This window comes from Parabacteroides sp. APC149_11_2_Y6 (assembly GCF_054506995.1).
On sequence record NZ_CP173709.1, the window covers coordinates 288,358 to 346,028 of the forward strand.

Consider the following 57,671-nt stretch of genomic DNA (forward strand, 5'->3'; position numbering starts at 1 on the left):
GATTCGATAGATGTGGATAAGACTGTACGCCGCGGAATCGATGCGATGCTTGGTGGTCTGGACCCGTATACGGAATATATTCCGGAGCAGGAGATGGATAAATTGAAATTTATGACAACCGGAGAGTACGGTGGTATCGGTTCTTACATCCGTGAACGTAAAGAAGGGGGTGTTTATATTATAGAACCGTTCGAGGGAATGCCTGCTGCCTTGGCAGGATTGAAGCCCGGCGACCGTATATTGGCAATCGATACGGTAGACGTAAGCAAGAAATCATCGGATGAGGTGAGTGCCCTGCTGAAAGGGGTTCCCAATACGAAGATGGTATTAAAAATACAGCGTCCGTCTGAAAAGAAACCGCGTGAAGTGGAAATGGTCCGGAAACAGATTCTGGAAAACCAGGTGACTTATTACGGGGTTCGTGGTGATGGTATCGGCTATATCTACCTGAAAGGTTTTACCGATAAAAGTGCACAGGAAGTAAAGAATGCTTTTGAAGATTTAAAGAATAATCATCATATCAAGTCTCTGATTCTCGATTTGCGTAACAATGGCGGTGGTTTGCTGGAGAGTGCTACGCAGATTGTCGGCATGTTTGTTCCGAAAGGGAAAGAAGTGGTTTCCACCCGTGGGAAATTTAAACAATGGGACCGTACCTATCGTACACCGAACGAACCGATCGATACGGTTATGCCGATGGCTGTCCTGATTAACGGGAACTCTGCTTCTGCTGCAGAAATCGTATCCGGCTCCTTGCAGGATATGGACCGTGCCATATTGATTGGTGAACGTTCTTTTGGTAAAGGCTTGGTACAGTCTCCGCGTGAGTTGCCTTATAATGGAAGCCTGAAAATTACAATGAGCAAATATTATATTCCCAGCGGACGTTGTATCCAGCAGATTGATTATACTCACCGTAAAGCTGACGGAAGTGTTGCTGCTATCCCTGATAGCCTGACCTCTGTATTTTATACTTCCAAAGGACGTCCGGTACGTGATGGCGGTGGCATACGTCCTGAGTTCGAAGTGGAAGAACCGGATACTCCGACAATGATGTATTATCTGGTAACGGATTTTGTGTTGCTGGATTTTGCAGCCGACTGGGCACAGAAACATAAAACAATCCCTCCGGTGGAAGAATTTTCTATTACCGATGAAGATTTCGAGGCATTTAAGAAATTTGCTAAAGAGAAGAATTTCACTTATGACCGTCAGAGCGAGAAGCTGTTGAAAAATCTGAAAGAAGTGGCTAAGTTTGAAGGGTATTTGGATGCGGATTCAACAATATTCAACTCCTTGCAGGAAAAGTTGACTCCTAATTTGGAGCGTGATTTCGACTTGCATAAGGAACAGATTAAGAAATTAATAGCTTCGGAAATTATTAAACGGTATTATTTCCAGAAAGGCGTTTTGATGGAAAACCTGAAAGACGACAAAGTGCTGGATAAGGCCCTGGAAGTGTTGGGAAACCAGGAATTATATAATAAAACTTTGAGTACTCCGGAAAAGGTGGCTCCAAAGCCTGCAACCGAAGAAAAGAAATCCGGAAAAGGCGGCGACCTTGCCTACCGATATAATCCGTTCGCACTAATCGGATAAGGTATAACTGAAATATTAACGGGCGCAGATTTAAGCAGGTAATATAAGGCCTGCGTAAGTCTGCGCCCGTTAGTGTATTTTCCGCTTGGAAATACAAGCTTTTTTGAAATAAACCTGCTATTACGGTAAATAACATTATTTTTGCAACCAAAATTAATGTCTATGAAAACACAAATATGTCTTGCAGCCACATGCCTCTGTGCCACATTTTTCTTTCTCTGTGGAAGTATCCCGCATCATTTGGAAGCCAAATGGAAACTGGTATGGGAAGATGATTTTAAACAGCAAAAAGGATTCGATACGGCAACATGGTCCAAAATCCCCCGAGGGACGGCAGACTGGCAGAATTTTATGTCCGATAATGATGCATGCTATGATATGAAGAATGGGAACCTTATCCTTCGGGGAATAGTAAACCCGGACCGTTCTTTGGATACTGCTACTTATCTGACCGGAGGGCTTTACACCAACGGCAAACATGCTTTTTATGGCGGGCGTCTGGAAATAAGGGCTAAATTGCAGGGGGCCACCGGTGCCTGGCCTGCTATTTGGTTGCTGCCCTTTGATACGGCGACGTACCATTGGCCTGCCGGAGGTGAGATAGATATTATGGAACGTCTTAATAGAGATAGTATTGCCTATCAGACCGTTCATTCGGGGTATACTTATATTCAAGGAATAAAAGATACCCCTCCTCAGGGAGGTATTGGTTCTATTGACCCGGACGATTTTAACATTTATGCCGTAGAAATGTATCCGGATAGTCTTGTCTTTTTTATCAATAATTTACGTACATTTGCCTATCCTCGTATCAAAACCGATAAAGAAGGACAGTATCCGTTCGATATTCCTTACTATTTGTTAATCGATATGCAGTTGGGTGGTTCTTGGGTCGGTGGCGTTGATTCCACGGATTTACCCGTAGAGATGCAGGTGGACTGGGTCCGCCATTATCAGAAGGATTAATCTATCTATTTACCTATAAAAACATCGTATGAAAACAGGAAAATTTATTTTAATGCTGGCCTTCCTTGTATTATGCACGAGCTCCGGATTTGCCGCTAAAGGAAAAGCAAAGCATGTTGTAATGATTGGTTTGGACGGTTGGGGCGCTTACAGTGTGGAAAAAGCGGATATGCCCAATGTGAAGAAAATGATGGCTGATGGCGCTTATACATTGAAAAAACGTTCGGTGCTTCCCTCTTCAAGTGCTGTAAACTGGGCTTCCATGTATATGGGAGCATGTCCTGAACTTCACGGGTATACGGAATGGGGGTCCCAGACTCCGGATTTACCTTCGCGTGTTTTGGATGAGGACGGTATTTTCCCGACAATCTTCGGTTTGTTACACCGTGCGGATCCGAAAGCTGAAATCGGTTGTATTTATGAATGGAGCGGAATCCGTTATGTTGTGGATACGTTAGCTCTGAATTATGACAAGCATGTAACTGAGAAAAACAATGTTTCCCAGGCTACTGCCCGTTATGCTGTAGATTATATAAAAAGCAAACGCCCTAATTTTGTAAATATCGTATTTGATGAACCGGACCATGTAGGACATTCCGACGGTCATGATACACCGGGCTATTATAATAAACTGAAAGAACTGGACGGATATATCGGCGAAATCGTAGAAGCTGTGAAAGCTGCAGGTATGCTGGACGAAACAATCTTCATTGTAACAGCAGACCATGGTGGAATAAACAAAGGTCATGGCGGCAAGACCATGCAGGAAATGGAAACCCCATTTATTGTTTGCGGTAAAGGCATTAAAAAAGGATATGAGTTCCAGGAAAGCATGATGCAGTTTGACTGTGCTTCCACACTTGCTTATATTTTTGGCTTGCAGCAACCCCAGGTTTGGATCGGACGTCCGATGAAACAAATATTTAAGTAAGTATTCCAAAAGCGAATTGAAACAAAACAATAAACTTCAAGGGGGTGGTTCTATGAACTGCTCCCTTTTGTATTAAAATAGTATAGTTCTTAATGTAATATGAGTAGCATATCCCTTGATTATATTGTATTTTCATAAAATTATCATATTTTTGCACATATATTGGTTGGCGAAAGTGAAATTAAGTGGCAGCAGTTTCTCTCAGGAGATAATGATGCCTATTCTTGGCTTTATACGGTATATGTGCAAAAACTCTTTCAATATGGTCTTCGTTTTACCTCGAACACCGAGATAATCAAAGACTCTATTCAGGAAGTATTTATACAGCTGTATAAATCTCGGGAACATCTTGCTGTTCCCGAGAATGTTTCATTATACTTATTTGTTTCTCTTAAAAATAATTTGATTAAGACCTTATACAAAGAAGCTGCTTATGATTCGTTTGATCCGGAAACCGTGCAATTTTCATTGGATATACCAACGGTTGAGGAGCAGTACATCGATAATGAACAATATGTAAACCAACGAAAAGAAGTAAAGAAAATATTATCCCTCCTGACACCACGCCAAAAAGAAATCATTTATTACAGGTACATACAGGAATTAAGTATGGACGAGATTTGTGTATTGATGGATCTTAATTACCAGTCGGCAGAGAATCTGATTCAACGTTCTCTGAAGAAAGTGAGGAAATCGTATGTTTCCGTGGAACTGTTTTTACTAATTCTGTCGATTTACTGAAATAGGAAATTTTTTTAAAAAAAGTTCTCTTTAAGTGAGTATAAAAAATAAGAAGCCGTCTCCTTATTATAAATATGACTCGCAAGAGATGGATAAAGACTATACAATATATAACGCCGAACAACTGTTGAATGACGATTACTTTCTGGCATCGGAACTGCATCCGGATGAAGAAAGCCGCATTTTCTGGAAGGAACTGGAGAAGGATGCGTCATTTGCTAAAGAGCTGCAAATCGCCCGTTCTTTTTTGAATGATATAAAGAAATCTGAGAATTTAGTATTCCTGTCTTCAGAGGATGTAAAAGATGTGTGGGAACAAATAATGTCGGCAAACAATCAATTTAGTAATAAAAGAAAAAAAATCTCCAAGATACGGACAGTAGTGGCGATTGCTGCTACTGTCCTTTTACTCCTGACTTTTAGTTGGTATTCTTTTTGGCGTGAAGAACCGGGTGTTAATTATGAAGCGATCCTTCATTCGACACCTCAGACAGATAATCCTGCCGGAAATGTCCAGTTGGTATTGTCAGAAAATAAAACCATGTCGATAGACGGAAAAGAGACGACTGTGGAATACCAGAAAGAAGGTGGTGTTTCCGTTAACTCGGAAGATGTGGAAGTTGAGCCGAAAGATGAGGAAGTGCAATCTTTCAATCAATTGATAGTGCCTGTGGGCAAACGTTCGTCGCTATTGCTTGCCGATGGTACGAAAATCTGGGTTAATTCCGGTTCAAAGGTTATTTATCCGGCAAAGTTTGCAGAGAATAAACGGGAGATATTTGTAGAGGGGGAAATTTATTTGGATGTAAGCCATGACGAAGCGAAACCGTTCATTATAAAGACCCGGCAGATGGAAGTACAGGTGTTGGGTACACAATTCGGAGTATCGGCTTATGAGAATGAACCGGACCAGAAAGTCGTACTTGTTCATGGCAAGGTGAATGTTGCCGTAAACGGACAGAAGAGAACCGTATTAAATCCTAATCAAATGTATCTGTATGACAATGGAAGGAAGATTTCTTCTGTAAAAGAGGTGGATGTCAATGATTATGTGGCATGGAAAGACGGTTATTACCAGTTTGACCATGAATTTTTGGGTGTAATACTTAATAAACTTTGCAAATATTATGGAGTCCGTATTTCCTGGGATTCAAAAGTTTCGGAATTGGTTTGCAGTGGTAAATTGGATTTGCGGGATGATATTAATGATGTTTTTGGTATCCTGCAAAAAGCGGCTCCGATAAAAATCGAAAAAGACGACGAGAATATATTTATTGTTAAACATTAAAACCAATCGATTATGGATCCATGAAATTAAAGGGAAAAAACTACTATGTATTCCCTCCATCAGAAGACACAAATATTAAACTAAATTATAAACTTAAATCACTACAAACATGAAAAAGGATTCGAAGTTTAGGCAGAGTAAATCTAAACAAAAAAGGCTTATACGCGCCATTAAAATCTTTTTCTTCTTTGCTTTCATTGTTATTGGAACAAATTTGTCTGCGGAAACAAATTCCCAGACAGTAAGAGATGTATTTAACCGGATTGAGAAAAATAGTGAATACATATTTTTCTATTTGGACAAATCGATAGACTTAAACAGGAAAGTATCTGTTAATACGGAAAACGGAAAGGTTGAGCATATTCTCGATCAGGTTTTTGAAGGAACAAATAATACGTATACGATTTCAAACCGGCAGATTATCATATCTAAAAAAGATGCACCTGCCGTATCTGAACAAAACCAGAAAAAGCTCCGTACGATTTCCGGTTCCGTAAAAGACGATATGGGACCGATTGCCGGGGCTAATATTTTGGTAAAAGGCACTACTCATGGATGTATAACCGATGCAGATGGTAATTTTACTCTGGAAGAAGTGCCGGAAGGGGCTGTTATTCAGGTTTCCTATATTGGTTTTTTACCGCAGGAAATAGCATCCGGCAATCAAGCCTTGTTTAATATCGTTCTGAAAGAAGATAACCAGGCTTTGGATGAAGTGGTAGTGGTTGGTTACGGTGCTGTCCGTAAAGCGGATTTGGCAGGTTCTGTATCAGTTATGGATAGTAAGAGCTTCAAAGACCAGCCGATAACCCAGGTGTCTGATGCTATCCAAGGACGTGTATCCGGTGTACAGGTTGAAAACAGCAGTGTTCCGGGAGGTAATGTGAAAATCCGTATCCGTGGAGCCGGTTCTATCAACCGTAGTAATGATCCGCTTTATGTAATCGACGGAATTGTAAGGGAAAGTGGTCTGACCGGTATCAACCCGGACGATATCCAGTCTATGCAGGTCTTGAAAGATGCTTCTTCCACTGCAATCTACGGTTCAAGAGGTTCGAACGGTGTTGTTTTGATTACAACGAAAACAGGTAAGGTGAATCACCGGGAAATTACTTTCGATGCACAGGTGGGTGTTTCTTCCGTTTATCATAAATATGATATCCTGAGTCCTTATGAATACGCTACGGCTTTAAGAGAAATCAAATTCCCGAATGCATTTACGGAAGAAGAAATGAATGCGTATAAAAACGGGACAGCCGGTATCGATTGGCAGGATGAGATTTTTCGCACAGGCGTGACACAGAACTATAAATTAGCTATTTCTAATGGTAATAAGGATGTTCAGTATTATCTTTCTGCAAACTATATGGGACAGCAGGGCGTTGTAGACGAAACTTCCAACAAACGGTACCAGGTTCGTGCCAATGTTACTTCGGATGTAACGAGCTGGTTGCATGTAACAGCAGATGTTAATGCTTCACATAACCTGCGTAAGGGGAATGATTTCAGTATGGGAAAGGGAAACCCGGTATGGATTGCCCTGAATTATTCGCCGACAATGACTATGATGGACGACCATGGCAATTATACCTGGGACCCGTATAACTCCATTGCCGCCAATCCGAAAGGAAAACTTAAACTGGAAAGTACAGAGTATTTGAATGACGTGGTAAACGGACGGTTGGATTTGCGTTTCAACATTCTGCCGGGCTTGACATTTACTACAACTAACGGTATCGACTATAATGATGAGAAAAATTACTCATTCAGCACGAAAAAGGTGGAAACCGCAAGCGGAATGGGAAATGGCGATACATACCGTTTGATGTTGCAGAGTTCGAATAACCTGACTTATATGGGCAAATGGAATGACCATTCGCTTACGGTAACAGGTGTATATGAAGCAACTTCTACGGAAGGACGCTACCTGTCGATTACGGGTAAAAGCCTGCTGACGGAAAGTGTTGGCTGGTGGGATGTCAATATGGCTACTTCACATCAGTTTGAAAATAAATATTATAAATGGGGCTTGATGTCTGGGGTCGGTCGTGCCATGTATAATTATGCAGACCGTTATATGCTGACTGCCACTTTCCGTGCCGACGGTTCTTCAAAGTTCCAGAACAAAAAGTGGGGATATTTCCCATCCGTAGCTGTTGCCTGGAATTTGGGCAATGAGGCCTTTATGAAAAAACAACAGGTATTCCAGGATGCTAAAATACGCGCCAGCTTCGGTTTGGTGGGTAACCAGGCTATCGACCCGTATGAAACATTAGGTTTGATGAAACGGGTAAGCTATGGCTTTGGCAGCACGAATTATTATACGGGATACTGGAGCGAATCGCTTGCCACTCCTGACCTGACATGGGAAAAAACACGCCAGTTGGATTTAGGTCTCGATGTTTCCCTGTTGAACCGCCGGTTGAGTGTTTCTCTGGACTATTTCTATAAAAAGACGGTGGATGGCTTGTTGCAGAAAACAATCCCTTACTATGACGGAGGCGGCTCTTATTGGGTGAATGCCGGTGAAATCAGTAATAAAGGTTTGGATTTCTCTATTACCGGGCATATTTTCCAGGGTAAAGATTTGAACTGGACGACTACAGTTACAGGTACATATATTAAGAACGAAGTATTGTCTCTGGCTGGTAGCGATTTCCTTTACGGAGCACCTGCCGCACATGGTATGGTTGAAGAAGTGACTATCGTGAAACCGGGAGAACCTATCGGTTCGTTCTATGGCTATGTATGGGAAGGCTTGGATGAAAAAGGAAATAATGTGTATGCCGACCTGAATAACAGTGGTGGTATCGATGCCGGCGACCGTACCGTGATTGGTAAATCAACACCGGATTTTACATTGGGATGGAACAATATGTTGAGCTGGAAGAACTGGGACCTGAATGTATTCTTTACCGGTTCGTTCGGCGCTAAAAAATTGAACCTGACTCGTTTTACGATGGCTTCAATGGTAGGAGACTCCAAGTTTATTACTTTACGTGATGCTTATGTTAATGGATTTGACAAGGTGGGAGCAGGTGCAGAATATGCATCGTTGACCAGCACTGGTAATACGTATCAGCCGGCTTCTACCCAATGGTTGGAAAATGCAAATTATTTCCGTTTGGATAATATCAGTTTGTCATACAACCTGCCGAAGAAGACTGTGAAATTCGCTGATTTGAGATTGACGGTAAGTTGCCAGAACCTGTTCACAATTACGAGCTATAAAGGTTTCGACCCGTCCAGCTCCGCATTTGCAGGCAGTGGAAACAGTGTAGATATAAACAGTGGTGTGGATATAGGTGCTTATCCTACGCCCCGTACCTGGACTTTTGGTGTAAGAATGAATTTTTAAATCTAAAAACGGATGATAAACATGAAAACAAAAATATGGATTGGTTGTACACTGTTGTGCGGCCTGTTAACCACTTCGTGCAGTGATTTCCTGACAGAAGATGCCAAAGGGCAACTTGACCCGAAGAATTATTATTCGTCACAGGAAGAATTGGACATGAATGTATATGCCCTTTATCAGAAAGTGATGAAAACCCAAGGGTATACGAATATGCAGCTTCCCCAATGGATGGGGGATGATATGACTGCCAATCCCGGTAGTAATAAACAGGCTGCTGCCGAGTTCGATGCTTTTGTCCCGGCGGATAATAATAAAGGGGTAACCGAATGCTGGCAACAGCATTATGTATTGATTAAGGCGGCAAACAAAGTAATAGCTTTTGCTGCGGAAACTCCGACTACCCAGGAAGAAATAAATATTGCAGTCGGGCAGGCTAAATATTGGCGTGCATATAGCTATTTTACATTAGTACGGGTATTTGGTCCGCTGCCTTTGCGGTTGGAACCGGCAAACTCTACTGATGATATTGACTATTCGGCTCCGGTAGCAAGTGTGGAAGACGTATATACGCAAATAGTGAAAGACCTGAAGGATGCAGAGACGATTTTGCCAACCGATTATGACAAGGCGCCCCGGAAGATGTTTGGTGCGAATACCTATATTACTCGACAAGCAGCTAAATCGACTTTAGCAGCTGTATATATGGCAATGGCCGGATGGCCTTTGAAGAAAACCGAATATTATGCCGAAGCTGCTGCAAAAGCAAAAGAAGTGATAGACGGAGTAGATGACTATTCTTATGAATATATATTGGAGAAGAATTTCAAAAATGTATATGCGATGAGTACTAACTACACAAACGAGACAGTAGTCGGTATTAACTATGTGGCCGATTATGGTTGGGATCAGGATTCGCAGCTTACTTCATCCAACTTGTTCGAATCGCTTGGCGGTTGGGGCGACGCTTTTGGCGAAATCCGTTTTTGGAAAGATATGCCGGCCGGCCCGCGTAAAGATGCCATTTACAATCCTAAAATTTTGTTAGGCAACAAAGAAGGCGGTAAATTAGTAGATTGGTGGGAAAAAGATGAAAGTGGAACAAACTACATTCCGGAATATCATCCGATGTTCTCTGTGTTTACTGTAGGTGTGGGAAATACGGATTACGATTATACGAAACCTGCCAGCCAGGATATGACTAACGATTCCCGCCACCGCATTATCCGCTATGCGGAAGTATTGTTGTGGTATGCCGAAGCACAGGCACGTGCCGATGGAAAACCGAATACATTGGCTTATCGTTGTATCAATGATGTACGGGAACGTGCTGGTTTGGACCCGTTGCCGGCAGGTATGAGCGGACAGGCTTTTGCGGATGCAGCCCTGATGGAACACGGCTGGGAAGTGGCAGGAAACTGGTGTGCGCTGGTAACCCGTCGGGCTGATCAGATGCGTATGGAACTGTTGCAGAAAACATTTGAAGACAGGAAGAGAAATGAACCGATAGAGGTTGCTCCGGGTGTGATGGTTCAGGAGTCCGTTCTGGTACCTGATAAGGCTACCTGGCAAGGTGAAAAAACGATTTATGCACCTTATCCAGCTATGGATGCTTCTCTGAATCCTAATTTGGTAAGATAAAGAAACAGATGAAAATTATTTCCGGGCTTTGTATCGTCAGAGTCCGGAAATATAAACTATTGAAATTTTTTTGAGGAAAAACTAAACTCTTTCTTTCAATTCTTTAATCATTATGTTATGAAGTGTAAGCTAATACCATTGCTATGTTTGTCCGTAGCTCCTCTTTTCGGGCAACAGGTCCATATGGAAGCCGTACAGGAAAAGATTCCTACCTATCAAATCGGCAATCCTGAAATCAATCCGATCTTTTTTACCGGGCGTGTCTACCAGGGTGCGGAAGGATATATTTACCCTTATCCGCTCTATGATGTATTGACAGAGAATAAAGTGGAACAGGAATATAACGTGTTGAAACTGAATAATCAGTATGTCGATATATCTGTCTTGCCTGAAATCGGCGGACGTATTTTTTCTGCTACGGATAATACGAATAAATATCATTTCTTTTATACCCAGACAGGAGTGAAACCGGCTCTGATCGGTATGTTGGGCGCTTGGTTATCCGGCGGGGTGGAATGGAATATCCCGGACCATCACCGGGCCAGTACGTATATGCCTGTGAACTGGACGATGGAAGAAAACAAGAATGGAAGTAAAACTATTTGGGTCGGGGAAACAGAATTCAGACACCGTCTGAAATGGTCGGTCGGTGTATCCGTCTATCCGAACCGTTCGTGGGTTGAGGCAAAGATAAAAGTAATTAATCCGACATCGATGATCCAGTCTATGTTGTATTGGGCGAATGTTTCGGTTCATTGCAATGACCGGTATCAGGTTATATTCCCGCCGGATGTACAGTTTGGTGCGGATCATCATAAAGTCTATTTTACCGACTGGCCTGAGGGAGAGACAACGGTTGGGGATGGAAAGGTTGAAGATTTATCCTGGTGGAAGAATTTTACAGGAAGTTCCCGTTCCATTTTTGCATGGGGAAGTGAGATGTCATTCCTTGCCGGTTATGATTATGGCGTTGATGCCGGGACGGTGCATGTCGCAAACAGGCATGTTGTTCCCGGAAAGAAATTTTTCCTGTGGGGAAATAATCCGAACGGGGAAATGTGGAATAAAATATTATCGGATAACGACGGGCACTATCTGGAACTGATGGTGGGCGGTTATTCGGACAACCAGCCGGACTATAGCTGGATTAATCCGGGTGAAATCCGGGAATTCAGCCAGATATGGTATCCGATAAAAGGCATTAAAGGCGTGAAGAATGCAACAGTGGATGCGGCAGTCAATTTTGAACCGGCGGGAGAGCATCTTTACCGGGTCGGATACTGTGCAACGACGTTGTATGATAATGCACGTGTTGTGGTAAAATCTAAAGATCGGGTATTGATGGATAAGCGCATTTCCATTGATCCGGATAACTATTTTTTTGAACAGGTTTCTGTTCCTGATATGGAAAAAGCTTCCGATTTATATACTGCTTTATATGATGCACAAGGGAATCTGTTGGTCGATTATAGTCCGGTAGTGTTGGAAGAAAAACCATTACCTGAAGTTATAGAAGGGACAAAACCGGTAAAAGCATATAAAACAAATGAAGAACTGTATCTGGCAGGTCTTCGTGTAGACCAGTTTAACAATGCCCGGTTGGACTATATGGACTTTTATAATGAAGCATTGCTTCGCGATTCAATGGATGCCCGTGTGAATATAGAAGTGGGCAAACATTATATCCGCCAGGGAGAATGGGAGAAAGCCAAACTGCATTTGCTGCGTGCCCAGGCAAGATTATCGCACGATTATACGAGAGTGAAAAATACGGAGGCCCTTTATTATCTGGGTTATTTGTACCGGATGACGGGTGAAAACCGAAAGGCGGAAGATACTTATTGGGCGGCTACCTGGACACCGGAATATAAGCATCGTTCATTCTATGAACTGGCAGTAATGGCCGTCAATGCAAAAGAGTATGTGGGAGCGTTGGACTTGATTACCCAGTCTCTTTATGTGGGAGAACGTGATTTGCAGGCGCTTACCCTGAAGGCTTATATTCTTCGTATGCTGGGAGATAAGGCGCAAGCATTGGAAACAATCGCCTATATCCGGCAGATAGATCCGCTGGATTATTGGAGTGCAGCGGAAAAAAGCTTGCTTACGGCTGGAGATGCCTCTTTCTTGCGTGTGGGCAATAATTATAATAGTAAAGGAATTATCGCTGTACAGGAAATGTTGGAAGTGGCAAGCAACTATATGACAATAGGAGCGGTAAAAGATGCTTTAACCGTATTGGATGAGGCGATTTCTATCAGTGAACCTTATGCCGGATATCCGTTAGTCTATTATTATAAAGCGGCTAATTTGCTTAAGTCCGGTGATAAAGAAGGTGCGTTAACTTGTATCGGGCAGGCTCAAAAATTATCCCCGCTGGACAACTATCCGTTCCGGTTGGAGGAAATAGGGCTGTTCAGGTCTATATTGGAAGCAAAGCCGGATGATTCGTTTGCCTGTTATTATTTAGGAAACCTGTTGTATTATCTGGGACAGAAAGAAAACGGACTGGATATGTGGGTGAAATCAGTCGAGCTGAATCCTTCCTTTTCTATTGCCTGCCGCAATGCAGGGTTTGGTTATGGACGTACCGGTGACTTGGATAAAGCAATGAAATATTATGATATGGCCATAAAGGCAAATCCCGAAGATGCGCTTCTGCTTACAGAATCTGATAAAATCTATGAACAGGCAAATATACCTGAAACCCAGCGGCTGAAACGGTTGGAGACTCACCTGAAAACGGTTATGAAACATGATGATGCCGTTATGCGTTTGCTTACTTTATACAATATAGCCGGACAATATGATAAAGCTATCCGCATAATGGATAAACGTCATTTCCATTTATGGGAAGGTGGTGGACAAATACATGACATTTATGCGGATTCTCATTTACTGAAAGGCATTCGCCTGTTGGATAAAAAGAAATATAAGGAAGCAATCATTGAATTTGATTTGGCAAACCAGTATCCTGTAAATCTGGAAGTTGCTCCTTCTCGTTGGGGCGGATATGAAGCGAAGGTTTATTATTTGTCCGGAATTGCTTATCAGGCATTAGAACAGCAAGATAAAGCGGAGGAATGTTTTAAGATGTCGGTTGCCGGCAATACACATGATAATCTGGGGGATTTAAATTATTATAAAGTTAAATCGCTGCGAAAATTGAATAATATTAATGAGGCGGATAAGGTTTTGGCGGATATGCAGGATAAATTAAAGCATGTACAGCAAAATCTGATGGATTCGTATGCAAAATTCGGTGAAGCCAATCAGAATGTGCAACAAAGTAATGTGGCTTATTATAGTGGTTTAATTCAATTATTAAAAGGGGATGAGTCTGCTGCTGGAAAAGATTTCCGACAAGCTGTAGGACTTTATCCCGGTAATATATGGGCTAAGACAATGAACAGGGATACGGTTTATTGAATCCTATTTTATACAGGCATATCATAAATATTTAGTATGTTTTGCATCATTCATACGTTTGTGATATGCCTGTTTTTTATTTTTATTCTTAATTTGTGACGGAGGTTTATTTTTAACAATAATAATGTTATCATTTTATTTAATTCTCTTATATTTGCGAATGACCTTAGATATAAGACCGATTCGTCTTCGATGAATCGTCGGAATTATACCCTTAGAGAAAGATAACCCTTTAATTAATGAATTTATTATGGAAATAAAAGAAATCTTTCAAAGTATCAGTAACTTTGTTTGGGGACCGCCATTACTTATCCTACTTGTCGGAACAGGAATTTATCTGACATTCAAATTAAGATTACTTCAAATTTTCAGGTTGCCGATGGCATTTAAATTTGTCTTTGGTAAAGATGAAGAGGAACAGGACGCTTCCGTTCAGGGAGATGTTTCCAATTATGGAGCTTTGTGTACGGCTCTATCGGCATCGATAGGAACGGGCAATATCGTAGGAGTGGCTACGGCTGTCCATACGGGAGGACCCGGGGCTTTGTTCTGGATGTGGCTTGCCGCTTTCTTCGGTATGGCTACAAAGTATGCCGAAGGTGTACTGGCGATTAAATATAGAGAGGTGGATGCAAACAACCAGATGGCGGGAGGTCCGATGTATTATATACAAAACGGGCTGGGTATGAAATGGTTGGCGAAACTTTTTGCGTTATTTGGTGTCGGTGTTGCCTTTTTCGGCATTGGGACTTTCGGACAGGTTAAATCCATATCGGATGCTACGACTATTTTGTTTAATGTGCCGGTAGCTATAACTGCTGTTGTAGTAACCATCCTTGTGGCATTGGTTACATTGGGAGGAATAAAAAGGATTTCGAGCGTGGCGGAAAAAATCGTGCCGACGATGGTGGTGCTTTATCTGCTGGTTGTTTTGCTTGTGTTGATAAACCGATCGGAAAAAATTATCCCGGCGATATTGCTGATCGTAGAGAGTGCTTTTGCGCCCAAAGCCGTTTTAGGCGGGGCTGCCGGTGTGACGATTCTGGTTGCGATACAAATGGGAGTAGGCAGAGGTATCTTTTCCAATGAAGCCGGTTTGGGCAGTTCACCGATTGCAGCAGCGGCGGCAAAGACAAAGTCACCGGTTAAACAAGGGCTGATATCGATGACCGGAACGTTCTTTACCATGTTGGTATGTACGGTTATAGGACTTACAATTGTACTGACAGGAAGCTATGGAGGGCATCAGGAAGGTGCGGCAATGACCACAGTTGCATTTGAAAGGGGACTTCCGATCCCTGTGTTAGGAAAATATGTAGTTAATATCGGATTGATCTTTTTTGCCTTTACTACCATATTGGGTTGGAATTATTATGGCGAAAAATGTATGGAATACCTGATGGGCATAAAATCCATAAAGCCTTACCGGGTTATTTTTATATCTCTTGTTGCTGTCGGTTCGTTTTTACCTTTAGGTCTTATTTTTATTATTGCGGATATCGTAAACGGGTTGATGGCCATCCCTAACCTGATAGGTATTATCGGATTAAGAAAGGAAGTTGTTGACGAAACAAGGAAATTCTTCATAGCGGAAAAAGAAAAGAAAAAGAAGAAGTGAATACCTGCCAATCGGTTTGGAGCGGATAAAAGCATTATATTTGCGCTATGAATAAGCAAGCCTTGTTATTTTATCCGCTTTTGATTTTTATCCTTTTGGTTTTATTTGCAGGAGGGCTGGTGTACGGTGCCGTATCGATACCGTTTGAGAGTGTGTGGAATATTTTGCTGGGGCAGGGGAACGAACGGCTGGCATGGCAGAATATCGTGTTACAATCCCGTTTTCCGCAAGCTGTGACGGCTTTACTTGCCGGGGCTTCATTGGCTGTGAGCGGGTTGCTTTTGCAGACCTTGTTCCGGAACCCGCTTGCCGGTCCGTCTATTCTGGGGATAAGTGATGGGGCAAACCTGGGGGTTGCTGCTATCCTGCTTTACTTCGGCGGTTCGATGAGCTTGGTAACGGACTGGCCGCTGAGTGGATATGTGGCTGTTATACTGGCGGCCTTTATCGGTGCCGGTTGTATTCTGGGGTTGATTATCTATTTCTCATCTAAAGTGAAGAGTAATGTGATGCTCCTGATTATCGGTATCATGATAGGATACCTGGCCTCTTCATTGATTTCCATTCTGAATTATTATGCTTCGACAGATAAGGTACATGCTTTCGTTATGTGGGGGTTGGGTAACTTCTCGGGGGTATCCATCCAGCAACTTCCCTATTTCGGTATATTTACATTGGTAGGATTGCTTTTAGCTATTTTGCTGATAAAACCATTGAATGCCTTATTGCTGGGAGAGATGTATGCGGCAAACCTGGGTATCAAAATCAAGCAGACACGTATATTGATTTTGTTTTGCACAGGGCTGCTTACTGCTACGACAACGGCATTTTGCGGGCCGATATCCTTTATCGGGCTTGCCGTACCTCATATTGCCCGGTTGATGTTGGGTTCTTCCAATCATAAAATGCTGGTTCCGGTTACTTTATTGACAGGCTCTTGTATTGCATTGCTTTGTAATCTGATAATGGTACTTCCCGGAACAAATAATATTCTGCCTCTGAATGCCGTAACCCCGATGCTGGGTGCTCCTGTGATAATTTATGTGATTGTGAACCGTAAGAATATCCAATATTTTGATTGAACGCTATGATGAATAACAGTCCTGTGATAGAAACAAAGCAGCTAAGTATCGGATATCTGTTGAAAGGAGGTAAACGGAAAGTGATACATGAAGCACTGGATTTGCAGTTGTTTGCCGGAGAAGTGACTTGCTTGCTCGGATTAAACGGAGCGGGAAAATCCACTTTGCTACGGACACTATGCGGTTTCCAGCCACCTTTGGGGGGAGAAATACGTTTGATGGGCAAACCGCTGGATTCGTATTCCCAATACAACTTTTCACTGACCGTAGGGGTTGTATTGACGGAAAAGACAAATGCAGGCGGTATAACAGTCTACGACCTGGTTTCCCTGGGGCGTCATCCATATACGGGATTTTTCGGTCAACTGAAAGCGCACGACCGGGAAATCATCGAACAATCGCTGGAGGCAGCCGGTATTGCCCATAAATCACAAAACTATGTATCGGAGTTGAGTGATGGAGAACGCCAGAAAGCGATGATTGCAAAGGTATTGGCACAGCAGTGCCCGATTATCCTGCTGGATGAACCTACGGCTTTCCTGGATGTGACAAGCCGTATTGAAACGATGGTTTTGTTGCATAAACTTGCGGTAGAACAAAATAAGGCAATTTTGCTGTCGACCCACGATTTGGACCTGGCTCTTCAGATGGGGGATTGTTTGTGGTTACAGGAAAAAGGGCATCCCATGTCGTCCGGAACCCCGGAAGATTTAATTATGAACGGAGCTTTTGAAACATTCTTTAGCCGGGACGGGATTGTTTTCGACCCGTCAACCGGGAAATTAAATACACAGGCGCCGGTTTCTCCCATAGGAGTGGAAGGTGATTTCCTGGTTTCTTACTGGGTGGGCAATGCACTTATCCGGAACGGTTTCAGACCTTCTCCGGTAAAAGAAGGGCAGATGAATATAAATTGCCGTTCTGCACATCAACTGGTTATGACTATGCCGGATTCCGCAACGAAAACGTTTACGGACGTGGCAGGGCTTATAAAAGAAATGAAGAATATACGATTATAGATTATGACGAGTGAAATTACCAAAAGGCTGGAATATGAAAAGGTGAGTTCTCTGTTGTTGCATTATGCGATACCGGCTGTAGTCGGTACGATGGTAAATGCATTATACAATATAGTGGACCGTATTTTTATCGGGCAAGGGGTAGGTCCCCTGGCGATGGCGGGGCTTACCCTGACATTTCCCATCTTGTTGTTTTTGCAGGCATTCGGTATGTTGGTCGGGGCAGGTGCGGCTACACGTGTCTCTATCCATTTGGGACGTAAAGCGAATGACATGGCGGAGAAAGTGCTGGGTAATGCCTTGACGCTGACTTTTATTATCTCTGCCTTGACGATAATCCCCAGTATGCTGTTCTTGAAAGAACTGTTGACTTGGTTTGGCGGGAGTGAGCAAACGATACCCTATGCGGAAGAATATTTGTATATTGCCATACCCGGAAACCTGCTGGCTTCATTGAGTTTCGGTTTCAATGCAGTGATGCGTGCATCCGGTTATCCGAAGAAAGCCATGATTACGATGATGATAGGCGCGGTGATAAATGTTATCCTCGACCCTATCTTTATCTTCTGGTTCGATATGGGGATACAGGGAGCGGCTATTGCAACAGTGATTTCAATGGCTGTCAGTGCCGTTTATGTGATGAGCCATTTCCTGAACAAAGAGAGTATAGTCCGTTTCCATGTTAAATATTTCAAACCGGAATCTGCTGTCATATGGAATATCCTGACGATAGGTGTTTCGCCTTTTGCAATGCAGTTGGCGGGTAGTGCGGTTACTATCATCCAGAATCATGCATTGAAGAAATATGGAGGCGATATGGCTATCGGGGCGAATGGGATTATTACCAGTGTGGGAATGCTGCTGGTCATGCTGATTATCGGTATTGCCCAGGGAATGCAGCCGATTGTTGGTTTCAACTACGGGGCGGGGCTTTATAAACGTGTACAGGAGACGTTGAGGCTGGTTATTATTACTTCTACGATTATTACGGGAGCCGGATGTTTGGCGAGCTGGTTGTTTCCCGGTATCATTGTACGGGCGTTTACGAATGACCCCGAATTGATGGCGGTTTCGGAGAATGGTTTGCGGTTGACTTTGGCAGCTTTCTTTGTTGTAGGTTCCCAGATTTCCATCAGCCAGTTTTTCCAGAGTATCGGTATTGCCTGGAAAGCGATGTTTTTGAGCCTGAGCCGCCAGGTATTGTTCCTTATTCCGGCAATTTTGTTCCTGCCGGATCTCTGGCAGTTAGACGGGGTTTGGTTTGCTTCTCCTTTTTCGGATTTTATAGCGGCTATGACAGCCTGGCTATTTTTATGGCACCATGTTAAAAACATGAAAAGGAAGATGTTAAATTGAACCTTTTACTTTACTGATTGTCTACTATATGTAACGTCAATAGATTAGTTATAACTAAAAGAATCAAGATGTATGAAAAAAGTAGTTTTATTATTATTGACTGTCCTGGCATTTAGTTCATGCGCAACGACAGCAGAGCAGCAGAAGCAGAGAGATGCTCAAAAAGCAGCACGAGAAGCACAACAAGCGGCAGATGAAGCAGAAGAAATGGCATTGTTTGAGCAGGGTGTTCAGGCATTAAAGGATAGAGATTTCGTATTGGAGGCTGACAGGGTTGAATTTAAGCGGGGTAGTTTCGTTTATGTCACTCCAAGCACGAACTTCGTATCTATGAAAGGCGACAGGGCAACTATCCAGTTGGCTTTCAACGGCCCGTATTCAGGTCCTAACGGTATTGGCGGTATTACTGTAGAAGGCAGTGCTTCCAATGTAGAAATGAAAACCGATAAAAAAGGAAATATTACAATGAACATGATGGTTCAGGGAGTTGCTGTTTCAGCAAGTGTTTCTATCCGCATGGTGAAAGGTTCCAACAAATGTACGGCAACGGTAAATCCGAACTTCAATAGCGAACGCGTATCGTTTACCGGTAACCTGTACCCTTCAGACCAGTCGAATATCTTTAAGGGACGTGCATTGTAATTGAGAATAGAATATTAGGAAAGAAGGGGTTGTCCATAGACGGGCAATCCCTTTTTCTTTTTCAATTCCCGTGCGGTAGGTCGAACAGTACTGTTGCGATACCCGCACTAACTCTATTGCGGCACCTGCAACAGCCCTGTTGCAGGTATTGCATTAGTATGGCACATCAGATAGACGAAACCTTTCATTGAAGTTCTCTTTGGAGATAAACAGGTTCTGAATCTTCTTTTGTATCTTTGTTCGCTGTTAGAAATATTATAACCAATATTATTATGCAATTATCAATAGAACAGAAAGATATCGATAAGTTTCTTATGGTGGGTGATAAGGTGCTTATAAAACCGAAGAATCCACAAAGTCAGACCAAATCAGGACTTTATCTTCCTCCTACGGTGCAGCAAGACAAAATTCAGAGCGGATACATCATTAAGGTCGGTCCCGGGTTTCCTCTTCCTTCCCAAGCAGAAGAACATGAGGCATGGGAAAAGAAAAATAATGAAGAGGTTCATTATTTGCCATTACAGGCACACGAAGGCGATCTTGCTGTTTTTTTGCAAAATTCGGCTTATGAGATAAATTTTAATGAAGAGAAGTATCTTATTGTTCCACATTCTGCTTTGTTGATGTTAATTAGAGATGAAGGATTGTTCGAATAAGGCCTTTTTCTCTGGCAAAACAGCAGCGAACTCGCTTTTTTGATATACTTTTGCACCGAACACAGAAGATAAACTATCAATAGTCGATTATAATGAATAAAATTGTAAGTAAAGAAAATTTCTCTGCCAATGTGGTGAAACTGGAGGTTGAAGCCCCTTTGATAGCCCGTTCACGAAAGGCAGGACACTTTGTTATCGTAAAGGTAGGTGAGAAAGGGGAACGTATCCCGCTTACTATTGCCGGAGCCGATACGGTAAAAGGAACCATTACATTGGTTATCCAGGCTGTGGGCGGTTCATCTAAGAAGATTTGTGAACTGAACGTAGGCGATTATATTACAGACCTGGTAGGTCCTCTCGGACAGGCTACCCATATAGAAAAAGTGGGTACCGTAGTGTGTGCTGGCGGAGGTGTAGGTGTAGCTCCGCTTCTTCCTATTGTAGAAGCTTTCCATAAAGCGGGAAACCGGGTCATTGTGGTTTTGGCAGCCCGTACGAAAGATTTGGTTATCCTGGAAGAACAGATGCGCGCCAATTCCGATGAGGTGATTGTGATGACGGATGACGGTTCTTATGGTACGAAGGGATTGGTAACTAACGGTGTGGAAAGTGTTATCAACCGTGAGAAAGTGGACCTTTGTGTGACTATCGGACCGGCGATTATGATGAAATTTGTTTCGGCGCTGACTAAAAAATACGAAATACCGACTGTTGCCTCTCTGAATACGATTATGGTGGACGGAACCGGTATGTGTGGCGCTTGCCGTATTACGGTGGGTGGAAAGACGAAGTTCGTTTGTGTGGATGGTCCTGAATTTGATGCTCATCAGGTCGATTTCGACGAGATGTTGATGCGTTTGGGTGCTTATAAAGATATGGAAAAGAAGTAATAAAGCTATTGGAAAAAATGACAGCAGAAGAATTAATAGCAGCCCGTCGTGCCGAACCGTGGAGAGAAGCACTTCGGAAAAGCAAAAAAAATAAAGAACGTGCGGATATTCCCCGTGTTGAGATGAATGAATTGGATGCGGAGTATCGCAGCCATACACGTCTGGAAGAAGTGAACCTTGGGTTGACAAAGGAACAGGCGATGCAGGAAGCACAACGTTGCCTGGATTGTCCGAATCCGACATGTATGCAAGGATGCCCGGTAAGTATCAGTATCCCTACATTTGTTAAGAATATTGAGCGCGGAGAGTTTCTGGAAGCTGCACGCGTATTGAAAGAAACCAGTGCACTGCCTGCTGTTTGCGGTCGTGTATGTCCTCAGGAAAAACAGTGTGAGAGCAAGTGTATTCATTTGAAGATGGGTAAGCCTGCTGTTGCCATTGGTTATCTGGAACGTTTTGCAGCCGATTATGAACGGGAAAGTGGCAGTATTTCCATACCGGAAGTGGCTGAAAAGAATGGAATCAAGATTGCGGTTGTCGGTTCGGGGCCTGCCGGTCTTTCGTTTGCCGGGGACATGGCTAAGAGAGGGTACGATGTAACTGTTTTCGAGGCTTTACACGAAATAGGTGGCGTATTGAAATATGGCATTCCTGAATTCCGTCTGCCGAATAAGATTGTGGATGTCGAAATCGAAGGGCTTCGCAAGATGGGTGTGAAGTTTATTACCAACTGTATCGTTGGTAAGACTATCAGCCACGAAGATTTGCATGAAGATGGATTTAAAGGCATTTTTGCTGCCAGTGGAGCCGGTCTTCCCAACTTTATGAATATTCCGGGGGAAAACCTGATTGGTGTGATGTCTTCCAATGAATATCTGACTCGTGTCAACTTGATGGATGCAGCTAATCCTGAGAGTGATACACCGGTACTGCAGGGCAAGAAGGTGGCAGTAATCGGAGGGGGTAATACCGCAATGGACTCTGTACGTACGGCACGCCGTTTGGGAGCCGAACGTGCCATGATTATTTACCGCCGTAGCGAAGAAGAAATGCCGGCACGTCTGGAAGAAGTGAAGCATGCAAAGGAAGAAGGCATAGAATTTTTGACTCTGCATAATCCGATTGAATATATCGGTGACGAACGTGGACGTGTAAAGCAGGCCCGTTTGCAAAAAATGGAACTGGGAGAACCGGATGCTTCCGGCCGTCGTCGTCCTGTTGCTATCGAAGGTGCAATAGAGACTGTGGATGTGGATGAAGTGATTGTGAGCGTGGGTGTTTCACCTAACCCGCTTATTCCGCGTGCTTTCCAGGGATTGGAAGTGAGCAAATGGGGTACGATTGTTGTCGACCAGGATACCATGCGTTCGGCTTTGCCGGATGTATATGCCGGTGGTGATATTGTGCGTGGCGGGGCTACCGTAATCCTGGCTATGGGTGACGGTCGTAAAGCTGCTGCTGCCATGAATGAAGCATTACAAGCGTAAATTCTATATCCATGAAAAAATTGATTCTCACTTTGTTCGGAAGTATTGCGTTGTGTTCCGCAACTTCCGTAATGGCTCAGGAAACATCTTATTTTACAAATCCGGTTATCCATGGTGATATGGCAGACCCTTCTATCCTGCGGATAGGTGATACTTTTTATGCAACAGGAACTTCTTCGGAATGGGCTCCGCATTATCCTGTATTCACTTCATCGGATCTGGTAAATTGGAAACAGGTAGGGCATATATTCGACCGTAAGCCGGAATGGACCTCTTCTTCTTTCTGGGCGCCGGAACTGTATTATCACAATGGGAAGGTTTTTGCTTATTATACGGCTCGCAGGAAGTCGGATGGCGTATCTTATATCGGAGTTGCGACAGCAAAGGACCCGGCAAAGGGTTTTACCGACCATGGTTTATTGATAGAGTTCGGAACAGAGGCTATTGATGCTTTTGTCCTGGAAGATAACGGGCAGTTGTATATCACCTGGAAAGCTTACGGACTGGATAATCGTCCGATAGAATTACTTTGCAGTAAATTGTCGGCAGACGGTTTGCATTTGGAAGGTGAACCTTTTAGCTTGCTAAAGGATGACGAACGGATTGGAATGGAAGGCCAGCATTGGTTCAAGTATGGGGACTATTATTATATTATTTATTCGATAAACGGTTGCTGTGGTCCGAAAAGTGACTATGCCGTAGCTGTTGCCCGTTCAAAAAACTTGAAGGGACCGTATGAAAAATATGAAGGAAATCCGATCCTGCATGGAGGAGGTGAAGTTCAGTCTTGCGGACATGGTACGTTTACTACTCTTCGGGATGGACGCATGTTTTATCTCTGTCATGCCTATCTGTCGGGAGCGGATTTTTATTTAGGGCGTCAACCCATCTTGCAGGAATTAGTGATGGGAGAAGATAAATGGCCTCACTTTGTAACAGGTGAAACAGCTAAATTGCGCCAGCCTATGCCTTTTAAAGGAGTAGTACAACAGCCTGTTACTGATTTTGAGGATAATTTCAAGGATAAGCAACTTCGCAATGAATGGACTTGGAATTATGTTTATTCGGATATAGATGCAAAGTTCAAAGGCGGAAATCTGTTTTTAAGTGGTAAGCCTAAAAAGGATAGCCGTAATGGTACAGCTTTGTGTGTGCGTCCGTCAACCTCTCGTTATGCCATAGAAACAGCGGTAACAAATAAAAACCAAAGCTTCAAAGGTATTGTAATGTATGGTGATGATAAGTCTCAAATGGCATTGGGTTGTGTAGGCGACCGGTTGCAGTTGAAGATGATTATAGATGGTAAAACCCAGATACTAAATGAGCAGCCACTTCCTGCTTCTCCTGTTTATCTGAAAATGGAAGTGACAGATGGATGTAATTGTGCCTTTTTCCAAAGTGCTGACGGTAAGAAATGGACTGCGGTAAAAGGGATGGATGCCGCCGGTACGGCTAAAGACCTGATTCCTTGGGACCGTGTGGCTCGCCCTGGTTTAATCCATTGCGGAAACGCTAATGAACCTGCCGTTTTCTCTTTCTTCAAAATGCAGAATCTGTAATCTTGTTACAATAAAAATCTTTTAATGATATAAGATATAAATGAAAAGGGGATACCATGCGGGGTATCCCCTTTTTCTCGTAAAAGGCCTAAATCTCTGTGAATATGGTTTTCAACTTTATAGGAAGAAAAGGAAATGGAGGGGTTAAAAACACGAAACACCCCGACTTCACAGTGGAGGTGCTCCTTCTCTTTTATTTAAATCTTTATATTAAAAAAAGGATATATATCTTTATTCGTATAAATGTAATTTTATTTGTATCGTACCTTAATTTACATGTAATAAATACGTTATAATAAATTTTTTAATAGATACAAACATCAATTATTGCTTAGTTCTTGCAGAACTAAGGTCCAGCGAAGTAATAATACGGTATATTAATGCATATCCTTTTGGTAAAGGGGGAAAATCATAGGATAATGACGTTAAAATATAAATGAGAATATTGTGATAGATACTAAGTATCATGTTTTTATGGAAAAATTATGCAAAAATAGCCGCATCAAATACTTGTATTTTAAAAATATATTGTATTTTTGACAAACAAACAGTAAAATGCTAACTTAGTTCTGCAAGAACTAGACATATGTTCTCTACAATATTTCAATCGACCACAATCGAAATACATAATCTTTTTTGAGATTTTCAATAGAGCCCAATTCTATTGTTATATTCTAATATGATTGTATGGATAATAAAAGTAAAAAGCCCCGATATTGCAAACAATACCGAGGCCTTTTGGAAGCTGAGCGGAAGACGGGACTCGAACCCGCGACCCTAACCTTGGCAAGGTTATGCTCTACCAACTGAGCTACTTCCGCAACAATTTGAACTTAAGTTATGTACTCGAAGCGGGACTTGAACCCGCACAGCCGCAATGGCCAAAGGATTTTAAGTCCTTCGTGTCTACCGATTCCACCATTCGAGCTTCCCTTTCTCTTAAGAGAAGAGCGGAAGACGGGACTCGAACCCGCGACCCTAACCTTGGCAAGGTTATGCTCTACCAACTGAGCTACTTCCGCATTGTTTTCGTTTGCGTGTGCAAAGGTAGATGATTTTTTTATTCCTGCAAATTATTGAGTAAAAAAGTTACAATTATCCCGCGTTTTTTAGTTTGTAACGGTTAATTCATGTCCGTTTTCCATAATCCTGTATTTCCTTAAAGCGCATACAGAAGAACCTTTTATAGGTATGCCGCTGCCATTGCCTATGTCATAAATGGTGTTGCATGCCGGACAGATGGCCTGTCCGGTATTGTCTGGAATAATCGTGATGTTTTTAGAGGATTCAACCGGACAACACCGGTCATATGCATAGTACTTGTTGTTATAGCCACAAATAACCAATATGCCGGCGAAACCGGTATGTTCTCCGCTATACCGGGCGGATTGGAATTCTTTGTGGTGTAATAAACCCACAAGTTCTTTATCCCTGTAATGCAAATCTAGCTTTATCCAGACTTTTGCATAAGGGATATCAGACTCTGTGATTTTTGTGCACGATAATGTAAAAAAGAGAAACAGGTAAAATATAACTCGATACATTCATTTTAGGATAAGAGCCGTTTTTCGGCTTCGTTTACCCTATTAAACGTGAATCCATCTAAAATATTTTGTATTAATGCAGAAATATTGTCGTTACAAAGATTACCGATACTACCTTCATGGGTATGGTTGACTTCTTTCGTAGGGATAAACTTACCAGCTTCGATACTTAGTCCAACCTGCTTGTAGGCATCACGGAACGGAACGCCTTCCAGAACAAGGCGGTTTACTTCTTCCACACTGAATAATAAAGCATATTTATCGTCGTCCAAAATATGTTCGTTTACTTTTACTTCCCGCATCATGTGAGTAACCATAGTCAGGCAATCTTTCAGTTCGTCGAATGCCGGCAAGAAAATCTCCTTGATAATCTGCAAATCCCGGAAGTAACCGGAAGGCAAATTATTGCTGATTAATGTAATTTGTTGGGGTAATCCTTGTATTTTATTACATTTAGCACGGGTCAGTTCAAACACATCCGGATTTTTTTTGTGGGGCATGATGCTGGAACCTGTAGTAAACTGGTCCGGCAACTTGATAAACCCAAAGTTCTGGCTATTGAACATACATGCATCAAAAGCCAGTTTGGACAGTGTTGCAGCAATGCCAGCCATGGCGAAAGCAACCGTACGTTCCATTTTCCCTCGTCCCATCTGAGCGTATACCACATTGTAATCGAGTGAGTCGAAACCTAACAGATCGGTCGTCATCTGACGTTTCAGAGGAAAAGAAGAACCATATCCGGCAGCAGAACCTAACGGGTTGCGATTGCATACTTTATAAGCAGCCAGCATTAACTGCAGATCGTCGGCAAGGCTTTCCGCATAAGCACCAAACCAAAGTCCGAAAGAGGAAGGCATGGCTACCTGAAGATGGGTATAGCCGGGAAGAAGAACTTCCTTATACCGGTTACTTTGGGAAATCAACACATCGGATAAAGCTGTTGTCAGTTTGACAATCTCTTGTATCTCTGCACGGGTAAACAGTTTGAGGTCAAGTAATACCTGGTCATTTCTGGAACGTCCGCTATGGATCTTTTTCCCGGTATCACCCAGCCGGCGGGTAAGCATTAACTCTACTTGAGAGTGTACATCTTCTACGCCTTCTTCAATGGTAAACTGTCCATTGTCTGCTATCGCATAAATATTTTTTAGTTCAGCCAGTAAAACCGTGAGTTCTTCTTTGGTCAGCAATCCGATGCTTTCCAACATTGTGATATGCGCCATAGAGCCAAGTACATCGTATTTAGCTAAATAGAGGTCCATCTCGCGATCTTTTCCTACAGTGAAAGTTTCAACTTCCTGATCTACCTGAATATTCTTTTCCCAAAGTTTCTGAGCCATGATATGCTATTTTCATAGGGAATAAACAAGTTCACTCCCAATTAAAAACAAAATTTAATAAGGTAAGGATGCCAATACGGTGGAAATCTTATCTACGGCATCCTGCAAAGGTTTGGCAACCATTTGCTTAATAAAAGGGTTCAAATCAGCACGAACCGTCATTTTCATCCGTGTGTCATTCTCTTCAACCTGCTTAAGTTGAATCCACAAAAACAACGGAACGGGAGAATTGGTCGTTGTAAACTTGATTGTGTTATTCGGTTCGCGTTCTACAATTTGAAATGTAATCTTACCAACAGGGGGAACAGAGAAACTACAAGAATCCTGGTCAAATTCAAAATCTTTTATTTTGTCTTCCGGGATACGGTCTTTCACATTCTCCAGATTGGTAAGATCAGACAACATATTAAAAATACGATCCTCATTATAGGGGATCGTTTTTACTTCGCTAACAAATTCTGTCATCCTACTTATTTTTCAGGGTTCCAGTTTGAAGGATCTTTGCGCCATTCCTGCAGGATTGCGATTTCAGACTGATCGATGTAGTCTGTGCGAAGAGCTTCTTCCAGTACGGCATCATAGTTGCTCAAAGTTGTCAGTGTAACTTTAGCTTCTTTGAATTGTTCAACAGCAATAGGGAAGCCATAAGTGAAAATAGCAACCATTCCTACCACGTCGCAACCGAAGTTACGTACTGCTTGTACCGCTTTCAAACTACTACCTCCTGTGGATACCAGGTCTTCTACAATTACAACTTTTGAACCGGGTTTCAATTCACCTTCAATCAGATTCTCCAATCCATGATCTTTTGGAGTAGAGCGAATGTAAACGAATGGTAAACCTAACAGGTCTGCAACTAATGCTCCTTGTGCAATTGCTCCGGTTGCAACACCAGCAATAGCATCAGCATCTTCATACTTCTCACTAATCGTACGAGCCAGTTCCAATTTAATGAAACTTCTGATTTCAGGATAGGAGAGTGTTTTTCTGTTGTCGTTGTAGATTGGCGATTTCCAGCCGGATGCCCATGTAAACGGATTAGCCGGCTGCAGTTTCACGGCCTTAATTTTTAATAATCTTTCTGCAACTAATCTTTCCAGTGTTTTCATACAACCTAATAAATATGTTTATACCAGTTTGCAAAAGTATACAAAGGTTATGATATAACCTTGAAGTTCTTGAAAAAAATGTGCTGTAAAATCGGATTTTCCCTTATTTATCAGTCATGTGCGATCGCAAGTCCGAATATGCTGATCTGTATGCCGGGAGTACTTAGAAGCGTATTTATACAGGCTTCTATGGTTGCCCCGGTGGTTATGACATCATCGATAAGCAGAATGTGTTTCCCGTTTAGTGTTTCTGCTTCGGAAAGTTCAAATATGGACTGCACATTTTTCCATCGCTCGTATACTTGCTTATGGGTCTGTGTTTCTGTGGAATGTATTCGCCGGATAGCAGTTGTATTGATCGGGATGTTTGTTACGGATTGGATTCCCATAGCAATCCACTCTGCCTGGTTATATCCGCGTTTCCGTTGTTTCTTTGGATGAAGGGGGATAGGAACAAGACAATCGACGTTAGAAAATAATCCTTTATTTATATATTCTAAAGCTGCTATTTTTCCGAGCTGGTAACCCAGTTCCTTATTGCCATAATATTTTAAAGCATGTATCAGTTGTTGCACATGCCCGCCTTTTTCAAAAAGAAGAAAGGCGGTAGCATGAATGAAAGGAATTTTGCCTGCAAACAATTGAGTGGCAGGATTATTGGCTATAGCAGAAAAATGAGAATAGGAGAGGTTGGATAGGCAATGCAAACAAATTTGTTCTTCCCCGTCTATAAGCGTTTTTTTGCATAACAGGCACAAACGGGGATAGAATAAATTTAGTAAATCATTCAAAATCCTCCTCATAGTCTTTTCCTTTTAGCAGTTGTTTGAGGCAACTTGTTGCATATTGGCTTTCAAAACCCCGTCCTGCGGCAAAGCGGAGTAATTTGTAATAGAGGTCCCGTTCATCTTTTCCCCGTGTTGTTTTTTGTTTGTCTTTTAATAGGGAATACAAAATTGTCCGATATTCCTGCTCGTCAATATTTTCGAGAGCTTCAGCCCGGGTTGCAGGCGGAATTTCCTTTTTTTGTAGTTCATAAGCGATTTTGATGCGTCCCCATTTGTTAAAGCGCAGTTTGTCATTGACGAAACTACGACTGAAGCGTGTTTCATCGATGAATTTTTCTTTTAGTAAACGTGAAATAATACGTTCGCATTCTTCCGGGGAAAGGCTGGCAGATTCTATTTTTTTTCGGACATCTTGTATGCAACGTTCACCTGCCGAACAATAAGCGGCTGCACGGTGAAGCATTTCGGCTTCGCTGAGTTGTTTCATCTTTGTGCTTTTATTATGCGGTCACGACTATAAAAGTCTTTCTTTAGTTCAATATTTTTATAACCTTCTTTTTGCAACATATCCACTGTTTCCGGCCCATATTGTGAATTGATTTCGAAATATAGGAATCCGTTTTCTTCTAACTTATCTTTCCCGAAGCGGGCAATCTGGCGATAGAAAAGCAACGGGTCGTTGTCCGGAACGAATAAGGCTAAATGAGGCTCGTAATCGAGTACGTTTTTCTCCATGTCTATTTTTTCTTCATCCTTGATATATGGAGGGTTACTCACTATGATACCGAATTTGCCGGGGATATCCTGTTGTGCCTTTTCGGAGGAAAGTATGTCTGTTTGGATAAATTCCACATGGGTGTGGTTACGTATGGCATTTTTGTGCGCTATATCCAATGCTGTGTCCGATATATCGACGGCGGTAACCTTTGAGTCTTTCAACCGGGAGGCTAAGGCAATGGCTATACAGCCACTTCCTGTTCCGATATCCAGTAGATTTATTTTTTGTCCTTTGTTTTCCTGGATGATCAATTCTACCAGTTCTGCCGTTTCCGGACGCGGTATTAAGACAGAAGGGTTTACTTCGAACTCCATATCATAAAAGTCGGCTACACCTAATACATATTGTATGGGCTCCATCTTCTTCAGGTGGTCAACGATGTCTTTGATTTGTTTTTTTTCTTCTTCAGGTACTGTCCGGTCTTTATCCAGTAACATATGATAAGGTTGAATGTTACAAATCCGTTCCATAATTAGACGGACCAGCCCATCAATTTCCGGCTGCGGGTATAAATCCTGTAGAGATGTTTTGATATAGGCAATGGTTTCAGTCATCTTTTTTTCTACAAAGATACGAATAAGCTGTAAATATTCATACTTATGATTTTCTTAAGTCATAGTTATGATTTTGGAAAACCATAACTATGATTCGGGAAAAACAGTATTGGAGTGACTTAAAAAAATGAAGAAGTTTCGGTTTAAATAATCCGGATAGATACAAATATGTTACCTTTGTGAGTATATTAAGAATCATAGGATGATTATTGAAGAGAAATATATGTCCCGCTGTATAGAACTGGCACGTAAAGGAATGGGGAATGTGGCTCCCAATCCAATGGTGGGAGCAGTGATTGTACATAATGGGAAGATTATAGGAGAAGGCTATCATCGTAAGTGTGGAGAGGCGCATGCGGAAGTAAATGCGATAGCTTCAGTAAAGGATGAATCCCTTTTGAAAGATGCAACTATTTATGTAAGCCTGGAGCCCTGTTCCCATTATGGGAAGACGCCTCCTTGTTCGGAGCTTATTATGCGTAAGGGGATTCCTCGTGTCGTGGTAGGTTGTCTTGATCCTTTCCCTGAAGTTTCCGGACGGGGTATTCGTATGTTGAGAGATGCAGGGGTGGAAGTTGTAACTGGCGTTTTGGAAAAGGAAGCACAGGCTTTAAATCCGGCATTTATGACGTTTCAATTATTAAAACGTCCCTATGTTTATTTAAAATGGGCACAGAGTGCAGATGGTTTTCTTGATGCTTTGAGGAATGATGCTTCTGTTCCGGCAGTAACTTTATCGTCGGCTGAAACGATGAGGCGGGTACATCACCTTCGTTCCAATGTTTCTGCAATAATGGTAGGAACCCGGACTGCTCTTCTTGATAACCCGTCTTTGACTACTCGTCATTGGGCTGGCAATTCACCGGTACGAGTTGTGCTTGATAAAAAATTACAAATCCCTTCCTATTATCATTTATTGGATGGCAAGGTTAAAACGTTGGTTTTTACAGATTGTGAAGCCTCCGGTTGTGAACGCCTGGAATATATCCGTATTGATTATTCAAAAAATATATTGCCGCAAATTCTTCAGGAATTGTATGTACGTAAGTTAAATTCCTTAATGGTAGAAGGAGGAACAACTTTGTTGGAAAGCTTCCTTAAAGAAGATTTGTGGGATGAAATGTGGGTTGAAACAACTCCTGTAAAATTGTTCTCAGGGGTTAATGCGCCAGGCGTACCTTGTAAATATCCGGCTACATCGTCCGGCGTAATTCCTATTGGAAATATGGGGCGAAATGGTACGGAACATTATCTGAGTGTCTATAAGCGAGAGCACTGACACACTAAAAATATTATAAATATTATCGAGTATGGTTTATAAAGCCAAAAATGTTTCTACTTTTGTGCCTTTATATGGAACAAACTTGTTTTTGAATGAAAAAGAAAATAATACTGTTTATAACTGGATGTTTTGTCCTGCTGTTATCTTCCTGTCTGGGATCAGAGAGTACGGACTATGAGTTGAGTAAAGATTGTCAGATTCTATCTTTTTCTTTGTCGAGCGACTCCATGCCTGCATTGAAGAATGTGACCTTTACAATTGATCAGATAAACGGGCGCATTTTTAATGCAGATTCTATGCCTTATGGTACGGTCTTTAAAGAGAAAGTGATTTGTACCGTACAGATGGCATCCACTGTATATACCTGTCAGGTAAAACAGGAGGCAGTGGGCGATTCTACTATTTATTGGAATTTGCAGGACTCCCTGGATTTCAGTAAACCTGTACATTTTACAAATACTTTATGGGATGGTAAAACAACTAAGCAGTATACTGCTCAAGTGAATATCCATACGGTCGTTCCCGACTCAATGGAATGGTCTGTTTATAAAGACAATGTTTTAGGGAAAACAATAAAGGATCAAAGAGTAATGGTTCTCGATGGTAATGATGGAGAGAACTATTTTATGTATATACAGGAGGGCTCCGGATATGAACTGTATACTTCCTCTGTTTCGGACGGCAGGAACTGGACATTATCTGGTGCTTTGAATGGATTTCCTGCAAATGCTGTTTTATCGCAGATGCAGTCTCACAATAGTGATTTATATGTTCCGACAAGTAATGGCGAACTCTATTATACAAAAGATGGTTTTACTTGGACACCGTTGAACCTTGATGGTAAACTTGTCGCATTATTAGGTAGTATAGGTTCTGGTAGCCAGAGTGGAACAAAAGCAGAAACTGTACAGCCTACCTGGTTGGCTGCTATTATCGAGAAAGATGGAAAGAATTTCTATGCGGCTATGGATCAGGAGGAAAAATGGACATACAAAGAGGGAGTGCCACAGATGTTTCCTGTCAAAGGAGGGTTTGCAAGCCTTTCTCACTATACAAATTTCCGCTCGTATTTGACTGTAGTTGGCGGAAAAGATGCCAGTGGTAATTTGATCAATACCTCCTGGCGTACTGATAATGGGCTGAATTGGACAAAATTGACTGAAGAAGGAAGTGATAAAGTTTTCAGTAACCGCGAAGGTGTTGTATTAACAGAGTATGATAATAAGTTTTTCCTGATAGGTGGTATTGATGCTTCAGGAAAAGGATCTTCTGATATTTATCTATCTAAAGACAAAGGTATAAGCTGGGCAAAATCGGATTCTTTGGTTATGATGCCGAAAAATTTTGAAGGACGTGGTTATGCTTCTGTTCATGTGGACGGACAAAATTTTATGTATCTTTTCGGAGGAAAAGGTGCTACAGTATCAAATGTTCTTGACCAAATCTGGCGTGGACGTATTAACCGTCTCGGATTTGCAGATAAAGAAAATGCTAAATGATATAATTAAATGACGTTTTTAACGTTAGAAAGAAAGCAGGGTTTTAAATCTTATTGGAATGAACTCAACTTTCTTTCAGCACATAATTGTGTTTGTATCATTTGTTAGTTTGGCTACAGGAGTAGTAGCGCAAGAATGTAAGTTTGAAATAGGAGGAGCGACGGGTATAACCTATTATGTAGGAGAATTAAACCGGAGTTTCTCATTTAAGGAAATACATCCCGCAGCAGGCATGATATTCCGTTATAACGGAAATTTTAGATGGTCGGTAAAGACCAATTTGTTGTGGGGGCGGATTTCAGGTACGGCAGAGAAACTGCAGAATAAATTGCCTGATGATGTTAAACCTTCATTTAATCGTAGTTTGCTTGATTGTAGCGAACAAGTGGAGTTTAACTTTTTGCCATATGGCGATTCGTTCGTTTTTATAAATACTTGGCGCTATACGCCTTATGTATTTGGAGGAATAGGCGGAACGATAGCGATGGGGAAAAATTGTATTTTTTTAGCTCCTCATATCCTTTGTGGAATAGGAGTTAAGTATAAGGTGCAGAATAGAGTCAACTTAGGTTGCGAGTTCTCGTTTCGGAAATTATTCCGTGACGATTTGGATGTGACGGATGAAAAGAATGATGTTCTGAATAATCCGTATGGAATGGAAAGCAGTATATGGAAGAATAAAGATTGGTATTCTTTTTTGCTGTTGAGTGTAAGTTGGGATTTCGGCTACCGTAAAAAGCCGTGTAACAGTATAAAATAAACAGTAACAGTCGTTACAGATGAAAACACTATGTCGTTGATTGAACAAATTGACAAAAAACGATTGCCGCAGCATGTGGCGATAATTATGGACGGAAACGGACGTTGGGCTAAAGCTAAGGGAAAGGACCGTAGCTTTGGGCACCAGGAAGGCGTTATCTCTGTCCGTAAAGTCGTGGAAGCTGCTAAAAACATAGGACTGAAATATCTGACGATGTACACGTTTTCGAATGAAAACTGGAATCGTCCGGAAGCAGAGGTCCAAGCTTTGATGAGTTTGCTGGTAATTGCTATTCAGCGTGAAACGCCAGATTTGATGAAAAATAATGTCCGTTTGATGGCTGTGGGCAATTTGAACCGTCTTCCTGCTGATGCATATGCAACATTGCAGGATTGCATTGCCCAGACTGCCGCTAATACCGGGACAACCGTTGTTCTGGCAATAAGTTATTCTTCCCGTTGGGAGATAACGGAAGCCGTGAAACAACTTGTGGTAGAAGTACAGGAGAAGAAAATTCACCCCAATGATATAACCGAGGCAGTTGTCTCGGACCATCTGACGACCAAAGGTATTCCTGACCCGGATCTATTGATTCGTACAGGAGGGGAGCAACGTATCAGTAACTTTCTGTTGTGGCAGTTATCATATGCGGAGTTTTATTTTACCGAAGTGTTCTGGCCGGATTTTAGAGAAGAAGAGTTGTATGGAGCTATATTGTATTATCAACAACGTGAACGGCGTTTTGGTAAAACAAGTGAGCAATTAATCTTATAAACAATAGCTGTTATATGTACAAAAAAATAGTGCTGTTTTTCGTTTTTCTGGGTGTAGCGTGTGGCATGTATGCTCAGGAAACTGACACTACCAAAGTTGAGGCACCGGCGGAAGTGCCGGTTATTTCGTATTCATTATCTCCGAAGCAGTATAAGATTGCTGATATTAAAGTAACGGGAATAAAGGATTATGATGATTTTGTATTAATTGGTTTTTCAGGGCTGTCGGTAGGTGACGTAATCACTGTACCTGGCGATGAAATAACTTCTGCGGTAAAACGTTTTTGGAAACACGGATTGTTTTCCGATGTGAAAATCCTGGCAACAAAAATTGAAGGTGACGAGATTTGGTTGGAAGTTCAATTGAAGCAAAGACCGCGTATCGCAGCTGTTAATTATAATGGTATCAAAAAAGGAGAACGTGAAGATCTGGAAGCCCGGTTAGGGTTGCGTAAAGGGTATCAGGTAACTCCTAACCTGATAGATAAAGCTACAACATTAATAAAGAAATTCTTTGACGGCAAAGGTTTTAAGAATGTAGATGTAAATATCGTTCAGCGTGATAATCCTGCTCATGCGGGTGAAGTGATTGTCGATATTAATATCAACAAGAATGAAAAGACCAAAATTCATCATATTAATTTTGAAGGGAATAAAGCGCTTACTGATTTTGATCTGAAAAAGGCAATGAAAAAGACGAACGAAAAGTTCGACCTTAAGCATGACTTTAAGACCAGTATCATGAAAATGTTCAGTACGAAGAAATTTACTACTGAAGAATATGAAAATGACAAGAAAAATATTATCGCTAAGTATAATGAGAAAGGGTATCGTGATGCCGTCCTGATTGAAGACAGCGTTGTGAACTATGATGCTAAGACTGTAGATATTTTCTTGAAAATAGACGAAGGTGAAAAGTATTATTTGAAAGATGTTACATTCGTAGGTAATACTAAATATCCGACAGAACAATTACAGTTCTTGTTGGGAATGAATCCTGGGGATGTCTATAACCAAAAGAAATTGAATGAACGTTTGATTTCTGATGATGATGCCGTTTCAAACTTGTACTATAATAATGGTTATATCTTCTTTGGCGCGGATCCGGTAGAAGTGGATGTCCGTAATGACTCGATTTCTTTGGAAATCCGTATACAGGAAGGTCCTCAGGCTACAATCAACCGTGTGATCATTAATGGTAACGACCGTTTATATGAAGACATTGTTCGTCGTGAGCTTCGTACTAAACCGGGTATGTTATTCAGTCGTGAAGATTTAATGCGTTCAGTTCGTGAAATCGCGCAGATGGGACACTTTGACCCGGAAAATTTGGTTCCGCAGCCACTGCCTGATGCGGAAAACGGAACAGTGGATATCCAGTATAACCTGGTATCTAAGGCAAATGACCAGATTGAATTTTCCGCAGGCTGGGGACAGACTGGTGTAATCGGAAAGTTGAGTTTGAAGTTTACGAACTTCTCAATGAAGAACTTGTTTAATCCGAAGACTTATAAAGGTATTATTCCGCAAGGGGAAGGACAGACATTGACTTTGAGTGGTCAGACGAACGGACGTTATTACCAGGCATATAGTATTTCGTTTATGGATCCTTGGTTTGGTGGCAAACGACCGAATACATTATCTGTAAGCGCTTACTTCTCTAAGCAAACAGATGTTAGTAGCAATTATCTGAGCAATAATTCTTATAATAACTATTATTCCCCCTATGGGTATGGCGGTTATGGTGGTTATGGATATGGTTACGGCGGTTATGGATATGGCAATTATGGAAACTATGAATTGGCATACGACCCGGATAAATATATTATGATGTTCGGTCTGTCTGCCGGTTATGGTAAACGTTTAAGTTGGCCGGATGACTACTTCCAGTTCATGGCAACATTGAACTACCAGTTGTATATGATGAAAGACTGGGATTACTTCCTGGTTCAGAATGGTAATTGCCATAATATTAACCTTGAGTTGATGTTGCAGCGTAACTCTATCGATAATCCGTTGTATACCCGTCGCGGTTCACAATTCATGGTTTCGGTTGCTGCTACTCCGCCTTGGTCTTTATGGGATGGAAAAGATTATGCCAATATGAGTGACCAGAATCCGAATAAGTTTAAACTTATCGAATACCATAAGTGGAAGTTCAAAGCAAAGATATTCTCTCCATTGGCTCCGATGACGGTGAAAAGAACACCGGTATTGATGACACGTGTTGAATATGGTTTTATCGGTTCTTATAACAAGGATAAGAAGTCTCCGTTTGAAACATTCTATATGGGTGGTGACGGTATGACAGGTTATTCAAGTATGTATGCAACAGAAACCATTGGTTTGAGAGGATATGAAAATGGTAGTATTGCCGGTAACAGGGGGTATAATTCTTATGGTTACGGATACTCTCGTTTGTCAATGGAATTCCGTTATCCGTTCTTGTTGGAACCTTCTTCTACGATTTACGGATTGGCGTTTGTTGAAGCAGGTAATGCTTGGGTGGATATGAAAGATTTCAATCCGTTCAACTTGAAGCGTTCGGCTGGTGTCGGTGTACGTATCTTCCTTCCGATGATCGGTTTGATGGGTATCGACTGGGCATATGGTTTCGATAAACCTGACGGTAGTTCTTCAAGAGGAGGTAGCAATTTTCACTTTATCATAGGACAAGAATTTTAGGTCAGGAAATATAAAGTTAGGAATTGAGGATTAAAAATTGAAGATTTATGTGCAGATTGCACTAATTTTTAATTTTTAATCCTCAATTTTCTTTTAATAAATAAACCCTCTGCTATATTTGTAGTCAGAAGGTTTAAATACTAAATAATAGGTGTATGAAGAAAATTATTGCATTAAGCTGTTTGTTGCTCTTTTGTTCGTTTGCAGCATCGGCACAGAAATTTGCTTTGATAGATATGGAGTATATCCTCAAAAATATTCCGTCTTATGCAACAATGAATGAACAGATAAGCCAGAGTTCGAAGAAATGGCAGAGTGAAGTGGATGCACTTCAGCAGGAGGCCCAGAACATGTATAAAAGTTATCAGGCAGAGTTGGGGTCCCTTTCCGCAGAAATGAAAGCAAAGCGTGAAGAGGCGATTGTAAAGAAAGAACAAGAGGCTCAGGATGTAAAACGTAAATATTTCGGTCCGGAGGGAGAAATGTATAAACAACGTGAGAATTTCATGAAACCCCTACAGGATGATATTTATGAAGCTGTAAAAGAAATATCGGAAGAAAAAGGATACCAAATGGTCATGGACAGAGCCTCGGCTATGAGCATTATTTTCGCTTCTCCGAAGATAGATATAAGCAATGAAGTCCTTATTAGATTAGGATATTCAAAATAAATGCGTACATTTGTGCGCTTCAATGCTGATAGTTAAGAATTTGATTAATAACAAGTAATTTTTATAGAGAAATGAAGAAACTGATTATTTTTTTGTTAATGGTGCTCCCATTAAGTGTTTTTGCGCAAGAAGTAAAGATCGCTATTGTTAATAGCCAGGAAGTCGTAACAGCAATGCCTGAATTTGCTACGATGCAAAAAACATTAGCAGATATGGATGCTAAATACAAACAAGAGCTGAAAGTTATGGAAGAAGAATACAATAAGAAGTATGCTGATTTCATTGCCCAGCAGGACTCATTGACAGAAAATATCAAAATGAGAAGAATGCAGGAATTATCTGATATCCAGGAACGTTCAAATAATTTTGTTCAGTTGACCCAGCAGGATTTCCAGAAAAAACAGCAGGAATTGTTTGTTCCTATTCAGGACAAATTAAGAAATGCAATCAAGGCTGTAGGTGATGAAAAGGGTTATACTTACGTATTGGATCCGCAGATTGTTCTTTATACTGGAAATGCAGCTATCGATGCAACTCCGTTTGTAAAAGCTAAATTAGGTTTGAAGTAATATTGTTTATATTATAAGAAAAGGATGCTTTCCAATAGGAAGGCATCCTTTTTCGTCTATATATAAAGGAAAGGTTCTGACTATGTTTTCAAAACAGCCCGGCGCAATAGGTATTTTTGACTCCGGATACGGAGGATTAACCATATTCAATAAGATTCGTGAGGCTATGCCTGAATATGATTATATCTATTTAGGTGATAATGCACGTACTCCTTATGGACCACGTTCATTTGAAGTGGTCTACCGTTTTACCCGGCAGGCTGTTGAAAAACTTTTTGAAGAGGGATGTCAGCTCGTTATCCTGGCTTGTAATACAGCCTCTGCGAAAGCCTTACGAACGATTCAGCAGAAGGATTTGCCTTTATGGGATGCAGAACGCCGTGTATTGGGGGTTATTCGTCCTACTGTGGAATTAATGGATCGTATCAGCCGGACAAAGCATGTTGGTATTTTAGGTACCAGCGGAACTATTTCTTCCGGTTCCTATTCCTTGGAAATAAATAAGATGTTCCCACATATCCGGGTGACAGGAGAAGCTTGTCCGATGTGGGTACCCTTAGTCGAGAATAATGAGTTCGCATCTCCCGGAGCAGATTATTTTGTACAAAAGCATCTGGAACATATTCTTTCCATAGATCCGGATATAGATACCCTTGTCTTAGGATGTACGCACTATCCTTTGCTTATGGATAAAATAAGGCAATATCTGCCGGATGGGGTTACTCTTTTTGCACAAGGACAATATGTGGCAGAAAGCCTGAAAGATTACTTGTACCGTCATCCGGAAATGGACAGACGGCTTACACGAGGAGGGTATTGCCGCTTCCTGACAACAGAATCGGCTGCTAAATTTTCAGAGACAGCATCTATTTTCCTCAGTCATCCGATAGAGGTAGAACAAATCTCAATTGATTAGAGACATTCCTGCTTAAATAATATTTTTGCCAAAAGGAGTCAGAGCAAGAGCTGCCATTTTAAAATGTTGCCGCCCGAATGGGATACCTATAATCGTAATACAAAGTAGTAGTCCGAAAAACAGGTGAGTCAGGCATATCCAGAAACCACCCAGGAATATCCAAAGCACATTCATGATAATGCAGAGGCATCCTCCGGAATTTCCATTATCCGTAACGCGGCTTCCGAATGGCCACAATGCCAGCATTCCCAACTTCATCGTCTGTATACCGAATGGAATGCCTATGATAGTCACCATCAGCAGCAAGCTGGAAATTAAATATTCAATGGAAGTTACCAGACCTCCGAAAATTAACCAGATGATATTTCCTAAAAATTTCATATATAAATCCTTTCTGTATTTAGTGTAAACGTTTCATGCTATCCAATTCTGCAAGAACAGCTTGCTTAACTATAGCAAAACTGTCGCGAAGTTCCGGCTTGACGGGCAAAGATGGAGGAGCCTCCATATGCAGAGGGTTGATAGGTTGCCCGTTTTTATAGACCCGGAAATCGAGGTGGGGACCTGTAGAAAGCCCGGTTGAACCTACATAACCTATAACTTGTCCTTGCTGTACATGGCTACCCACTCCAATGCCTTTGGCATAGCGGCTTAAATGCATGTAAGAAGTGGTGTATACGGAATTGTGTTTTATTTTTAATGTGTTGCCTCCGCCACCGGCATATCCTTTGAATATAACGGTTCCGGCTCCGATACTTTTTACTTCCGTCCCTGTTGGTGCGGCATAATCGACGCCATGATGCGCTCTGTAACGTTTTAGTATCGGATGGAAGCGGGCATTACTGAAGCGTGAGGTAATACGGAAAAAGTCCAGAGGGGCCTTCAGGAAAGCTTTGCGAAGGCTGTTCCCTTCGAGGTCGAAGTATTCGAAAATGCTATCCTGCGTAAAAGGAATTGCCACAAAATCTTTTCCTTGATGGGTAAATATGGCTCCTTCGATGGATGTAATATTTAAAGCTGTGGTATCGTCTATGTAGGCTACATTGTACAGTACCTGGAAAGAGTCCCCGTCTTTAACATCGAAAAAGTCGATCTGCCAGGCGTATACGTCTGAAATTTTAATAGCCAGTAAAGGATCGGCACCGCTTGCTTTGATAACATTCCATAAAGAGGAGTTGAGGGTACCTTGTGTGTACTTTTGTTTTAAAGTGATAGGTTTGCTGAAACTATAAGCGTTGATAGAATCTCCGGTCAGGTCTATTACAGCATAGTCCGTGAGCGATTTTGCAAAAGCTATGTGGCGGATATCTGCCGTACTGTCTTGGGTTGTAAATGTATAATAACACATGCCGGCACGCAGTTTTGTGGGGTCCAGTACTTCTGCTGATGCTTTGGAAATACTGTCTGCTTTGATAGCAGAGAAGCCTAAACTTGCAAAAATAGAGGCAGGGTTGTCTCCACTTTTCATCTTATACTCCCTTACATCCAGAGAATCGATGCAAATACCATATTGGTAAACATGCTGAAGGCTGTCCAACCATTGGCTATCAATATCTTCATCTTCTGTTTGATTTTTATGGGTACAGGAAAAAGCAGAGAGTATTCCTATGACTAAGAGGCAGAGTACCGGTTTTATATTCATATTTTTCTTTATCAACTGACTTTGGGGGTATTATTATAATACGTTATGCTGCAAACTTACAGAAAATAATGTAAACCTGAAAACATATTTTCTGTTAATGCTTTGTATCTTTGTCCTCCTGTTATAAGGAGCATATTTGTTTGTGAAAATGTTAATATTGGCTAAATGCTGGTCGGCTATGGAACATTTTGGGCAAAATAAGCGTCTTATCCATATGAGTGAAGTTTTTATTTATAACATGTGATAATTGTTAAACAAGATGCGAATATGAAAAAGAAGATTATGTCTTTATTGATGATTCCTGTGTTTGCAGGAATTTTGTTTGCTTGCTCTGAAGCCAAAACAGACGCTAAGAAACTGGAAGGTAAATGGAATATTGTAGAAGTAAAAGGTGAAAAAATACTGAAAGAAGGTTTGCCTCAGATGGAATTCGATATGGCAAGTAATAAACTTCATGGTAATGCCGGCTGTAATATATTTAATACGACTGTAGTTTTGGATGATAAAGATGTGTCTTCCATAACTATCCAGCCTGCTGCAACAACTATGATGGCCTGTCCGGATATGGAAACAGAAGATGCTATCCTGAAAGCGATGGGAGATGTAAAGTCGGTAAAAGCAGGACAAAGTGAAAATGAAATGCTGCTGGTTGACTCAAACGGAAATGTATTGTTGGTATTGTCGAAGAATCAGTAAAAATGAAAAAGTTTTTATATCTCTGTTTGATATTTGTCGGAGTAGGTTTGTTTGCCTCCTGTAAGTCGAAGAGTGTAGCTGTGGCTTCTTTCTCTGATTTGGATGGAGAATGGAATATTGTAGAGTTAAATGGGAAAGTACTAAATCCGACAGATTCACGTCAGTTTATTGCATTTGATGTACCTCGTCAAACCTTATCCGGCAATGCCGGATGCAACCGTATGATGGGTAAGATTGAATACGATAATGCAAGAAAAAATATCATTAAGTTTGCCCAGGTTGCTACAACCCGGATGGCATGCCCTGATATGAGTGGTGAACGGGAGTTGCTTCAGGCAATAGAGAAAACCGTTCGTTTTGCTCAGGAGGGGAATGTTACTCCGGTTACCAAAATCGCTTTTTATGGTACAGATAATAGCAAGCTGATGGTAATAGAAAAAAAGAAGTAAGAAATCGTAAGTTTAAAAATGGATATGAAGGAGTTGTCTGAAATGTGTTAGGCAGCTCCTTTTTCTTTTAGCTGATGTGATAGCTGACTTCAGTGTTCCTCGAACTTATTATTCTGTTTCTTTGTTTTTGGAGTTAATTATCCAGTCGGCAGGGAAGGGTAATAGTGAATCTGCTACCTTTGTTTTCTTCTGATTGGAGTTCTATTTTACCGTTTAGACGTTCCACAATTGTAAGGGAAATAGAAAGTCCCAAACCGGTTCCCTGAGCAAATTCATTTTCCTTGTAGAAACGTTCGAAGACTTTTTGGCGGGCGTCTTCCGACATCCCTATTCCAGTGTCTTCCACATAAATACGTACGGTGTTATCCGGTTTATTATATTGGTAACCCAATAAGATATGACCTTTTGTCGTAAATTTGACCGCATTGTTGATCAGATTGGTTATGACCTGAGTGAGCCGATGGCGGTCTATCCTGACGATAACCGGTAATTTGGGAATCCTTTTAATAAATTTAATAGTTGAAGGGATCAATAATAAATGGGTTTGATACAGCTCTTCCAGCAATTCATCAATCCGGCAGTTTTCAAAAGTGAAAGACATACGTCCGGACTCGATTCTTGATAATTCCAGAATATCATTAATCAATTTCAGCAGTAATGAACTGTTTTTATTGATTGTTTCTTTAAACAGTGTCTTTTCTTCTTCACTTAATTCATCATCTTCCTGCAATAGATTGGAAAAGCCTACAATTGCATTTAAGGGAGTACGTATTTCATGGCTCATGTTGGCAAGAAATGCAGATTTCATTTTGTTTGCCTCCTCCGCCTTCTCTTGAAGTATAGTCAGTTTGTTTTCTTTTTCTTTGAACGACTGGATATTAATACATAATCCTATGATCGTTTGATTTTCTGCAGAAGAAAAAGCTCCCTGATTGTAACGAAGCTCCCACCAGGTATATTGTTTTTGATTAAAATAGAAGCGGCATTGAATAGTCGCTTTTGGAATATTCCCGGAATGAATATCTTGTATTGTTTTATCGAGATTTTTCCGATCGTCAGGATGTACCATCTCTACAAATTCGGTTAAGGGGATAGGTTTGGCTTCAATCTGATTGTTTACGTAGAAGTCATTTTCAAAAATAAAATTGTCGTTTTCCATTCTCCATGCATAGGTATTACCCCCTTCCAAGGCCAATTTTAAGAAGTTTTTTTCTTTGACCAAATTTTTTTGTGCCTGGATTTTCCGCTTATTTTCCCTGCGGTACATAAAAATAAGGTGTACGATAATGTATATAAAGGCGAGAAGCAACAGGACTCCTCCTATTACGATGTAGGTATGGTAACGGATATATAAAGGCAAATTATAAATAATGCTACCCTGTGGTAAATCTTTTATATTTATATGGAAACGTTCCAGCTCATACCAATCGAAAGCATAGGTTTTCGGACTTAAGGTGATTGGTATTTTATTTACCGGGGTGCCGGTAAGAATGCGTGCCGCCATGTCTGCGACACATTTAGTTTGTATATCCAATGTCGTGAAATATCCGCCGGTAATTCCCCAATCATTATTAAATCCGTTATTAACAACAGTAAAATTAGGAACGTTGGCAAGACGTCCGATTGTCAACACATTGAAATCCAGGATAATTTGTAAACAAGCCGTGTAGCTGTTGTTTTTAAATATCCCCATTGTTTCTATTCCGTTGAGTTCTTGTGCTTTGGCTGTAAATAGAGCTGACTTCTCAAATGCCCCCGGCGATATAACCGGAGGGAGAGGTTTGTCCGGATAATATAATCCGTCATATAGTCTGATATCACTTTTTTCTACTTCTTGGAGCAAGGTGTGAAATGCCTGCTTGCCGATGAATCGGGTATCATTGAAAAACAGAATATTGGATTTGCCGTATAGTTTTTCAATTAAGTTGATATTTTTCAGGTATTCCGGTTTATCCCAATATCCTGTAACATTCGGATGTTCTTTCAGGAGTTCCCAATTTGGAAAATTTACGCCGGAAAATACGATCGGGAGTTTCTTCACTAAGGGATGGCTACAACTCATTAGTGTGAATGTAGCCTGGTCGTCATTCACTAAAATAATATCGGGTTGCCAGCTTTGTATAGAATCCAGAAAGTGGTACATTTGGACTTCTGTATCTGGCGTAATGGCTTGTTCACAATTTAAATAGATTGTTTGGATTGAACTGTAGATGTCTTTTTTCTCCAATTCTTTTTGTACTAATTCTCCAAATTCGGAATAGGTTGTCAGGTTTTTTGAATAAGAATGGATAATCAGAACATGAAAATGTTTATGATTGCTTTCAATCTTGTGAGCCTGGATATGAAAAGGCTGGAACATGACGAGAATAAAAACAAATATGTAAATAAAAAGTTTCAAGGATGTGACTTGATTTTGTTACCCTGTATTGAACACTTGAAAGTGTATGATTTATAAACTCTTTCACAAAGGTAGCAAATAATTGGTACTAAACGGGTGTTTTAGAGGATTTTTGTAAGGTTATGGTCAAAGCGCCCTTGTTACATATCAATATGGAAATAAGGGCGCTTTTTTTCTTATTTTTTCTTTGTATCCGGATAGTCTGGATATAGGAGATATTTTTTCCTCATTTCTTTGTATTCGTTTAATTGAGGTTCCCAGCTGGCACGTATTTCTTTCTCGCTCAATCCACGTATGATTTGGTAACGCAATTCCTTGGTCCCAGCCAACAGGTCGAACCAATGAGGGCGTGAAAAGAAAAATGCCTGGTCTTTGTCCGCCTTATTATAGAAATCAAAAAGAAAGCGGAGAGTAAGTCCACCCTCGAAAGGGTATTCCCGGAGGTCTATTCCATAGCATTCTTTATCCTTATGCAACGGGTTGGTATCGAAACCCGGCAAAGAAGTAGGAGTAAAGGCAAAGTCTCCATATTTGGCATCCGGTGCGCCGATAATCTGGAACGGGTAATAAGTGCCTCTGCCGATACTGATATTCGTGCCTTCAAAAAAACATAGGGACGGATACAGGCGGATAGCCTGGTCGTTAGTCAGATTGGGGGAAGGCTTTACAGGAAGCCAGTACGGGTCTCCGTGTTTCCAGTTTTCCATCTTGACGATATGCAATTTGCAGGTATCCGGGTTGCTTTTCAACCATCCCTCTTCGTTAATCATCCAGGCAAGTTCCCCAACCGTTAAACCGTGCAAAACAGGAATAGGGTCTACCCCGACAAAAGATTCAAATCCTTTTTGGCGTATAGGACCATCCACAAAATCGTTCGGATTCGGGCGGTCTAATACAATAAATTCGACGTTATTTTCTGCACATGCTTCCATAACGTAATGCATCGTACTGATATATGTATAGAAACGGGCTCCTACATCTTGTATGTCGAAAACAATGACATCCAGCCCTGCCAGCTGTTCCGCAGTCGGTTTTTTATTTTTGCCGTAGATAGAAATAATAGGTACGCCTGTTTTCTGGTCCCGGCTATCTTTGATTTCCTCTCCAGGATCACCTGTCCCCCGAAATCCATGTTCCGGAGCAAACACCTTTTTTACCTGGATACCTTGTTCCAATAACGCGTCCAATAAATGTTTTTGGCTCTTTTCAAGAATGGAAGTTTGGTTAACAACTAAGCCCACCTGCTTGTCTTTCAAAAGGCGGGTGATAACATCCATGCGTTCGGCGCCGAGTTTCAGCGGTGCATTTTGTGGCGTGAAGGCTTGTGTTGTTGGGATTTGCAGCAGCCCAAATAGTAGGAAAACAAGCCAGATAATTCTTTTCATATTCGCTTATTTCTTTTTTTAGAATAGTACAAAAATAGGGATTATAATTTATAAATGATATTTTGTAGGTAGAGAGGCGAAGCCGCTTTTGTTAAAAAATATTAGTAGCCATACTAATTTGAATTACTATTGCTACTAATTGAAATTACTACTGCTACTAATTCCAAATAAGAGCAGTAAATTCATTCAACAATAATCCTTATCTTTGCCTGGCGATAGAAAAGAATAAAACTATGAATCCTTTAGATATACTTGCTAAATATTATGTTCCAGAATCAGAGCTTTACCGGATATTGATTACACATAGCCGTTCTGTAGCCGATAAAGCGTTAGATATTGCCCGGAAGCATCCGGAAATGAATCTGGACCTGACCTTTATAGATGAGGCTGCGATGCTACATGATATAGGTATTTTCTGTTGCAATGCACCGGATATATACTGTCATGGTGAGGCTGAATATATTTGTCATGGATATCTTGGTGCTGAACTGATGCGTAAGGAAGGGTATCCCCGGCATGCGCGGGTTTGTGAACGGCATACGGGAACGGGTATTTCAGAAGCAATGATAGAAGAACGAAACTTACCTCTTCCGCATCGTGATTTTCTACCAGAAACAATGGAGGAACAACTCATTTGTTTTGCCGATAAATTTTTCAGCAAGACAAAACTGGACAAAGAAAAGTCCGTTGAAAAAGTAAAACAGGGACTTTCAAAGTATGGAAATGAAACCGTAGAGCGTTTTGATAATTGGTGTAAACTCTTTTTAGGGGAATAAACAGAGATTGGCTCGCTAATTTGTTATACATTTGCCAGCCGTAACACACTGCAAATAACGACAAAATGTTTTTGAAATATAAATGTCTGCTTATTCTATTGGCTTTCCTTCTCGGAAACTGGAATATCAGGGCACAAATCCTTAAAGCACCCACTGATACTACCCTTGCTGTCGTAGGGGACAGTATTATGCCTGTCCTTCCGGATAGTTTGGCGCATGTCGATTCCGTTCCGAAAAAAACGGCGGGTCTGGATGCTCAGGTCGATTATCAGGCAAAAGATTCCATTATTATGACAAATGGGAACTGGGCGTATTTGTATGGTGAAGGAGATGTGAAATACCAGCAAATAGAACTCCAATCCGAAATTATACAGATGAATCTGGATAGTAGTCTGGTCTATGCCAAGTTCGGACTCGATTCTATCGGGGCGGAATTCGGCTATCCTCTTTTTAAAGATGGAGACCAGCAGTATGAGTCAAAGACCATGCGGTATAATTTTAATACGAAGAAAGGGTATATTACAGATGTGATTACCCAGCAGGGAGAAGGGTATGTGACAGCCGGAGTTACTAAAAAAATGGATAACGATATTCTTAACATGAAGGGGGGACGATATACCACTTGCGATGAGCATGACCATCCTCACTTCTATATCCAGATGACTAAAGCAAAGGTACAACCCAAAAAGAGAATTATCACTGGACCTGTATATATGGTTTTTGAAGATGTACCGTTATATCCGATAGGTTTGCCGTTCTGTTTCTTCCCGTTTTCCAGTTCATATTCGTCCGGTATTATATTCCCGACATTCGGAGATGAAAGTACCCGTGGTTTTTATTTGCGTGACGGAGGTTATTATTTTGCTTTAAGTGATTATATGGACCTTGCGCTGACCGGGGAAATTTATACGAAAGGTTCTTGGGGACTGGCTGCGCGTTCTTCATATAAGAAGAGATATAAGTATTCCGGTAATTTTAATGCTTCTTATCTGGTAACCCGTTTGGGGGATAAAGGATTGCCCGACTATAGTTTGTCCAAGGACTTCAAGATAAACTGGACACATACACAGGACCCTAAAGCGAATCCGTACCGTACGTTTTCTGCCAGTGTGAACTTCTCGACCAGTAGTTACGACCGTAATAATACAAATAGTTATTATAACCAGGATGTGACCCAGAATACGAAAGGTTCCAGTGTTAATATTACCCAGCGTTTTCCGAACAATCCGTTTACCCTTTCGGCAACAATGAATATCAACCAGCGTTCGAAAGACTCGACAATCTCGGTTACTCTTCCGGATATTACGATAAGTATGAGCCGTATATTCCCTTTCAAGCGGAAAAATGCTATTGGAAGAGAGCGTTGGTATGAAAAGATTTCAATGAGTTATAATGGTTACCTGCGTAACAGCATTGATACGAAAGAAAATAAACTTTTCAAATCGAGTCTGGTGAAAGATTGGCGTAATGCAATGCAGCATCAGATTCCTGTAAGCGCTACTTTCTCTGTATTGAAATATTTGAATATATCACCATCCTTCAGTTATACTGAACGGTGGTATACGAATAAGGTCGAGAAAGCTTATGACATGCAGAAAAAGACGGTGGTAGACCGTGATACGACATATGGTTTCTATCGGGTGTTCAACTATAATGCTTCGGTTTCGGCTTCAACTACATTGTATGGAACATATGTTCCTATGAAGTTCATGCAGATTTTTGGAGGAAAGGTATTGAAGATTCGTCATCGTATGGAACCATCTGTTAGTTTCAGCTATGCTCCTGACTTCGGAAGTTCTGAATATGGGTTTTGGAAAGATATTCAGTATGAAGATGCCTATGGAAAGGCAAATACCATTCGATATTCTCCTTTTTCCAGCGGTATGTTTGGAACGGCTCCCGACGGAAAGCAAGGTAGTTTGAATTTCCAGTTGGATAATAATATCGAAATGAAGGTAAAGTCGGACCGTGACTCTACCGGAGAACGTAAAATCAGTTTGATTGATAAGCTCTCATTGGGGATGAGCTATAATCTTGCGGCCGACTCTTTTAAATGGAGCGACCTGAATGTCGGATTGCGTATTAAGTTCTCGAAAAGTTATACATTGAACTTGAATGGGGTATTTGATACGTATACATACGGATATGATGAAAGTACCAAAACTGTCCGCCGTTTGGATATTCCGCGCTGGCAGGCAGGGAAAGGGTTTGGTCGTCTAAGGTCTACCGGTACAAGTTTCTCTTATACGTTTACGAATGAGACGTTCGGTAAATTGTTTGGTAAGAAAGATGCTAAAGACAGCAATAATCCTCCGGACCAACCCAATGCGAATGATCCGGAATTAAAAGAAGTCCTGCCTCCTGAAGGAGAGGAAAAGAAAGAGGGCGGGCGCTTGTTGGGGAGTAAGAAGAGTGCCGGAGATTTTGATTCGGATGGTTATATGATAACCAAGATACCCTGGAGTTTATCGTTCAGTTACAGTATGCAGTTGAGGTATGGAAATTTCAATCCTCAAAAGATGGAATATGATTATGCATTGACGCATTCATTGAGTTTTAACGGTAATTTTCAACCGACTAAAAACTGGCGTTTCAACTTCAATGCTACTTATGATTTCGATGCCAAAAAGATTTCATATATGACTTGTAATATAACTCGCGACTTGCACTGTTGGCAGATGACGGCAAGTTTTGTTCCGGTAGGGCCTTATAAGTCGTATACCTTCAATATCGCAGTAAGTTCTTCTTTGTTGAAAGACCTCAAATGGCGTCAGAGCAGCAACTATCGTGATGCACAGACTTGGTATTAATAATAATGAGATAGTATAAAAAAGGGGCTGTCCAAAAAGTCGGATAGCCCCTTTTGCTATTGTTTATTTCGGTAAAAAGTATTATCTTACCGTTGCAAAAAAACAAACATTATAGCAATGGCTAAGATAGTATTTAAAGAGTTAACATCCAACCAAAATGTACTTTTTCCGGCCAGCTTATCGGAAAAGATAGCTCCCAATCATCCCGTTCGTGTTGTAAACAGTGTTGTAGACGCCTTGGATATTAGTTGTCTGCTCTGGGCATATAAAGGAGGAGGTAGCAGCAGCTACCATCCCCGTATGATGCTCAAAGTTCTGTTTTATGCATATCTGAACAATATCTATTCTTGTCGCAAAATAGAAAAGGCCTTGCAGGAGAATATTCACTTCATGTGGTTGTCTGGTAATAGTACTCCCGATTTCCGCACGATCAATGATTTCCGCGGCAAACGTTTAAAAGAACACATAAAATCGTTGTTTTCAGCCATTGTTCTGCTGTTACAGGAATCCGGCTATGTCAGTTTGGATGTACAGTATATCGATGGTACCAAAGTGGAATCAGCATCCAACCGCTACACTTTTGTCTGGCGTGGTAGCGTGGAAAAGAACAAGGTAAAACTGGAGTCGAAAATACAGTCAATCCTTAGTGAGGTTGACAAACATATCGAGCAGGATAAACAGGAAAGGACACCGGATACCTTACCGGATATGGATTCCTGTGGTTTGCGGGAAAAAGTGGGCGCTTTAAACAAACGGCTCTCCGGGATGAACAAAGCTGAGCAGAAACAAATCAAAAAGTTACAGGAAGAATATCTGCCCCGCCTTGCCAAATACGAATCGCAATTAGAGAAATTAGGGGATCGTAATTCTTTCAGTAAGACAGATGAGGATGCGACCTTCATGCGCATGAAAGAGGATCATATGAAAAACGGGCAATTGAAACCTGCCTATAACATACAGATTGCTACAGAGAATCAATTTATTACCAATCTGGGAATTTACAGGCGAGCCGGAGATACGGGAACTTTAATTTCTTTTTTGAAAGATTTTCGAGAGACTTATCATAGGCAATCCTCTATAGTAGTGGCCGATGCCGGTTATGGAAGTGAACAAAACTACGAGTTTATGGAGAATGCGGGTATAGAGGCTTTTGTCAAGTACAATTATTTCCACAAAGAGCAGAAGCGTGCCTGGAAGAAGGATGCTTTTGCCATACAGAACCTTTACTACAACCGGGAAAGGGATTATTACGTATGCCCGATGGGACAACATATGGAATATAAAGGTCAAAGGAAAAGTAAATCCGATTTGGGATATGTATCCATACTGAAGCGTTATCAGGCACAAAATTGTGAGGGGTGCCCGCTGAAATCTCAATGCCATAAATCAAAGGCCAACCGGATCATAGAAGTTAACTATAACCTTAACAGGTATAAACAAAAAGCACGGGAAAAGCTCATGAGTGAGGAAGGTATTTATCATCGGGGCAGACGATGTACAGAACCGGAAGCTGTCTTTGCACAGATAAAGCATAACTCGGCGTGGAACCGGTTTAGATTAAGAGGGTTGGAGAAGGTAAAAACAGAGTTTACCCTGGTTGCTATTGCACATAATCTAAGGAAACTGGCTAAAAAAGCCGGCTTTCTTTTATTGTTTACTTATTTCTGTAGGATGACTTCTCGAAGAGAGATAATTGAGAAGACCAAAGATGTTTTAAAAATAAAAATGGATAATAAACGGGCAGCATAACAAAAAAAGAAGGCATCCTTTTCAGACACCTTCTTTTTATTGGACTTATATTTTTACCATTCAATAGGAGTTTGTCCTGTAGCAATAAGATAATCGTTTGCTTTGCTGAAATGCCCGTTTCCAAAGAATCCACGATAAGCGGATAATGGTGACGGGTGTGCCGATTTTAGGACCAGATTGCGTGAAGAATCTATAAATGCCCCTTTGCGCTGTGCATAAGACCCCCACAAAATATAGACGATGTGATTCCGTTCTTCGGCCAAACGGTGAATAACTGCATCTGTAAATTCCTCCCAGCCTTTATTCTGGTGAGAACCTGCTTGATGGGCACGAACTGTCAGGGTTGCATTGAGCAGAAGGACTCCCTGGTCGGCCCAGCGTAACAGATTGCCGGTTTGAGGAACCGGCTTTCCTAAATCGCTTTCTATTTCTTTAAAGATGTTTACCAATGAAGGTGGAAAAGGTGTTCCATCCTGTACGGAAAAACAGAGTCCATGGGCTTGTCCCGGCTCATGGTAGGGGTCTTGTCCGAGAATGACAACTTTGACTTTGTCAAATGGGCAATGTTCGAATGCACTGAAGATACAAGGTCCCGGAGGATAAATTGTCCGTTGCTTGTATTCATCTTTGACAAAAGTGATTAACTGTTTGAAGTATTCTTTTTCAAACTCAGCGTTTAAACGTTCTTTCCAGCTCTGTTCTATTTTAACATCCATATATATTAGATTAAATACATTCCTGCTGCACGAGCTTCCTGACGCATATCTTCCGGCCAGATACTTGCCTGGATTTCTCCGATATGTGCTTTACGAAGGTAGAACATACACAGGCGGCTTTGTCCGATACCACCTCCGATACTTAATGGAAGTTCATCATTCAACAACCGTTTATGAAAATAGAGTTCTTTCTTTTCTTCTGCGTTGTTGATCTTTAATTGTCGGAGCAATGCATCCTTGTTTACACGAATACCCATCGAAGATAATTCCAGTGAACGGTTCAGTACATCATCCCATACCAGCAAATCGCCATTTAATCCGACTTGTCCGTTTTCTGCAACAGTAGACCAATCATCATAGTCCGGAGCACGCCCGTCATGCTTTTCTCCATTGCTTAACTTACAGCCGATACCAATGATAAATACTGCACCATATTCCTTGGCTATTGCGTCTTCACGCTCTTTCGGGGTAAAGTTAGGATATTTTTGTAATAAATCCTCGGAATGAATAAAATGAATATCTTGAGGTAGAACGGGACGGATATTCGGGAACATCTCATAAACGAGATATTCGGTTCGTACCATAGCTGCATAGATACGGCGTACGATTTCTTTTAGAAAATGAATGTTTCGTTCTTCTGCTGTCATTACACGTTCCCAGTCCCACTGGTCAACATACAAAGAGTGTAAATTGCCTAATTCTTCATCAGAGCGGATGGCGTTCATATCTGTATAGATACCGTATCCTTCTTCAATTCCATAATCAGCCAAAGTAAGACGTTTCCATTTGGCAAGTGAGTGAACAATTTCTGCTTTGGAATCATCCAAATCTTTAATGGGGAATGTAACTGCGCGTTCTGTTCCGTTCAAGTCGTCGTTTATTCCCATGCCCTTTAGTACGAACAAAGGTGCTGTAACACGTCTTAACCGCAGTTCGGACGATAAGTTTTGCTGAAAAAAGTCTTTAATCTTTTTAATCCCCATTTCTGTTTGGGACAAATTTAATAAAGCTTTATATCCTGCCGGTTTAATTAAATAACTCATATTCTTGTGGCTTTATTTTATGAATAATGCGGGGCAAAGATAATGATTAATGAAAAAAGAGCAATTCAAGTCTTGTTTTTATTTGCAAAATGGCAGTGATTTTGTGTTTATTGTTTGCAAAATATCAAAAATGCTGTTTTTTTCATCCTCGGTTTGTTTTCCTCCGATATTATATATACTTTTGCACTGTCTTTGGTTGGGTAGCTTAGCTGAATAGAGCGTCAGATTCCGGTTCTGAAGGTCGTGGGTTTGAATCCCACCCCGATCACAAAATAATTCCTTGATAATCTGTTGATTATTGAGGAATTATTTTTTATGGGATAACTGCTCTTGCATTGAAATAAACATGGGGTTATCTGACTTTTCATTGCCAGACAGCCCCGTATGTTTTATAGAATTTCGTTTGTGGCTTTATTGAAATACTCGATACATTGTTTGATATCCGGAACCGAGTTGTCCCAGTTGTATTCATATTCGATAGAAAAGACTCCTTTGAAATTCTGTTTTTTCAATTCTTTCAACATTTCTTTTACATTCAGAATGCCGGTACCCCAGATTACATCATGTTGTTCTTGATCTCCTTTCACTTTGGGTGCTATATCCTTGAAATGTAAGGATATGATACGCCCTTTCAGTTGTTTTAGACAGTCAATTTGATTCAATCCATTCCGGCGCCAATGACCGACATCAGCACATGAGCCGAGTAATTTACTGCGTTTAGAAATAGCATTCAGCAGGTTCTCCGGTTTCCAATAGGTTGAAGGTTGTGGATGGTTATGTACTGAAATTTGAATGTTATATTGCTTAGACAGCTTTTCAATCAAATCCCAATCTTTTAAAGCCGGTTCGCAACTGATAAACTCAAGTTCCATCGAAGATGCGAATTGAAACATCTTTTTCCAGTCCGATTCGTTTTCGAAGACGCAAACGCCACAACCAATAATCCTAATTCCTTTTGATGCTGCAAGTTTTTTGATTTCTTTTTGAGTCTGTACGTCCAGATTATAATCAAAAACTTTATTGCCCCATTTTCCGCCTAATTTATGACCGGGGAATATTTCGATATATTTTAATCCGAGTTCCTGAGTCTTGTTTAATGCATCGGTTAGAGGAAACTTATGAAACGAATAGGATTGCATGGCAAGCCTCCAGCCGTTTTTTTCTGCTTTAGTTTGTGCTTGTACAGACAGTACCAATATACAACAGATGAAAGCGATTGTTAGTTTGAATAGTCTTTTTATCATATTATTTTCTATTTATTTAGGCATCTCCGGTAATGAGAAACCGTTATTGTAAGTGTGTTTAATCCATTCATTAGCCATCTCAACAGCATTAAATTCTGAAAAACGCCGGTCGAAACGAGGATCTCCGTCTATAACTTTAAAGTTGTCGACAGTTACAATGCTGATTTTATCATTAGGCGAGAGATTTGTAAATTGCATATTCTTGCCATCCCATTGAAGTTCCCGGTGTAATCCTTGTAAGCGAACAGCCAGTACTCCCATTACTACCATTTCGTTGAACGGACCGGAGAATTGAAAATTAGAAGATGCTTCGATACGATTTTCTGCTGATTCTTTGCAAGCTCGTATCCAATCCTGTTCGTGGGCATTTGTATTCCAGATATCGCCGTTACCTCCTTTTACCCTTGGGATGGTTGCTTGGGGTTGGTTAAAATGTTCCATATCCCTGAAAGGTATTAAAGTTGGATTCATGCCATAACATCCAGTCATTATTTTACCTTTTGAACCGACAAAAATAATACCTCCGTTTGAATCGCCCATCATTTCGCCGTCTTTCAATTCTTCCGGGCGGGGAGGCATCAAACCACCATCATACCAGTAGACTTTTACTTCCGGCATTTTAATATATTTTTTTGCCGGGCGTTCCGGAAATGTATATGTTACGATTTGTGCATGTGGAGGTGAATACAGATTACTCAATGTTGAACTACCTATAACACTTGTAGGATATTTCAGGTCGAGAGCCCAGTATACAGGATCCATGATATGACATGCCATGTCACCTAAAGCACCGGTCCCGAAATCCCACCATCCTCGCCAGTTCCAGGGAGTATAAGCACTGTGATAGGGACGTTTTTGGGCAGGGCCGATAAAGAGGTCCCAGTCCAGTGTCTTCGGGCATTTCATGGCTTCATCCGGTTGCATTAGTCCTTGTGGCCAAATGGGACGGTCGGTCCAGCAATGTACTTCTGTTACTTCGCCGATTATACCCGCATGTATCCATTCTGCTACCTGACGACACCAATCGAATGAATTTCCCTGATTACCCATTTGGGTGGCTACTCTGTATTTTTTTGACAGTTTTGTTAATAAACGGGATTCGTAAACAGAGTGGGTGAGTGGTTTTTGGGTATAGCAGTGCTTGCCTAAAGTAATAGCGTGGGCTGTTACCCCGGCATGTGTGTGGTCAGGTGTTGCTACCATAACAGCATCAATAGATTTACCCATTTCATCAAACATCACACGCCAATCTTTGTAACGTTTGGCTGAAGGATAATCTTTAAATGTTTTGTCTGCGTAATGCCAGTCTATATCGCAAAGGGCTACAATGTTTTCCGTATTCATATTAGCCAGATTACGACGTCCCATTCCTCCGACCCCTATACCTGCAATGTTTAATTTGTCACTGGGTGCTACATGACCGAATGGCCTGCCGAGTACTGAGCCCGGTACAATACTAAACCCTACTGCTGCTACTGCTCCCGATTTGAGGAAGCTTCTTCTTGACATATTTTTCATGATTATTAAAATATAAAATATTATAGATGATATTGTGATTCTTGAAGTTGTGTCCTTTTACTATTTAGACACCCTGGATCACAAAGCTACGCAAGAAGGTTTGTCTTTTTGCTAATTTTAACTTACGGGAATAAAAAAACAAGCAGAGGTAAATATTCCCGTAGCTCCTTTTTTAAGTGGTCTGTTGCTTTTTGACGGTAGCGTTCGATCGTTCGTGGCGATACATTCAGTATTTCTGCTATTTCTTCTTTACTTTTACCTTCTATTCTCGACATTTCAAATGCGGTCCGGTATTCTGGGGGTAGTTTAGAAAGTGCCTCGTTTAATTTATTTTCCAACTCATGCAGCATGTAAATATTATCTCCTCCGGTGTCGTATATGGGAGTTCTTTTTGAAACATATTGCATATAGTCTTCAATTGTTCCTTGTTTTCTCAGATAATTCAGGCATTGATTTTTTACACAAGTAATTAAAAAGTTCTTCGCGGAAATATTACAGTTGATTTTATTACGACTTGTCCAAAGCTTGCAAAAAACATCTTGAATAATATCCTCCCTGTCGGCTTGATTGTCAATGTATCTTCTTGCGTACAGGTACAATGCCGGATAAGCATACTCAAACAGGTGGCGATAGGCTTCTTCGTCGTTATTTAAGGTTATTTGTTTTAGTAGTTTGTCAATATTGGGTATCACATTCTCCATTGCGGGCAAATGTATTTATTTAATTTGATAAAAAAAAGTGTTTTTTCGTGTCGTTATTTTCATTTTCGTTTGTCTATTGAATAGAAAAAGTAATAAAAATGGAAGATAAAAATAAAGAAGAAGCAAAGAAATATTTAGAGGAAGCCTATGCTATATCCAACGATATAGATATCTATTGTTCAATAGATGTAGGCAGTGCATATAGACGAAACCTCCAAAAACTCCATTCGATTAACCGGAAGCAGCTGTTTATGAAATATCTATACCGGGTGGCTGCGGTTCTTTTACTTCCATTGTTGACAACAAGTCTGGTGTTGTCCTATCTTTATATCAATCAGAAAGGAGATATAGGAAGAGGGGAAGTTGTTTTTGCAGAAGTGGTTGCCGCTTCTGGGGCTATAACCCGGTTTGAACTGCCGGACCATTCGAAAGTTTGGCTTAATTCAAAAAGTAAGCTTCGTTATCCTGCACAGTTTACCGGAAAAGAGAGAAATGTGTATCTGACAGGTGAAGCCTATTTTGAGGTTGAAGCGGATTCGATACATTTATTTAATGTAATGACACCATCCGGAGTGAAAGTAACAGCAAAAGGAACCCGTTTTAATGTGAATGCTTATGAAGAAGAACTTGTAGAAGCTTGTTTGGAAAAGGGTATTATTGACATTGGCATAAATAATAGAAAAGTGACATTAAAGCCTCAGGAAATGGCTGTGTATAATAAAGCTACCGGGAAACTTCAAATACAGGTTATACAGCTTGATGAGAAAACAGCTTGGAAAGAAGGCAGATTAATTTTTAGAAATACTCGCATAGAGGATGTATTCAAGCAGTTATCCAAACGCTATAACATTGATATCGAGCTGTCCGGAAATATTGATAAGGAATATCGTGTAAGGGCATCATTTGCCGGGGAGACAATCATACAGATTATGAATTATCTGGAGCTTGCTACTCCTATACAATGGTCGATGACGGAAATGACACAACAGAATGATTCGACATTTAGCCGGCAAC

General features: G+C 41.1%; 47 protein-coding genes and 4 tRNA genes (2 of these 51 only partly in view). 32 read left to right on the forward strand and 19 right to left on the reverse strand.

The window, feature by feature from the left end:
* The 17 genes from ACGE0T_RS01185 to ACGE0T_RS01265 form a co-directional block, all read left to right on the forward strand.
* A protein-coding gene (locus ACGE0T_RS01185) for a S41 family peptidase (RefSeq protein WP_459190392.1) crosses the window boundary here: on the forward strand, positions 1 to 1,599 show its 3' portion. It extends 156 nt beyond the left edge of the window; only the last 1,599 of its 1,755 coding nucleotides appear in the window; its start codon lies beyond the left edge, outside the window; the stop codon is at positions 1,597 to 1,599.
* Positions 1,600 to 1,761: 162 nt separating this feature from the next.
* Positions 1,762 to 2,565, forward strand: a complete 804-nt coding sequence (locus ACGE0T_RS01190; protein WP_459188742.1) for a glycoside hydrolase family 16 protein — start codon at positions 1,762 to 1,764, stop codon at positions 2,563 to 2,565.
* 28 nt (positions 2,566 to 2,593) lie between these two features.
* Entirely contained in the window at positions 2,594 to 3,496 is a 903-nt protein-coding gene (locus ACGE0T_RS01195) for an alkaline phosphatase (RefSeq protein ID WP_459188743.1), read from the forward strand.
* 162 nt (positions 3,497 to 3,658) lie between these two features.
* Positions 3,659 to 4,237, forward strand: a complete 579-nt coding sequence (locus ACGE0T_RS01200; protein WP_459188744.1) for an RNA polymerase sigma factor — start codon at positions 3,659 to 3,661, stop codon at positions 4,235 to 4,237.
* 34 nt (positions 4,238 to 4,271) lie between these two features.
* Entirely contained in the window at positions 4,272 to 5,525 is a 1,254-nt protein-coding gene (locus ACGE0T_RS01205; RefSeq protein ID WP_459188745.1) for a FecR family protein, read from the forward strand.
* A gap of 109 nt (positions 5,526 to 5,634) precedes the next feature.
* Complete coding sequence (locus ACGE0T_RS01210; RefSeq protein ID WP_459188746.1) at positions 5,635 to 8,883, forward strand: TonB-dependent receptor; 3,249 nt, start codon at positions 5,635 to 5,637, stop codon at positions 8,881 to 8,883.
* A gap of 21 nt (positions 8,884 to 8,904) precedes the next feature.
* The gene (locus ACGE0T_RS01215) at positions 8,905 to 10,521 is read left to right on the forward strand and encodes a RagB/SusD family nutrient uptake outer membrane protein (protein ID WP_459188747.1); all 1,617 of its coding nucleotides are present in this window, start codon (positions 8,905 to 8,907) and stop codon (positions 10,519 to 10,521) included.
* A 117-nt stretch (positions 10,522 to 10,638) separates the two neighbouring features.
* Positions 10,639 to 13,950, forward strand: coding sequence for a DUF5107 domain-containing protein (locus ACGE0T_RS01220; protein WP_459188748.1), 3,312 nt, complete (start codon positions 10,639 to 10,641; stop codon positions 13,948 to 13,950).
* Positions 13,951 to 14,200: 250 nt separating this feature from the next.
* Complete coding sequence (locus ACGE0T_RS01225) at positions 14,201 to 15,568, forward strand: alanine/glycine:cation symporter family protein (RefSeq protein WP_459188749.1); 1,368 nt, start codon at positions 14,201 to 14,203, stop codon at positions 15,566 to 15,568.
* Between the two features lie 47 nt (positions 15,569 to 15,615).
* On the forward strand, positions 15,616 to 16,650 hold the full coding sequence (locus ACGE0T_RS01230; protein WP_459188750.1) for an iron chelate uptake ABC transporter family permease subunit: 1,035 nt from the start codon (positions 15,616 to 15,618) through the stop codon (positions 16,648 to 16,650).
* A gap of 8 nt (positions 16,651 to 16,658) precedes the next feature.
* Entirely contained in the window at positions 16,659 to 17,669 is a 1,011-nt protein-coding gene (locus tag ACGE0T_RS01235; protein ID WP_459190393.1) for an ABC transporter ATP-binding protein, read from the forward strand.
* A 3-nt stretch (positions 17,670 to 17,672) separates the two neighbouring features.
* On the forward strand, positions 17,673 to 19,025 hold the full coding sequence (locus ACGE0T_RS01240; RefSeq protein ID WP_459188751.1) for an MATE family efflux transporter: 1,353 nt from the start codon (positions 17,673 to 17,675) through the stop codon (positions 19,023 to 19,025).
* A gap of 72 nt (positions 19,026 to 19,097) precedes the next feature.
* Entirely contained in the window at positions 19,098 to 19,667 is a 570-nt protein-coding gene (locus ACGE0T_RS01245; RefSeq protein ID WP_459188752.1) for a DUF4251 domain-containing protein, read from the forward strand.
* 272 nt (positions 19,668 to 19,939) lie between these two features.
* Positions 19,940 to 20,323 carry a co-chaperone GroES gene (locus ACGE0T_RS01250; RefSeq protein ID WP_459188753.1) on the forward strand — a complete coding sequence of 128 codons (384 nt, stop codon included), beginning with the start codon at positions 19,940 to 19,942 and terminating at the stop codon, positions 20,321 to 20,323.
* A gap of 92 nt (positions 20,324 to 20,415) precedes the next feature.
* On the forward strand, positions 20,416 to 21,213 hold the full coding sequence (locus ACGE0T_RS01255; RefSeq protein ID WP_459188754.1) for a sulfide/dihydroorotate dehydrogenase-like FAD/NAD-binding protein: 798 nt from the start codon (positions 20,416 to 20,418) through the stop codon (positions 21,211 to 21,213).
* Positions 21,214 to 21,230: 17 nt separating this feature from the next.
* Positions 21,231 to 22,700: an NADPH-dependent glutamate synthase gene (gene gltA, locus ACGE0T_RS01260; protein WP_459188755.1), complete on the forward strand. Its 1,470-nt coding sequence runs from the start codon at positions 21,231 to 21,233 to the stop codon at positions 22,698 to 22,700.
* 11 nt (positions 22,701 to 22,711) lie between these two features.
* A complete protein-coding gene (locus ACGE0T_RS01265) occupies positions 22,712 to 24,259 on the forward strand; it encodes a family 43 glycosylhydrolase (protein ID WP_459188756.1) in 1,548 nt (515 codons plus the stop codon).
* A 748-nt stretch (positions 24,260 to 25,007) separates the two neighbouring features.
* On the opposite strand, the gene ACGE0T_RS01270 is transcribed toward ACGE0T_RS01265, so the two are convergent.
* The 10 genes from ACGE0T_RS01270 to prmC all read right to left on the reverse strand — a co-directional run bounded on the left by ACGE0T_RS01270 (position 25,008) and on the right by prmC (position 30,375).
* Positions 25,008 to 25,080, reverse strand: a tRNA-Gly gene (locus ACGE0T_RS01270).
* Positions 25,081 to 25,102: 22 nt separating this feature from the next.
* Positions 25,103 to 25,187 (reverse strand) — tRNA-Leu (locus ACGE0T_RS01275).
* A 21-nt stretch (positions 25,188 to 25,208) separates the two neighbouring features.
* A tRNA-Gly gene (locus ACGE0T_RS01280) sits at positions 25,209 to 25,281 on the reverse strand.
* Positions 25,282 to 25,368: 87 nt separating this feature from the next.
* Positions 25,369 to 25,803, reverse strand: coding sequence for a hypothetical protein (locus ACGE0T_RS01285; RefSeq protein WP_459188757.1), 435 nt, complete (start codon positions 25,801 to 25,803; stop codon positions 25,369 to 25,371).
* A gap of 5 nt (positions 25,804 to 25,808) precedes the next feature.
* On the reverse strand, positions 25,809 to 27,146 hold the full coding sequence (gene argH, locus ACGE0T_RS01290; RefSeq protein ID WP_459188758.1) for an argininosuccinate lyase: 1,338 nt from the start codon (positions 27,144 to 27,146) through the stop codon (positions 25,809 to 25,811).
* A 54-nt stretch (positions 27,147 to 27,200) separates the two neighbouring features.
* A complete protein-coding gene (locus ACGE0T_RS01295) occupies positions 27,201 to 27,611 on the reverse strand; it encodes an SRPBCC family protein (RefSeq protein ID WP_459188759.1) in 411 nt (136 codons plus the stop codon).
* Positions 27,612 to 27,616: 5 nt separating this feature from the next.
* Complete coding sequence (pyrE, locus tag ACGE0T_RS01300) at positions 27,617 to 28,255, reverse strand: orotate phosphoribosyltransferase (protein ID WP_459188760.1); 639 nt, start codon at positions 28,253 to 28,255, stop codon at positions 27,617 to 27,619.
* A gap of 110 nt (positions 28,256 to 28,365) precedes the next feature.
* Positions 28,366 to 29,058, reverse strand: a complete 693-nt coding sequence (locus ACGE0T_RS01305) for a ComF family protein (protein ID WP_459188761.1) — start codon at positions 29,056 to 29,058, stop codon at positions 28,366 to 28,368.
* Entirely contained in the window at positions 29,039 to 29,530 is a 492-nt protein-coding gene (locus tag ACGE0T_RS01310; RefSeq protein WP_459188762.1) for a regulatory protein RecX, read from the reverse strand. The genes ACGE0T_RS01305 and ACGE0T_RS01310 overlap by 20 nt, the downstream gene beginning before the upstream one ends.
* On the reverse strand, positions 29,527 to 30,375 hold the full coding sequence (gene prmC / locus ACGE0T_RS01315; RefSeq protein WP_459188763.1) for a peptide chain release factor N(5)-glutamine methyltransferase: 849 nt from the start codon (positions 30,373 to 30,375) through the stop codon (positions 29,527 to 29,529). Before prmC ends, ACGE0T_RS01310 begins: the two co-directional genes overlap by 4 nt.
* A 202-nt stretch (positions 30,376 to 30,577) precedes the next feature.
* Between prmC and ribD the strand changes: the two genes are divergently transcribed.
* From ribD to murI, 8 genes are all read left to right on the forward strand, one after another.
* Positions 30,578 to 31,654, forward strand: a complete 1,077-nt coding sequence (gene ribD / locus ACGE0T_RS01320) for a bifunctional diaminohydroxyphosphoribosylaminopyrimidine deaminase/5-amino-6-(5-phosphoribosylamino)uracil reductase RibD (RefSeq protein WP_459188764.1) — start codon at positions 30,578 to 30,580, stop codon at positions 31,652 to 31,654.
* 95 nt (positions 31,655 to 31,749) lie between these two features.
* Positions 31,750 to 33,156, forward strand: a complete 1,407-nt coding sequence (locus ACGE0T_RS01325; RefSeq protein ID WP_459188765.1) for a DUF6242 domain-containing protein — start codon at positions 31,750 to 31,752, stop codon at positions 33,154 to 33,156.
* Between the two features lie 58 nt (positions 33,157 to 33,214).
* Positions 33,215 to 33,916, forward strand: coding sequence for a type IX secretion system protein PorG (porG, locus tag ACGE0T_RS01330; RefSeq protein ID WP_459188766.1), 702 nt, complete (start codon positions 33,215 to 33,217; stop codon positions 33,914 to 33,916).
* 30 nt (positions 33,917 to 33,946) lie between these two features.
* Entirely contained in the window at positions 33,947 to 34,690 is a 744-nt protein-coding gene (locus tag ACGE0T_RS01335) for an isoprenyl transferase (RefSeq protein WP_459188767.1), read from the forward strand.
* 14 nt (positions 34,691 to 34,704) lie between these two features.
* Complete coding sequence (locus tag ACGE0T_RS01340) at positions 34,705 to 37,374, forward strand: BamA/OMP85 family outer membrane protein (protein WP_459188768.1); 2,670 nt, start codon at positions 34,705 to 34,707, stop codon at positions 37,372 to 37,374.
* Between the two features lie 155 nt (positions 37,375 to 37,529).
* Complete coding sequence (locus tag ACGE0T_RS01345) at positions 37,530 to 38,045, forward strand: OmpH/Skp family outer membrane protein (RefSeq protein WP_459188769.1); 516 nt, start codon at positions 37,530 to 37,532, stop codon at positions 38,043 to 38,045.
* Between the two features lie 71 nt (positions 38,046 to 38,116).
* On the forward strand, positions 38,117 to 38,614 hold the full coding sequence (locus tag ACGE0T_RS01350; protein ID WP_459188770.1) for an OmpH/Skp family outer membrane protein: 498 nt from the start codon (positions 38,117 to 38,119) through the stop codon (positions 38,612 to 38,614).
* Between the two features lie 82 nt (positions 38,615 to 38,696).
* Positions 38,697 to 39,530, forward strand: coding sequence for a glutamate racemase (gene murI / locus ACGE0T_RS01355; protein WP_459188771.1), 834 nt, complete (start codon positions 38,697 to 38,699; stop codon positions 39,528 to 39,530).
* 12 nt (positions 39,531 to 39,542) lie between these two features.
* Here the strand turns inward: murI and ACGE0T_RS01360 are convergent, their stop codons facing one another.
* Complete coding sequence (locus tag ACGE0T_RS01360) at positions 39,543 to 39,911, reverse strand: YccF domain-containing protein (RefSeq protein WP_459188772.1); 369 nt, start codon at positions 39,909 to 39,911, stop codon at positions 39,543 to 39,545.
* 19 nt (positions 39,912 to 39,930) lie between these two features.
* Positions 39,931 to 41,172 carry a M23 family metallopeptidase gene (locus tag ACGE0T_RS01365; protein WP_459188773.1) on the reverse strand — a complete coding sequence of 414 codons (1,242 nt, stop codon included), beginning with the start codon at positions 41,170 to 41,172 and terminating at the stop codon, positions 39,931 to 39,933.
* Positions 41,173 to 41,439: 267 nt separating this feature from the next.
* Between ACGE0T_RS01365 and ACGE0T_RS01370 the strand changes: the two genes are divergently transcribed.
* A complete protein-coding gene (locus ACGE0T_RS01370) occupies positions 41,440 to 41,868 on the forward strand; it encodes an META domain-containing protein (RefSeq protein WP_459188774.1) in 429 nt (142 codons plus the stop codon).
* Positions 41,869 to 41,870: 2 nt separating this feature from the next.
* The gene (locus ACGE0T_RS01375; protein ID WP_459188775.1) at positions 41,871 to 42,317 is read left to right on the forward strand and encodes an META domain-containing protein; all 447 of its coding nucleotides are present in this window, start codon (positions 41,871 to 41,873) and stop codon (positions 42,315 to 42,317) included.
* A gap of 133 nt (positions 42,318 to 42,450) precedes the next feature.
* Here ACGE0T_RS01375 and ACGE0T_RS01380 read toward each other — a convergent pair whose 3' ends face one another.
* Both ACGE0T_RS01380 and ACGE0T_RS01385 read right to left on the reverse strand, forming a co-directional pair.
* Positions 42,451 to 44,676 carry a sensor histidine kinase gene (locus ACGE0T_RS01380; protein WP_459188776.1) on the reverse strand — a complete coding sequence of 742 codons (2,226 nt, stop codon included), beginning with the start codon at positions 44,674 to 44,676 and terminating at the stop codon, positions 42,451 to 42,453.
* 215 nt (positions 44,677 to 44,891) lie between these two features.
* Positions 44,892 to 46,100 carry an exo-beta-N-acetylmuramidase NamZ family protein gene (locus tag ACGE0T_RS01385; RefSeq protein ID WP_459188777.1) on the reverse strand — a complete coding sequence of 403 codons (1,209 nt, stop codon included), beginning with the start codon at positions 46,098 to 46,100 and terminating at the stop codon, positions 44,892 to 44,894.
* Positions 46,101 to 46,333: 233 nt separating this feature from the next.
* Between ACGE0T_RS01385 and ACGE0T_RS01390 the strand changes: the two genes are divergently transcribed.
* The 3 genes from ACGE0T_RS01390 (at position 46,334) to ACGE0T_RS01400 (ending at position 51,435) form a co-directional block, all read left to right on the forward strand.
* A complete protein-coding gene (locus ACGE0T_RS01390; RefSeq protein ID WP_459188778.1) occupies positions 46,334 to 46,876 on the forward strand; it encodes an HDIG domain-containing metalloprotein in 543 nt (180 codons plus the stop codon).
* Between the two features lie 65 nt (positions 46,877 to 46,941).
* Positions 46,942 to 49,686 (forward strand): putative LPS assembly protein LptD, encoded by a 2,745-nt coding sequence (locus ACGE0T_RS01395; protein WP_459188779.1) that lies wholly within the window; start codon positions 46,942 to 46,944, stop codon positions 49,684 to 49,686.
* Between the two features lie 117 nt (positions 49,687 to 49,803).
* Positions 49,804 to 51,435: an IS1182 family transposase gene (locus ACGE0T_RS01400; RefSeq protein WP_459186734.1), complete on the forward strand. Its 1,632-nt coding sequence runs from the start codon at positions 49,804 to 49,806 to the stop codon at positions 51,433 to 51,435.
* A gap of 53 nt (positions 51,436 to 51,488) precedes the next feature.
* Here ACGE0T_RS01400 and ung read toward each other — a convergent pair whose 3' ends face one another.
* Together ung and asnA are read right to left on the reverse strand one after the other, a co-directional pair.
* Complete coding sequence (ung, locus tag ACGE0T_RS01405) at positions 51,489 to 52,151, reverse strand: uracil-DNA glycosylase (RefSeq protein WP_459188780.1); 663 nt, start codon at positions 52,149 to 52,151, stop codon at positions 51,489 to 51,491.
* Between the two features lie 5 nt (positions 52,152 to 52,156).
* Complete coding sequence (gene asnA, locus ACGE0T_RS01410) at positions 52,157 to 53,194, reverse strand: aspartate--ammonia ligase (RefSeq protein WP_459188781.1); 1,038 nt, start codon at positions 53,192 to 53,194, stop codon at positions 52,157 to 52,159.
* Positions 53,195 to 53,388: 194 nt separating this feature from the next.
* Between asnA and ACGE0T_RS01415 the strand changes: the two genes are divergently transcribed.
* Positions 53,389 to 53,462, forward strand: a tRNA-Arg gene (locus tag ACGE0T_RS01415).
* Positions 53,463 to 53,583: 121 nt separating this feature from the next.
* Here the strand turns inward: ACGE0T_RS01415 and ACGE0T_RS01420 are convergent.
* From ACGE0T_RS01420 to ACGE0T_RS01430, 3 genes are all read right to left on the reverse strand, one after another.
* The gene (locus ACGE0T_RS01420) at positions 53,584 to 54,438 is read right to left on the reverse strand and encodes a sugar phosphate isomerase/epimerase family protein (RefSeq protein ID WP_459188782.1); all 855 of its coding nucleotides are present in this window, start codon (positions 54,436 to 54,438) and stop codon (positions 53,584 to 53,586) included.
* Between the two features lie 12 nt (positions 54,439 to 54,450).
* A complete protein-coding gene (locus ACGE0T_RS01425) occupies positions 54,451 to 55,956 on the reverse strand; it encodes a Gfo/Idh/MocA family oxidoreductase (RefSeq protein ID WP_459188783.1) in 1,506 nt (501 codons plus the stop codon).
* A gap of 122 nt (positions 55,957 to 56,078) precedes the next feature.
* Positions 56,079 to 56,657, reverse strand: coding sequence for an RNA polymerase sigma-70 factor (locus tag ACGE0T_RS01430; RefSeq protein ID WP_459188784.1), 579 nt, complete (start codon positions 56,655 to 56,657; stop codon positions 56,079 to 56,081).
* Between the two features lie 98 nt (positions 56,658 to 56,755).
* Here ACGE0T_RS01430 and ACGE0T_RS01435 point away from each other — a divergent pair, with 98 nt between their 5' ends.
* Positions 56,756 to 57,671, forward strand: the 5' portion of a protein-coding gene (locus tag ACGE0T_RS01435) for a FecR family protein (RefSeq protein WP_459188785.1). 23 nt of this gene lie beyond the right edge of the window; only the first 916 of its 939 coding nucleotides appear in the window; it begins with the start codon at positions 56,756 to 56,758; its stop codon lies beyond the right edge, outside the window.

What these genes read in the sequence shown, in the direction of transcription:
- ACGE0T_RS01265 (WP_459188756.1), top strand. Translation starts at nt 22,712, where the DNA reads ATGAAAAAATTGATTCTCACTTTGTTCGGAAGTATTGCGTTGTGTTCC.
- murI (WP_459188771.1), top strand. Translation starts at nt 38,697, where the DNA reads ATGTTTTCAAAACAGCCCGGCGCAATAGGTATTTTTGACTCCGGATAC.
- ACGE0T_RS01255 (WP_459188754.1), top strand. Translation starts at nt 20,416, where the DNA reads ATGAATAAAATTGTAAGTAAAGAAAATTTCTCTGCCAATGTGGTGAAA.
- ACGE0T_RS01250 (WP_459188753.1), top strand. Translation starts at nt 19,940, where the DNA reads ATGCAATTATCAATAGAACAGAAAGATATCGATAAGTTTCTTATGGTG.
- pyrE (WP_459188760.1), bottom strand. Translation starts at nt 28,255, where the DNA reads ATGAAAACACTGGAAAGATTAGTTGCAGAAAGATTATTAAAAATTAAG.
- ACGE0T_RS01220 (WP_459188748.1), top strand. Translation starts at nt 10,639, where the DNA reads ATGAAGTGTAAGCTAATACCATTGCTATGTTTGTCCGTAGCTCCTCTT.
- ACGE0T_RS01190 (WP_459188742.1), top strand. Translation starts at nt 1,762, where the DNA reads ATGAAAACACAAATATGTCTTGCAGCCACATGCCTCTGTGCCACATTT.
- ACGE0T_RS01385 (WP_459188777.1), bottom strand. Translation starts at nt 46,100, where the DNA reads ATGAAAAGAATTATCTGGCTTGTTTTCCTACTATTTGGGCTGCTGCAA.
- ACGE0T_RS01325 (WP_459188765.1), top strand. Translation starts at nt 31,750, where the DNA reads ATGAAAAAGAAAATAATACTGTTTATAACTGGATGTTTTGTCCTGCTG.
- ACGE0T_RS01365 (WP_459188773.1), bottom strand. Translation starts at nt 41,172, where the DNA reads ATGAATATAAAACCGGTACTCTGCCTCTTAGTCATAGGAATACTCTCT.
- ACGE0T_RS01335 (WP_459188767.1), top strand. Translation starts at nt 33,947, where the DNA reads ATGTCGTTGATTGAACAAATTGACAAAAAACGATTGCCGCAGCATGTG.
- ACGE0T_RS01375 (WP_459188775.1), top strand. Translation starts at nt 41,871, where the DNA reads ATGAAAAAGTTTTTATATCTCTGTTTGATATTTGTCGGAGTAGGTTTG.
- ACGE0T_RS01245 (WP_459188752.1), top strand. Translation starts at nt 19,098, where the DNA reads ATGAAAAAAGTAGTTTTATTATTATTGACTGTCCTGGCATTTAGTTCA.
- ACGE0T_RS01390 (WP_459188778.1), top strand. Translation starts at nt 46,334, where the DNA reads ATGAATCCTTTAGATATACTTGCTAAATATTATGTTCCAGAATCAGAG.
- asnA (WP_459188781.1), bottom strand. Translation starts at nt 53,194, where the DNA reads ATGAGTTATTTAATTAAACCGGCAGGATATAAAGCTTTATTAAATTTG.
- porG (WP_459188766.1), top strand. Translation starts at nt 33,215, where the DNA reads ATGAACTCAACTTTCTTTCAGCACATAATTGTGTTTGTATCATTTGTT.
- ACGE0T_RS01310 (WP_459188762.1), bottom strand. Translation starts at nt 29,530, where the DNA reads ATGAAACAACTCAGCGAAGCCGAAATGCTTCACCGTGCAGCCGCTTAT.
- ACGE0T_RS01425 (WP_459188783.1), bottom strand. Translation starts at nt 55,956, where the DNA reads ATGAAAAATATGTCAAGAAGAAGCTTCCTCAAATCGGGAGCAGTAGCA.
- ACGE0T_RS01395 (WP_459188779.1), top strand. Translation starts at nt 46,942, where the DNA reads ATGTTTTTGAAATATAAATGTCTGCTTATTCTATTGGCTTTCCTTCTC.
- ACGE0T_RS01420 (WP_459188782.1), bottom strand. Translation starts at nt 54,438, where the DNA reads ATGATAAAAAGACTATTCAAACTAACAATCGCTTTCATCTGTTGTATA.
- ACGE0T_RS01370 (WP_459188774.1), top strand. Translation starts at nt 41,440, where the DNA reads ATGAAAAAGAAGATTATGTCTTTATTGATGATTCCTGTGTTTGCAGGA.
- ACGE0T_RS01240 (WP_459188751.1), top strand. Translation starts at nt 17,673, where the DNA reads ATGACGAGTGAAATTACCAAAAGGCTGGAATATGAAAAGGTGAGTTCT.
- ACGE0T_RS01345 (WP_459188769.1), top strand. Translation starts at nt 37,530, where the DNA reads ATGAAGAAAATTATTGCATTAAGCTGTTTGTTGCTCTTTTGTTCGTTT.
- ACGE0T_RS01215 (WP_459188747.1), top strand. Translation starts at nt 8,905, where the DNA reads ATGAAAACAAAAATATGGATTGGTTGTACACTGTTGTGCGGCCTGTTA.
- ACGE0T_RS01285 (WP_459188757.1), bottom strand. Translation starts at nt 25,803, where the DNA reads ATGTATCGAGTTATATTTTACCTGTTTCTCTTTTTTACATTATCGTGC.
- gltA (WP_459188755.1), top strand. Translation starts at nt 21,231, where the DNA reads ATGACAGCAGAAGAATTAATAGCAGCCCGTCGTGCCGAACCGTGGAGA.
- ACGE0T_RS01230 (WP_459188750.1), top strand. Translation starts at nt 15,616, where the DNA reads ATGAATAAGCAAGCCTTGTTATTTTATCCGCTTTTGATTTTTATCCTT.
- ACGE0T_RS01400 (WP_459186734.1), top strand. Translation starts at nt 49,804, where the DNA reads ATGGCTAAGATAGTATTTAAAGAGTTAACATCCAACCAAAATGTACTT.
- ACGE0T_RS01430 (WP_459188784.1), bottom strand. Translation starts at nt 56,657, where the DNA reads ATGGAGAATGTGATACCCAATATTGACAAACTACTAAAACAAATAACC.
- ribD (WP_459188764.1), top strand. Translation starts at nt 30,578, where the DNA reads ATGATTATTGAAGAGAAATATATGTCCCGCTGTATAGAACTGGCACGT.
- ACGE0T_RS01380 (WP_459188776.1), bottom strand. Translation starts at nt 44,676, where the DNA reads ATGTTCCAGCCTTTTCATATCCAGGCTCACAAGATTGAAAGCAATCAT.
- ACGE0T_RS01360 (WP_459188772.1), bottom strand. Translation starts at nt 39,911, where the DNA reads ATGAAATTTTTAGGAAATATCATCTGGTTAATTTTCGGAGGTCTGGTA.
- ACGE0T_RS01225 (WP_459188749.1), top strand. Translation starts at nt 14,201, where the DNA reads ATGGAAATAAAAGAAATCTTTCAAAGTATCAGTAACTTTGTTTGGGGA.
- ung (WP_459188780.1), bottom strand. Translation starts at nt 52,151, where the DNA reads ATGGATGTTAAAATAGAACAGAGCTGGAAAGAACGTTTAAACGCTGAG.
- ACGE0T_RS01295 (WP_459188759.1), bottom strand. Translation starts at nt 27,611, where the DNA reads ATGACAGAATTTGTTAGCGAAGTAAAAACGATCCCCTATAATGAGGAT.
- argH (WP_459188758.1), bottom strand. Translation starts at nt 27,146, where the DNA reads ATGGCTCAGAAACTTTGGGAAAAGAATATTCAGGTAGATCAGGAAGTT.
- ACGE0T_RS01340 (WP_459188768.1), top strand. Translation starts at nt 34,705, where the DNA reads ATGTACAAAAAAATAGTGCTGTTTTTCGTTTTTCTGGGTGTAGCGTGT.
- ACGE0T_RS01305 (WP_459188761.1), bottom strand. Translation starts at nt 29,058, where the DNA reads ATGAGGAGGATTTTGAATGATTTACTAAATTTATTCTATCCCCGTTTG.
- prmC (WP_459188763.1), bottom strand. Translation starts at nt 30,375, where the DNA reads ATGACTGAAACCATTGCCTATATCAAAACATCTCTACAGGATTTATAC.
- ACGE0T_RS01350 (WP_459188770.1), top strand. Translation starts at nt 38,117, where the DNA reads ATGAAGAAACTGATTATTTTTTTGTTAATGGTGCTCCCATTAAGTGTT.
- ACGE0T_RS01195 (WP_459188743.1), top strand. Translation starts at nt 2,594, where the DNA reads ATGAAAACAGGAAAATTTATTTTAATGCTGGCCTTCCTTGTATTATGC.
- ACGE0T_RS01210 (WP_459188746.1), top strand. Translation starts at nt 5,635, where the DNA reads ATGAAAAAGGATTCGAAGTTTAGGCAGAGTAAATCTAAACAAAAAAGG.
- ACGE0T_RS01235 (WP_459190393.1), top strand. Translation starts at nt 16,659, where the DNA reads ATGAATAACAGTCCTGTGATAGAAACAAAGCAGCTAAGTATCGGATAT.